Below are 57,671 nucleotides of genomic sequence, written 5' to 3'. Positions count from 1 at the left end.
TGGACGCCGCGCACCTCGCGGGACTTGGCCTGGACTCCCAGGCGTCCGGCGGCTCCGACGATCGCCATGGCCGCCTCGTTGCCGGGGCAGATGATCTCGAGCGCCGCGGAGCGGCCCGGGTCGGTCAGCGAGCCCTGGGCGAGGAAGGCGCCGCGCCACAGGGCGGCGAGCTCCTCGCGGGAGCCGGTCGTGAGGCGGTTGGGCAGGCCGCGGACGGGCCGGCCCCGCTGGTCGAGGAGGCCGGTCTGCCGGGCGAGGGTGTCCCCGCCCTCGACGACGCGCACCAGCCAGCTCGTGGTCCTCCGGGATCCGCCGGCCGAGACGATGCTGCCCTCGCTGCGGACGCCGTACAGCTCGGCGAGGTCGCGGCGCACGCGGGTCGCGAGCGGGGCGGAATCGAGCTCGACCTCGACCGCGAGGCGGTTGGAGATGATGTGCAGTCCTCCGGAGAAGCGGAGGATGGTCGCCAGTTCGGCGGCACGGACGGTGTTCTTGCGCGAGACGATCGCGACCAGTTCGCCCTTGACGTCTGCGGTGAGGGCCACGGAGTCTTCCTTACGTCGGGTGCGCGGCTGAGCGCGCGGGGATCATTCTCGGCCGAGGTCGCGGTGCGCCACGTTGACGGCGACGCCCGGCAGCTCGGCCAGACGGGCCGCGACACGGCCCGCGACCGCGACGGAGCGGTGCTTGCCTCCCGTGCAGCCGATCGCGATGGTCGCGTGGCGCTTGTTCTCGCGCTGGTAGCCGTCGAGCACGGGGCGCAGGGCCCGGGAGTAGGAGTCGATGAACTCCTCGGCGCCCTGCTGGGCCAGCACGTAGTCTCTCACCTCTTCGTCGAGACCCGTGTGCGGACGCAGCTCCGGGATCCAGTACGGGTTCGGCAGGAACCGCGCGTCGGCCACCATGTCGGCGTCCGTCGGCAGCCCGTACTTGAAGCCGAAGCTCATCACCGTGACCTGGAGGCCCGCGCGGCCGGCCTCGGCGAAGCGCTCGGTGATGCTGGTGGCCAGCTGGTGGATGTTGAGGTCCGAGGTGTCGATGACGATGTCGGCCGACTCCCGCAGCTGAGCGAGGCGCGTCCGCTCGGCGGAGATGCCGTCGAGGAGGGTCCCCCGGCCCTGCAGCGGGTGCGGACGGCGCACCTGCTCGAAGCGGCGGACGAGCGCGGCGTCGGTGGCCTCGAGGAACACCACTCGGAGGTCGACCCCGGCGCGCAGCTCGCGGACGATGTCGCCGAGGTCCTCGAAGAAGTCGCGTCCGCGGACGTCGACGACCGCCGCGATCTTCGGCAGCGTGTCCCCTGCACGCTGCGCCAGGTCGACCAGCGGGCGCAGCATCTGCGGCGGCAGGTTGTCGACGACGTACCAGCCGAGGTCCTCCAGCGCGTTCGCGGCCGTGGACCGGCCCGCTCCGGACATCCCCGTGACGATCAGCACGTCCTGCTGCTCGCTCTCCGTGCTCATGCGCTCTCCGTGCTCGTGTCTGCTCGTGTCCTCGGTGCCGGGCACCGGCCGCTCTCCCCCGGAGCGCGGGCCTCCAGCCTAGGGCGTGCCCCCGACGGCGGACCCGTCCGGATGCAGGTGCGCGTGGATCGCGCCCGCCAGCGTCGGGCCGATGCCCTTGACCTCGGCGATCTCGGCCTCGCCCGCCTCGCGGAGCCGGGCGACGGATCCGAAGTGCTTCAGCAGGTCGCGAACTCGCGTGCCTCCGAGCCCGGGCACCTCGGCCAGCTGCGACGAGATGTCGCGCTTGCGACGCGTCCTCTGGTGGGTGATCGCGAAGCGGTGCGCCTCGTCGCGGATGCGCTGGAAGAGGAAGAGCGCATCGCTGTTGCGCGGCAGGATGACGGGGAAGTCGGAGTCCGGCATCCAGATCTCCTCGAGGCGCTTGGCGATCCCGCAGAGGGTGATGCCGGTCACCCCGGACTCGTCGAGCGCGCGCTGCGCGGCTGCGACCTGCGGCTGGCCGCCGTCGACGATCAGCAGCTGCGGGGGGTACGAGAACTTGCGCCGCTTGGCCTCGCCGGTCTCGGGGTCGACCGCCGCGGGCTCGACCGGCTCGCGGAGGTACGCGAGGCGGCGGGTGAGCACCTGGTGCAGCGACTCGGTGTCGTCCGTCGACTCCGCGATGGAGAACCGCCGGTACTGGTCCTTCCGCGCGAGCCCGTCCTCGAAGACCACCATCGAGGCGACGATGTTGGTGCCGCTGAGGTGGGAGACGTCGTAGCACTCCATCCGGAGCGGCGCCTCGCTCATGCCGAGGGCGTCGCGGATGTCCTCCAGGGCCTGCGTCCGAGCGGTGAAGTCGGCGGAGCGGCGGGTCTTGTAGAGCATCAGCGAGTGCTTCGCGTTCTGCGTCGCCGTCTCGAGGAGGGCGGCCTTGTCTCCGCGCTGGGCCGCTCGGAGGCGCACGTTCGTGCCGCGCAGTCCGCTCAGCCACTCCTCGAGCGCCTCGGTGTCCTCGGGCAGCTCCGGCACGACGACCTCCCGGGGCGGGACGTCCCCGGTCTCGTAGGCGGCCTGCAGTGCCGTGTCGACGAGCTCCGCCGTGCTCATGTCGAGCTCCTTGTCGACGACCCAGCCCCGCTCGCCGCGGATGCGCCCGCCGCGGACCCGGAACTGCTGCACGGAGGCGGCGAGCTCGTCGTGGACGATCGCGTAGAGGTCGACGTCCACGTTGTCCTTGAGCACGACCGCGCTCTTGGCGAGGACCGCGTCGAGAGCGGCGGCCTGATCGCGCAGCTTCCCCGCGCGCTCGTACTCCATCGCGGCGGCGGCCTCGCGCATCTCCTTCTCGAGCTCGCCGATCATCCGGCGGTCGTGGCTGCCCATGAAGGCGACGAAGCGGTCGACCATCTCGCGGTGCTCGGCGAAGGTGACGCGGTGGGAGCAGGGCCCGCCGCAGCGGCCGATCTGCGACGCGAAGCAGGGCTTGCCGCTCTGCATGGCGCGCTTGTAGTTGGAGTCGTTGCAGGTCCTGATCGGGAACGCCTTGATCATCAGGTCGATCGTCTCGTGGATCGCCCAGATCTTGGGGTAGGGCCCGAAGTAGCGGGCCTTCCTGATCTTGGCGTTCCGCGTGACCATCACCCGCGGGGCCTCGTCGCCGAGCGTCACCGCCATGTAGGGGTAGGACTTGTCGTCGCGGAACTTGACGTTGAAGGGGGGATCGAACTCGTTGATCCAGGTGAACTCGAGCTGCAGGGCCTCGACGTCGGTGCCGACAACGGTCCACTCGACGCCGGAGGCCGAGGTGACCATCCGCCGGGTGCGCTCGTGCAGGCTCGGCAGCGGGGCGAAGTAGTTGCTCAGCCGCGCGCGGAGGTTCTTGGCCTTGCCCACGTAGAGCACCCGCCCCCGGGCGTCCGTGAAGCGGTACACGCCCGGGAGGGTCGGGATCTCACCCGGCTTCGGCCGGAAGTCGACTGTCTGCGCCATGCCTCTCGCTCGCGTCAGCCGAGGATCTCGGCGAGGAACATGCCGGTGTGGCTGCCCTCGACCTTCGCCACGTGCTCGGGGGTGCCCACCGCGACCACCTGTCCGCCGCCGGCGCCGCCCTCGGGACCCATGTCGATCAGCCAGTCGGCCGACTTGATGACGTCGAGGTTGTGCTCGATGGTGATCACCGTGTTGCCCTTGTCGACCAGGCCGTTGAGGACGAGGAGGAGCTTGCGGACGTCCTCGAAGTGCAGGCCCGTCGTCGGCTCGTCGAGCACGTAGACGCTGCGGCCGTTGGAGCGGCGCTGGAGCTCGGTCGCCAGCTTGACGCGCTGCGCCTCGCCGCCGGAGAGCGTGGTCGCGCTCTGCCCGAGGCGGACGTAGCCGAGGCCCACCTCCACCAGCGTGCGGAGGAAGCGGTGGATCGCCGTGATCGGCTCGAAGAAGTCGGCCGCCTCGGCGATCGGCATGTCGAGCACCTCGGCGATGTTCTTGCTCTTGTAGTGCACGGTCAGGGTGTCGCGGTTGTAGCGCGCTCCCCCGCAGACCTCGCACGCGACGTAGACGTCGGGCAGGAAGTTCATCTCGATCTTGATGGTGCCGTCGCCCGAGCAGGCCTCGCAGCGGCCGCCCTTGACGTTGAAGCTGAAGCGGCCGGGCAGGTACCCCCGCGCCTTCGCCTCGGTGGTCTCGGCGAAGAGGTTGCGGATGCGGTCGAACACGCCCGTGTAGGTGGCGGGGTTCGAGCGCGGCGTGCGGCCGATCGGGTTCTGGTCGACGTGCACGACCTTGTCGAGGTTCTCGAGGCCGGTGACGCGCGTGTGCTTGCCCGGCACCTTGCGGGCGCCGTTGAGCTGGTTGGCGAGCACGCGGTAGAGGATGTCGTTCACGAGGGTGCTCTTGCCGGAGCCGGAGACCCCGGTGACCGCGACGAACGTGCCGAGCGGGAACTCCGCGTCGACCTTGCGGAGGTTGTTGGCGTTCGCCCCGACGACCTTGATCATCCGCTTGCGGTCGATCTTCCGCCGCTTCTTCGGGACCTCGATCGCCTTGCGGCCCGAGACGTAGTCGCCGGTCAGCGAGTGGGTGTTCTCGAGCAGCGACTCGTAGGAGCCGGAGTGCACGACCTTGCCGCCGTTGACCCCGGCGCCCGGGCCGATGTCGACGATCCAGTCGGCGGTGCGGATGGTGTCCTCGTCGTGCTCGACCACGATCAGCGTGTTGCCCAGGTCGCGCAGCTTGATGAGGGTGTCGATCAGGCGGCGGTTGTCGCGCTGGTGCAGGCCGATGCTCGGCTCGTCGAGCACGTAGAGCACGCCGGTCAGCCCGGAGCCGATCTGGGTCGCCAGGCGGATGCGCTGCGCCTCGCCGCCCGACAGGGAGGCGGCGGCGCGCGAGAGGTTGAGGTAGTTGAGCCCGACCTCGATGAGGAAGTCGATGCGCGCGCGGATCTCGCGCAGCACCTGCGCGGCGATGTGCGCCTCGCGGTCGGTCAGCTCGAGCCGGCTCATGAAGTCCTGGGCGTCGCCGAGGCTGAGGTCGGCCACGTCCGCGATGCTCGCCCCGTGCACGAGCACGGCGAGCACCTCGGGCTTGAGGCGGGAGCCCTTGCACACGGGGCAGGGCACCTCGCGGAGGAACTCGGACCAGCGGGTGCGCTGGACGTCGGTCTCGGCCTGGACGAACTGGCGCTCGATGTAGGGCACGACGCCCTCGAAGCCCGAGGTGTAGCTCATCTCGCGGCCGTAGCGATTCTTCCACTTGACCTTGACCTCGAAGTTGTCGCCGTGGAGGACGGCCTGCTGCACCTCGGTGCTGAGGCGCTTCCACGGGGTGGTGAGCGTGAAGCCGAGGTCGCGGGAGAGGCCGTCGAGCAGCTTCTCGTAGTACTGGAACAAGCCCTTGCCCTGGGTGGTCCAGGGGATGATGACGCCCTCGGCGATGCTCAGGTCGGGGTCGCCGAGCAGCAGCTCGTCGTCGACCGACATGCGCGTGCCGAGGCCCGAGCACTCCGGGCAGGCGCCGAAGGGCGCGTTGAAGGAGAAGGTCCGCGGCTCGATCTCGGTCAGCGAGATCGGGTGGTTGTTGGGGCAGGACAGCTTCTCGGAGTAGGTGGTCCAGGCGCCGTCGCCCTCGCCGTCGACGTAGTTGATCTGCACGATGCCGTCGGTGAGCCGCAGGGCCGTCTCGAGCGAGTCGGTGAGGCGCCCGAGGATGTCGGGGCCGGCCACGAGCCGGTCGACCACGACGGAGATGTCGTGCTTGTACTGCTTCTTGAGCACCGGCGGCTCGCTCAGCTGGACGAGCTTCCCGTCCACCATGGCGCGGGAGTAGCCGCCCGCGGTCAGCTCCTTGAAGAGGTCGACGAACTCGCCCTTCTTCTGCGAGACGACGGGGCTGAGGATCTGGTAGCGGGTACCGGTCTCGAGCTCCATCAGCTGGTCGGCGATCTGCTGCACGGTCTGCGCGGAGATCCGCTCGCTGCAGATGGGGCAGTGCGGGACGCCGATGCGCGCCCAGAGCAGACGCATGTAGTCGAAGATCTCGGTGATCGTGCCGACGGTGGAGCGCGGGTTGCGGTTCGTCGACTTCTGGTCGATCGAGACCGCGGGGCTGAGGCCCTCGATGAAGTCGACGTCCGGCCGGTCCACCTGCCCGAGGAACTGGCGGGCGTACGCGGAGAGGGACTCGACGTAGCGCCGCTGGCCCTCCGCGAAGATCGTGTCGAAGGCCAGGGAGGACTTGCCCGAGCCCGAGAGACCGGTGAACACCACCATCGAGTCGCGCGGGATCTCGAGGTCGACGTTCTGCAGGTTGTGCACCCGCGCGCCGCTCACCACCAGCTTCGAGGACGACTCGTCGAGCGAGGAGACGAAGCGGTGGAAGGAGGGAGAGGGGGTGGAGGAGGGGTCCGTAACGGCGTTCAGGATCGACACTCCGAAAGTGTATGCGGAGCCACCGACATCGCCCGTGGCGTTCGCTGGGCGCTGATCCGCGGGCCCCTCCCCTTGCGGATCAGCGCCCCCGATCAGGACAGGTGCCCGGCCTTCTCCATCTGGCGGAGCTCGCGCTTGAGCTCCTGGACCTCGTCCCGCAGCCGGGCCGCGAGCTCGAACTTGAGCTCGCCCGCCGCCTGGAGCATCTGCCCGTTGAGGTCGGAGATGATCGCCTCGAGATCGTTGCCGCCGTTCGCGGCGAGACCCTGACGGCGCAGGTTCGGCGTCGGGCTCTTCTTCTTGGCGTCGCGCCCGGCGAGCAGCTTGGCGGTGTCGGCCCCCTCGCGGGCGAGGGCGTCGGTGATGTCGGCGATCTTCTTCCGCAGCGGCGTCGGGTCGATGCCGTGGTCGAGGTTGTAGGCGACCTGCTTCTCGCGTCGGCGGTCGGTCTCGTCGATCGCGAGCCGCATCGAGTCCGTCACCTTGTCGGCGTACATGTGGACCTCGCCCGAGACGTTGCGCGCCGCACGGCCGATCGTCTGGATGAGCGACGTGGACGAGCGGAGGAAGCCCTCCTTGTCGGCGTCGAGGATCGCCACGAGCGAGACCTCCGGCAGGTCGAGCCCCTCGCGCAGCAGGTTGATGCCGACCAGGACGTCGTACACGCCCGCTCGCAGCTCCGAGAGTAGCTCGACGCGCCGCAGGGTGTCGACGTCGGAGTGCAGGTAGCGGACCCGGACGCCGGCCTCCGTGAGGAAGTCGGTGAGCTCCTCGGCCATGCGCTTCGTCAGCGTCGTGACGAGCACGCGCTCGTCGCGCTCGGTGCGGCGCTTGATCTCCTCGAGCAGGTCGTCGATCTGGCCCTTCGTCGGCTTGACGACGATCTCGGGATCGATCAGGCCGGTCGGGCGGATGATCTGCTCGACGATGCCGTCGGCGATGCCCATCTCGTAGCGGCCCGGGGTCGCCGAGAGGTAGACGGTCTGGCCGACGCGCGACTTGAACTCCTCCCACTTCAGGGGCCGGTTGTCCATCGCCGAGGGCAGGCGGAAGCCGTGCTCGACCAGCGTGCGCTTGCGGGAGGCGTCGCCCTCGTACATCGCACCGATCTGCGGCACCGTCACGTGCGACTCGTCGATCACGACGAGGAAGTCGTCCGGGAAGTAGTCGAGCAGGCAGTGCGGGGCCTCTCCCGACTCGCGGCCGTCGATGTGCCGGGAGTAGTTCTCGATGCCGGAGCAGAATCCGATCTGCTGCATCATCTCGAGATCGAAGGTCGTGCGCATCCGCAGGCGCTGCGCCTCGAGGAGCTTGTTCTGCTTCTCGAGGTCGGCCAGGCGCACCTCGAGCTCCTGCTGGATGGTGTCGATCGCACGGTGCATGACGTCCTGGCTGGCGACGTAGTGCGAGCCGGGGAAGACCGACACGGAGTCGAGCTTCCGGACGATGTCGCCGGTGAGCGGGTGGAGCGTGTAGAGCGCCTCGATCTCGTCGCCGAACATCTCGATCCGGATCGCGAGCTCCTCGTACATCGGGATGATCTCGATCGTGTCGCCCCGCACTCGGAAGGTGCCGCGGGCGAAGTCGACGTCGTTGCGCGCGTACTGCATCGACACGAACTTGCGGATGAGGCGGTCCCGGTCGACCCGCTGGCCGACCTGGAGCGCCACCATCGCCTCGAGGTACTGCTCGGGCTGGCCGAGGCCGTAGATGCACGAGACGGTCGACACCACGATCACGTCGCGGCGGCTCAGGAGCGAGTTCGTGGTGGAGTGGCGCAGCCGCTCGACCTCGGCGTTGACCGAGCTGTCCTTCTCGATGAAGGTGTCGGTCTGCGGGACGTAGGCCTCGGGCTGGTAGTAGTCGTAGTACGAGACGAAGTACTCGACGGCGTTGTTGGGGAACAGCTCGCGGAACTCGTTGGCGAGCTGCGCGGCGAGGGTCTTGTTGTGCGCGAGCACGAGCGTGGGGCGCTGCACGGCCTCGACGAGCCAGGCCGTGGTCGCGGACTTGCCGGTCCCGGTGGCGCCCAGCAGGACGACATCGGTCTCGCCGGCGTTGATGCGGGCGCTCAGATCGGCGATCGCGCCGGGCTGGTCACCGCTCGGCTTGTACTCGCTGATGACCTCGAACGGGTGCACGGCACGGGTTGGCTCCATGGTTCGAAGCGTAGCCGCGACCACCGACACCGGACGGCGCGTGCGCTGGCGGCGAACGGGGGTGCGCTCCCCGGCCGGGCCGCTCGGTCACGAGGGCGGGTGTCCGGGAGGAACCGTCAGCGGGCGAGCCGCTCCCACAGCGCGTCGGTCCGAGCGAGCGTCTCCTCCAGCGTGCCGGAGGAGTCGATCACGACGTCGGCGAGGGCGAGGCGCTCCTCGTCGCTCGCCTGCGACGAGACCCGCGCACGAGCCTCCTCCTCGGTCAGTCCCCGGAGGGCGACGAGACGCTCGATGCGGAGGTGCTGCGGCGCGTGCACGACGACCACCTCGTCGAACTCCCCCGCTCCACGGCCCTCGGCGAGGAGGGGGACGTCGTAGACGACCACCGCGGCCGGGTCCGCCTCGGCGGCCTCCGCGAACAGCCGCTGCGAACGGAGGGTCACCGCCGGATGGGTGATCGCATTGAGGTCGGCGCGGGCCGCCGCGTCCGAGAAGACGATCGCGCCGAGCGCCGGGCGGTCGAGCGCGCCGTCCGCGCGGATCACGGACGGGCCGAAGCGCTCGGCGATCGCCGCCAGCGCCGGCTCCCCCGGCTCGACGACCTCGCGCGCGAGGACGTCGGCGTCGACCACCACCGCTCCGTGCTCGGCGAGACGGCGGGCGACGGTGGACTTGCCCGAGGCGATGCCTCCGGTGAGGGCGACGAGATGCACCCGGCCACCCTACCCAGCGCCGTCGCCCGGAACGCCGAACGGCCGGCCCCCGAGGGGACCGGCCGTTCGATGCGATGTGCTCGCGATCAGTTGTTCGAGGACAGCTTCTCGCGGAGCGCGGCGAGCGACTCGTCGTCGGCGAGGGTGCCGCCGGTGGTCGACTCGCTGGTGAAGCCGGCGCCGACCGAGACACCCTCGGAGACGGTGGCCGCCTCCTCCTGCGACTTGGCGACCTGGGCCTTGTGAGCCTCCCAGCGCGCCTGAGCAGCGGCGTACTCCAGCTCCCAGGCCTCGCGCTGCGACTCGAAGCCCTCGCGCCACTCGTTGGTCTCGGGGTCGAAGCCCTCGGGGTACTTGTAGTTCCCCTGGTCGTCGTACTCCGTGGCCATGCCGTAGAGCGCCGGGTCGAACTCGGTGCCCTCGGGGTCGACGTTCTCGTTCGCCTGCTTGAGCGAGAGGGAGATGCGGCGACGGTCGAGGTCGATGTCGATGACCTTGACGAACACCTCTTCGCCGACCGACACGACCTGCTCGGCGAGCTCGACGTGCTTGCCCGACAGCTCGGAGATGTGGACGAGGCCCTCGATGCCGTCCGCGACGCGGACGAAGGCACCGAACGGGACCAGCTTCGTGACCTTGCCCGGCGCGACCTGTCCGATCGCGTGGGTGCGGGCGAAGACCTGCCACGGGTCCTCCTGGGTCGCCTTGAGCGAGAGCGACACGCGCTCGCGGTCGAGGTCGACCTCGAGGATCTCGACGGTGACCTCCTGGCCCACCTCGACGACCTCGGAGGCGTGCTCGATGTGCTTCCAGGAGAGCTCGGAGACGTGGACGAGACCGTCGACGCCGCCGAGGTCGACGAACGCGCCGAAGTTGACGATCGACGACACGACGCCCTTGCGGACCTGACCCTTGTGCAGGTTGTTCAGGAACGTGGTGCGGCTCTCGGACTGGGTCTGCTCGAGGAGCGCGCGACGCGACAGGACCACGTTGTTGCGGTTCTTGTCGAGCTCGAGGATCTTCGCCTCGATCTCCTGGCCGAGGTACGGCGTGAGGTCGCGGACGCGGCGCAGCTCGATGAGCGAGGCCGGGAGGAAGCCGCGGAGGCCGATGTCGACGATGAGACCGCCCTTGACGACCTCGATGACCGAGCCGGTGACGACGCCGTCCGACTCCTTGATCTTCTCGACGTCGCCCCACGCGCGCTCGTACTGCGCACGCTTCTTGGACAGGATCAGGCGACCCTCCTTGTCCTCCTTCTGGAGGACGAGGGCCTCGACGCTGTCGCCCACGTTGACGACCTCGGAGGGGTCGACGTCGTGCTTGATGGAGAGCTCGCGCGAGGGGATGACGCCCTCGGTCTTGTAGCCGACGTCGAGGAGGACCTCGTCGCGGTCGATCTTCACGACGGTGCCTTCGATGAGGTCTCCGTCGTTGAAGAACTTCAGAGTCTTTTCGACCGCGGCAAGAAAGTCTTCAGCAGACCCGATGTCGTTGATCGCGACCTGCTTGGTTGCCTTGTCGGTCGTTGCGGTTGTCATTAAGGGATGCTCCAGGATGGATGGGTCTCGGGCGGCGGCCGCCTGCGGGCCTCGCGGCTCGGCGGAGTGGTGACCACTGCGGTGGTGAGGGATGTGCCTCCGGCCCGGGAGCCGCGCTCGGCCGGCCGGAGGACCGGCCTTCCTCGCGCGCCGCGGGCACGGCGGCGCCACAGATGTGACACCCCAGCTTAGACGCCCCGGGAGGCGCACGGCAATCTCGCCGCGCCCGTCCAGGCGCGGGTTCTGGAGTCAGCCGGCGAGGGAGGAGCGGAGGGTGTCGAGACCGACGCCGCCGAGGTCGAGCGCCCTCCGGTGGAAGGCCGCGAGCGAGAACGCGGCGCCCTCGCGCGCCTCCGCCTCGTCGCGCAGCTGCTCCCAGATCCGCTGCCCGATCTTGTAGGACGGAGCCTGCCCCGGCCAGCCGAGGTACCGGTTCACCTCGAAGCGCACGAACGCGTCGTCCATGTTCACGTTGGCCCGCATGAAGTCGAGGGCCGACTCGGCGGTCCAGACGGTGCCGGAGCCCGGCATCGGCTTCTGGAGGTGCACGCCGATGTCCAGCACGACGCGCGCCGCGCGCATCCGCTGGCCGTCGAGCATGCCCAGGCGGTCGGCCGGGTCGTCGAGGTAGCCGAAGCGCTCCATCAGCCGCTCCGCGTAGAGCGCCCAGCCCTCGGCGTGGCCGGAGGTCCCGGCGAGCTGACGGCGCCAGGTGTTGAGGCAGGCGCGGTTGTGGACGGCCTGGCCGATCTGCAGGTGATGGCCCGGGACGCCCTCGTGGTAGACCGTGGTCAGCTCCCGCCAGGTGGCGAACTCGGTGACTCCGGCCGGGACCGACCACCACATCCGCCCCGGGCGCGAGAAGTCGTCGCTCGGACCGGTGTAGTAGATGCCGCCCTCCTGGGTCGGCGCGATCCTGCACTCGAGGCGGCGCACCTCCTCCGGGATGTCGAAGGCGGTGCCGGCGAGCTCGCGGACGGAGCGGTCGCTGGTCTCCTGCATCCACGCCTGCAGAGCGTCGACGCCGTGCAGAGTGCGGGCCGGGTCCGCCTCGAGGTGGGCGATCGCCTCGGCGACGGAGGCGCCGGGCAGGATCTCGCGCGCGATCGCCTCCTGCTCGGACGTCATGCGGGCCAGCTCCTCGATCCCCCACTCGTAGGTCTCGTCGAGGTCGACGACAGCGCCGAGGAAGCGGCGGGAGTGCAGCGCGTACAGCTCCCGGCCGACGGCGTCCTGCTCGGTCGCGGCGGGGGCGAGCTCGCCCCGGAGGAACTGCGCGAGCGACCCGTAGGCGGCCGAGGCACGGCGGGCGCCGTCCTCCAGCCGCTGAGCGAGCGACGCGGGCAGGGATCCGGCGGCGGGAGCGGCCTCCGCGGCCAGCTCGGCGAAGAACCCGCGGGGAGCGGCGATCTTCCGCGCCTGCTCGGCGACGAGCTCGACCTGGCGGCGGGCGGGGACCACGCCGGTGCGGATCCCCTCGCGCAGGGTCTCCGCGTAGCCCTCGAGGGCGGCCGGCACGGCCAGCAGCCGCTCGGCGACCGCCTCCCAGTCGGCGACCTCGTCCGTCGGCATCAGGTCGAAGACGTCGCGCAGCTCCTGCGCCGGGGACGCGATCACGTTGAGGTCCCGCAGCGGCAGACCGGCGTCGTGCCCCTCCAGGGAGAGCCGGAGCTCGGCGCCGAGGTCGGCGGCCGTGACGCGGTCGACGTCGTCCACGGGGTCGGCGGCCTCGAGCTCGGCGAGGGCCGAGGCGGTCGCCGCCCGGGCCTGCTCGAGACCGGCCGGCGAGTAGTCGCCCAGACGGCCGTTCGCGCCGCTGCGTCCGATCGCGGTGCCGAGGGTGGGGTCGAGGTCGACGAGCGTGTCGACCCAGCGCTCGGCGACGGCGTCGACGGCGGTGGGCTCGCGGGGGGTGTCGGTGCTCATGCCTCCGAGCCTAGCCAGGCCCTGCGGCCGGCTCAGTGCGCGGCGACGTCCCAGTCGGACCCGTGGCCCACCTGCACCTCGAGCGGGACGCTCAGGTCGGCGGCACCCGCCATCCGGCCGCGGACGACCGCCTCGAGCGACTCCTCCTCGCCGGGGGCGACGTCGAAGATCAGCTCGTCGTGCACCTGGAGGAGCATCCGCGAGCCGAGCCCCTGCTCGTCGAGGTCGGCCTGCACGCCGATCATCGCGCGCTTCATGATGTCGGCGGCCGAGCCCTGGATCGGCGAGTTGAGTGCCGCCCTCTCGGCGTTGTCGCGGAGGACGCGGTTCGCGCTCTGCAGGTCGGGGAACGGACGCCGGCGTCCGAAGATCGTCTCGGTGTAGCCGGTCTCGCGGGCCTGCTCGACGACGCTGCGGAGGTAGTCGCGCACCGCGCCGAAGCGGACGAAGTAGTCGGTCATCAGCTGCTTGGCCTCGGCGCTCGAGATGCGCAGCTGCTTCGACAGGCCGAAGGCGCTCAGGCCGTAGGCGAGGCCGTACGACATCGCCTTGACCTTGTTGCGCATGGCCGAGGTGACGTCGCCCGGATCGACGCCGAAGATCCGCGATCCGACGAAGCGGTGCAGGTCCTCGCCGGAGTGGAAGGCCTCGATCAGCCCGGCGTCCCCGGAGAGGTGCGCCATGATCCGCATCTCGATCTGCGAGTAGTCGGCGGTGAGGAGGGTGCTCGCCTCCGCTCCGTGGACGAAGGCGGTGCGGATGCGGCGGCCCACCTCGCTGCGGACGGGGATGTTCTGCAGGTTCGGGTCGTTGGAGGAGATCCGGCCGGTGGCCGTGCCGGTCTGGTCGTAGCTGGTGTGGATCCGGCCGTCGGCGGTGACCGACTTCTCGAGCGTCTCGATGATCTGCTTGAGCTTGGTCGCGTCGCGGTGCTCGAGGAGCAGCCCGAGGAACGGGTGCGGGTGGGACTCCTGCAGGTCGGCGAGGGCGGAGGCGTCGGTGGTGTAGCCCGTCTTCGTGGCCCGGGTGCGCGGCATGTCGAGCTCCTCGAAGAGGACCTGCTGCAGCTGCTTGGGCGAGCCGAGGTTCATCTCGTGGCCGATCTCGGCGAACGCGCGGCTCGCGAGGTCGGCGGCCGAGACGGTCAGCTCGGCGCGGAGGCGCGCCAGCACGTCGGCGTCGATCGCGACGCCGGTGAGCTCCATCGTCGCGAGGACCTGGACGATCGGCAGCTCGATGTCGACGAGTACCGAGAGCATCCCCTCGCCCAGCCGCTCGCGCAGCGGAGCGACGAGCCGGTACGCGTACCAGGCCTCGGTGGCGGGCCCCATCGGCTCGACGGTGGGGACCAGCTGGTTCGGGTCGCCCTGCGCCATGGTCTCGTCGAGGTGCTGCGCGACCTGCGCCGCGAGCGTGGCCGGGTGCCCGGTGGGCTGCACCAGCCAGGAGGCGACGCGGGTGTCGAACGCGAGCCCCGCGACGGGGAGTCCGGCCCTCCGCAGCGCCTTGATCTGGGGCTTCGCGTCGGCGAAGTACTTGGGGGCGGGCCCGGCCAGCCACTGCTCGAGCGCGGTGTAGTCGGGCCGCTCGGCGGCCCACGGGACGAACGCCGTCTCCTTCTCGACCGCGAGACCCACACCCTCGAGCCCGCCGGCGCCGAGCAGGACCTGCACGGCGACGGGCGCGGTGCCCTTCGCCGACACGCGGTCGAGCCAGTGCGCGAGCTCCTCGTCGACCAGGGTGCGGACGGCGGGTGCGGAGGTCGTGACCACATCGCCCGCCAGGGCCGCGGCAGCGCCGTCGACGCCCTCCTCCGCGGCGATCGTGAGGACCCGCTCCTGCAGGGTCTTGAACTCGAGGCGGCTGAAGATCTCGCGGACCGCGTCGGGATCGATCGGACGGCGTGTCAGATCGTGCGGCCCGAGGGGGAGCTCGACGTCCGTCACCAGCCGGTTGAGGCGACGGTTGCGGAGCGCGTTCTCCTTCTGCTCGCGCAGCTTCTCGCCGACCACGCCCTTGATCTCGTCGGCGTGGGCGATGATGTCGGCGACCGTGCCGTACTGGTTGACCCACTTCGCGGCCGTCTTGGGGCCGACCTTGTCGACGCCGGGCAGGTTGTCGCTGGTCTCGCCGACGAGGGCGGCGATCTCGGGGTACTGGTGCGGCTCGACGCCGTACTTCTCGAACACCTTGTCGCGGTCGTAGCGGGTGAGCTGCGAGACGCCCTGGGTGGAGGGGTAGAGCAGGGTGACGTCCGGGGTCACCAGCTGGATGGTGTCGCGATCGCCCGAGACGACCAGCACGCGGAAGCCGGCCTCGGCCCCCTGGCGGGCGAGCGTCGCGAGGATGTCGTCGGCCTCGAAGTCCTCCTTCGAGACGGTCCGGATGTTCATGGCGTGCAGCGCCTCCTCGAGGAGGGGGACCTGGCCCTTGAACTCGGGCGGCGTCTCGCCGCGGGTGCCCTTGTACTCCGGGTACTCGCGGGTGCGGAACGAGTAGCGGGAGATGTCGAACGCGACGCCGAGGTGGGTCGGCTTCTCGTTCTTCAGCAGCAGGATCAGCATCGAGAGGAAGCCGTGGATGGCGTTCGTGTGCTGGCCCTCGCGGGTCTGGAAGCTGTCGACCGGGAGCGCGTAGAACGCCCGGAACGCCAGGGAATGGCCGTCGACGAGCAGGAGGGTAGGCTGTTCCGGATCTGACACAGGGCCAGACTACACAGCGCCTCCGACACCGGATCGGCCCGCTCGCGCCCGCCGGTCAGGGCCGCTCCGAGGCTCCATCGCGAGGAGCGACGTGACCGAGCCGACCCCCACCACGACCGCCTGGATCCGCCCGCCCGCGCTCGACCTGGTCGCCGGGATCGGCCGCGGCATGGGCGAGCTCGCCGAGCGGATGGGGATCCTCTGGCACGAGCTCACCCCGCAGCACTCGGTGGCCTCGATGCCCGTCGAGGGCAACCGGCAGCCGGTCGGCATCCTGCACGGCGGCGCGCACGTCGTGCTCGCCGAGTCGATGGGCTCGATCGCGGCGAACGTGCACGCCGGCGCGGGCCGCCTGGCGATGGGCATCGAGCTGAACGCGAGCCACAGCCGGTCGGTCCACTCGGGCTTCGTGATCGCCACCTGCGACGCGATCCACCTGGGCTCCACCCTCACCACCCACGAGATCGTCGTGCGCGACCAGGAGGGGCGCCGCCTCTCCACCGTGCGGATCACCAACATCATTCGAGACGCCCGCTGACGGGGAGCGGACGGGTCCCCCTCGCGGGAGCGGAGGGCGAGGACCGCGATCGCCGTCGGGACCGCCCGCGCCTGCGCGCGACCGGGGATCGACCGGTCGGCCGCGCCGCTCGGAGGCCCGGCACCGCGGCGAGCGGCACTGTCAAGCGACGGCGCGCGACTGTGCCCGGTGGTGCCCGAAGGGCGACACTGAGCGGATGAGCCTTCGCCATCTCCTCAAGAGCCTCCCGTCCATGCCCTCCGACCTGCCCTCGTTCGATGCGGAGGCGGCTCCGGCCGATCCTCTCGAGCTGTTCGCGCAGTGGCTCGAGGAGGCGAAGGACGCGGGCCAGCTCCTCCCCCACGGCGCCACGCTCTCCACCGCCTCCGACGACGGCACCGTCTCGGCGCGCGTGCTCGTGCTGCGCGAGATCGACGAGGCGGGCTGGGCGTTCTCCACTCATGCCACCAGCCCCAAGGGACGCGCCATGGAGGAGAACCCGCACGCCGCGCTGACCTTCTTCTGGCCGGTCCAGGGCCGTCAGGTCCGGGTCGAGGGCCGGGTCGAGCGCGCCTCCGCGCAGGAGTCGGCCGACGACTTCCGCCGCCGCTCCGAGGCCGCTCGCACCGCCCTGCTCGTCGGACGCCAGAGCAAGCCGATGCGCAGCGCGCAGGACTTCGGCCTCGTCACGCTCCAGACCAGCGTCGCCGTGGGCTGCTCGCCCGCGACGCTCGACCGGGAGTGGGCCGTCTACCGCGTCGTGCCCGAGCGCATCGAGTTCTGGCAGGGCTCGACCGCGCCGGAGCAGGATCACACCCGTCTCGAGTACCGCCCGGGAACGACGGAGGCGGGCGGCTCCCCGTGGGAGCGCACCCGCCTCTGGCCCTGAGGCCTTGGGCCCTCGGGCCCGGCCTCGCGCTAGGCCTTCTTCGTGCTCAGCTGCTCGATGATCGCCTGCGCGACGTCGTGCATGGTGAGCCGGCGGTCCATGGAGGCCTTCTGGATCCAGCGGAACGCCTCGGGCTCGGTGAGCCCCATCTTCTCGTTGAGCAGGCCCTTGGCGCGGTCGACGAGCTTGCGGGTCTCGAAGCGCTCGACCATGTCGGCGACCTCGGCCTCGAGGGTGAGGATCTGGGCGTACCGCGAGAGGGCGATCTCGATCGCGGGCAGCAGGTCGTTGGGCGTGAAGGGCTTCACGACGTAGGCGAGCGCTCCGGCCTCGCTGGCGCGCTCGACGAGCTCCTTCTGGCTGAAGGCGGTGAGCAGGACGACGGGCGCGATGTGCGCCTTCGAGAGGCGCTCGGCCGCCGAGATGCCGTCGAGCTGGGGCATCTTGACGTCCATGATGACGAGATCGGGGCGCAGCTCGGTGGCGAGGGCCACAGCGGTCTCGCCGTCGCCGGCCTCGCCGACGACCTCGAAGCCGTTGTCGCGGAGGATCTCCACGATGTCGAGGCGGATGAGGGATTCGTCTTCGGCGACGACGACCCGACGGGGTGCGGTCGACGAGGGTTCCTGGTCAGTCACGCCGATGAGCCTACGGTATTCTCGACGGGCTGGTGATGAGCCGGTGTGGCGGAATGGCAGACGCGGGGCACTCAAAATGCTCTGTCCGAGAGGGCTTGTGGGTTCGAGTCCCACCACCGGTACCCGCCTGGTCGCGCGGTGCGCGCCTCCGCTCGCTAGCGTCGTCGGATGAGCACCGACCCCTGGCCCCTGTTCTCGCTGGAGCTGCGCACGCCGCGGCTCGAGCTGCATCCGGTCCGCGACGCCGACCTCGGCCCTCTCGCCGAGGCAGCCCTCGCGGGCGTGCACGAGAGCGGCCGCTCGCCGTTCCCCTCCCCCTGGGCCGAGGCGCCGGCGGAGCGCCTGCCCGGCGAGCTCGCCCGCTTCCACTGGTCGCAGCGCGCGCAGACGACGCGGGAGTCGTGGCGCGTCGCGTTCGCCGTGGTCGAGGACGGCCGGGTCGTCGGCTGCCAGGACGTGGTCGCCGAGTCCTTCGCCGCCACCCGCACCCTGACCTCGGGCTCGTGGCTCACCCGCTCGGCGCAGGGCCGCGGCCTCGGGCAGGAGATGCGCGCCGCCGTCCTCCTCCTCGCCTTCGACCACCTCGGAGCCGAGGTCGCCGAGAGCGCCGCTCTCGCCTGGAACACCCGCTCGATCCGGGTCTCGGAGGCCCTCGGCTACCGGCCGAACGGGACGCACCGGATCGTCGGTCCGGACGGTATGTCGGTCGAGGAGCTGCGGTTCCGCGTCACACCGGAGACCCTGGTGCGGCCGGAATGGACGCTGGAGGCCTCGGGGATCGACGCAGCACGAGCGGTCCTCGTCCAGGACCCGCTCGGTCCGCCCTCCCCCGTCTGATTCACCAGAACATCGTGCCCGGCGAGCCCTTGAACGGACCGACCACGCGCGAGGTGATCCAGCCGCCGTAGAAGTCGCCCGGCTGCGGCTGGACCGCCTCGCCGTCGACCGTGCAGGAGTCCATCCGGCCGGGGTAGAGGGCGACGGTGTCGACGAGGGCCTCGAACCCGGCCATCGGCTCGGGGTACGTCCAGCCCGCCGCCTCCGCGACCGCTCCTCCTCCCCCGCGCAGGGTCAGGTAGGAGGCCGCGCCCTTGAACTCGCAGATGCTGCGGCCGGGCGCGGGCTCGAGCGCCCCGGGCGCGAACGAGGACACGGGGAGGTAGTAGACGGGAGGGTGGCTCGTCTCGAGGACGCGGAGAGCGTCGCGGGTCTCGGCGACGACGACGCCGCCCAGCCGCACGACCACGTGCTCGGCGGTGGTCTCGACCCTCGGGGGTCGCGGGTAGTCCCAGACGGATTCCTGGCCCTCGGCGGGCGGCACGCGCTTCATCCCGCTCACGCTACGCGGCGGGGAGCGGTGCTCCGGCGCCTCCCAGAGGATGCCCGGGCGGACGCCGCGGCTCCGCAGATCCCCGCCGCCGGGACGCGCGAGGGCCCCGGTCGCGTAACGTCGTCCCTGCGGCGGAACCCCGAGCCCGCGCGCAGAAGGAATCCAGAGTGCCCACCGAATGCATCCACGGCCTCGACATCGCGCTCTGCGACGTCTGCACCCCGAAGAAGCTCCCCGAGCAGGTCGGCCGTGCCACCCGCGCCCCCGCGCGCGTGCCCGGGACCTCCCGTGCGGCCACCGCCCGTGCCGCCGCCCGCGGCACGGCGCGCGAGAAGCCCCTGCCGAAGGTCGACATCGCCACGCAGCGGATCTACCACGTCACCCACCTCGACAACCTCGAGGCGATCGTCGCCGCCGGCGCGATCCTGGCGGACCAGCAGCTCCAGGAGCGCCCCGCGATCGACGTCAGCGCCGAGACCACCCGCGAGCACCGCCGTGCCGTGCAGGTGAAGGACGGCGTCAGCGTCGCCGGCTTCGTGCCCTTCTTCCTCTCCCCCGACGCCGCCCTCTGGGCCGACCTGCGCGGCGAGCGGGTCGCTCCGCACTGGTCGCCGAGCGCCCACGAGACCACCGCTTCCCAGTACGTCGTCCTGGTGGGCTCGCTCGCCTCCGCCCCGGTCCTGAGCGACGGCGACGCCTCCCACGTCCTCACGCGCTTCACCGAGGGCGACGCGCTCGTGCGCACCTTCGCGCGCCTCCTGGTCGACGAGCCGGCCCTGCGCAGCGCCGAGGCGCTCGTGCCCGAGCGCTTCCCGCTCGAGGGCGTCGCGACGGTCGGCGTGGCGTCGGTCGCCGCCCGCAACCGCGTCAAGGCTCTCTTCGAGGGCATCGACGCCTCTCCCCGCGTCGCCGTCTACCCGCCGTGGTTCCACCCGGTGGCCGAGGAGGAGTGACCCGGCGCTAGTCGGCCTCGAGGAGGTCGAGGCGGTCGGCCAGGTACCTGCGCAGCGGCATCAGTCCCTGCTCGCTCAGACCGGGCGCCCAGCGCACGAGCACCTCGGAGCCGCGCAGTGCCAGCGGCTCCTGGCCCGACTCGAGCGCTGCGGCGTCGAGTGCGAGGCGCCGCCAGCCGTAGTTGACGATCTCGCCCTCCTGGAACGGACCGTCGAAGGCGGCGCGCCGGATCTCGCGGCGCGCCTCCTGCGACTCGGACTGGTTGTTGGCGTGCAGCGGAGCGACGGCACGCGTGACAGAGCCCGTCGCGAGGAGCTCTCCCTCGCGTCCGAGGAGGAGCACGCCGAGGCGCCACGCGCGGGTCACCGGCGCCATCACCGGCTTGCGGTGGAAGCCGAGGATCGCGCGCGGCGTCCGCAGCTCGGCGACGGCCTGGTCGGCGATGCCGCGGGCGTCGAGCTCGGCGGAGACCTCGCGCAGGAGCGCAGCCAGATCGGCAGCGGCCTGCTCGGCCCCGGGTGCTGCGGGCATCGCTCCTCCTCGGCTCGTCCCGCCAGCCTACGGGCGCGGTGTGCACCGGCCACCCTGCTCCGCACCGCTAGCATCGCCTGACGACACCGAGGAGGACGAGCGATGCGCGTCATCATGATGGGCCCGCCCGGCGTGGGCAAGGGCACCCAGGCGGCCGTGCTGTCGCGCGAGCTGGGGGTGCCGGCGATCTCCACCGGCGATCTGTTCCGCGCGCACGTCGCCGACGGCACCGACCTCGGACGGCGTCTGCGGGCGCTCGTGGAGGCCGGCGAGTACGTGCCGGACGAGCTGACGAACGCCCTGGTCGCCGAGCGCATCGCCGAGGAGGACGCCCGGGACGGGTTCATCCTCGACGGCTACCCGCGCACGCTCGCCCAGGTGGACGCGCTGGCGGAGCTCCTCGAGGAGCGGGGTACACCGCTCTCGTGCGTCGTGCTGCTGACGGCCGACGTGGACGTGGTCGTCGAACGGCTGCACGTGCGGGCGCAGGAGCAGGACCGCGCCGACGACGACCCCGAGGTGGTGCGGAACCGGATCGAGGTCTACGAGCGCGAGACGGCTCCTCTGGCGGAGGTCTACGACGAGCGCGAGCTCCTGGTGCGGATCGACGGCTCCGCCTCGCAGGACGAGGTCGCCGCGAGGATCATCGCGGCGTGCCGGCCCGAGTGAGCCGACCCGCCGCGACGCGGGGTCAGATCGCCGAGGCGAGGACCTCGTCGAGCTTGGCCGAGGCCTCCTCGTCGGTGCCCTTCAGGGCGAGCGAGAGCTCCGACACGAGGATCTGACGCGCCTTGAGGAGCATCCGCTTCTCGCCGGCCGAGACGCCGCCCGCCTGCTCGCGGCGCCACAGGTCGCGGACGACCTCGCTGACGCGGTACACGCTGCCGCTGGCCATCTTCTCCTGGTTGGCCTTGAAGCGGCGGGACCAGTTGCTGGCCTCCTCCGCGACGTCGCTGCGCAGGACGTCGTAGACCGCCTGGACTCCGGCGTCGTCGATGATCTCGCGGACGCCGACGAGCTCGGCGTTCTCGACGGGGAGGGTGATGGTGAGCTCGCTGGTGTGCACGTTCATCGTCATGAACGTCTTCTCGACGCCCTTGACCGAGCGCTTCTCGAGCCCGGTGATCGTCACCGCTCCGTGGTGCGGGTAGACCAGGGTCTCGCCGACCTCGAATGTCATCATGTCGTGCCTTTCGTCGTGGGGCGTGGTGGGAGTGAGGAGTCCAGGGGGCGCAGCGGCGCAGCGGCGAGCCAGGCCGGGAGCAGCGCGACGAGGTGCTCGACCAGCTCCTCGTCGGTACCGTCGAGGGAGCCGGCGAGCCAGGCGCCGACCACGGAGAGGACGCCGCCGGCCGCGAAGACCGCGGTGAGCTCGGGGTCGACCGCTGCGGGGACGTCGACCCGGGCGAGCACCTCGCGGTGCAGGGCGAGCGCCGTGTCGAGCACGGCGTCGTCGGAGGCGACCCGGGCGGAGGCCCGCGCGCGGAGCCGGGCATGGAAGGCGTGGCGGTCGACCAGCCGCTCGACGAGCCGCGAGTAGCCGCGCTGCAGGGCGTCGGCTCCGGAGCGGTCGGCGGGATCGCCCTCGGCGACGTCGGCGACCACGAAGTCCTGGCGGAGCAGCGCGGAGGCGACTCCCGCCGCGTCGTCGAAGTGGGCGTAGAACGAGCTGCGGCTGATCCCGGCCTCGCGCACGATGTCGCTCACCGCGATGCCCTCGGCCCTCTCGCCGTCGCTCTGCATGACGAGCCGCTCGACCGCGTCGAACACGCGGCGGCGGGTGCGCCGGGCTCGCGGATCGGCGGAGCCGAGCGCCGAGGGGGACTCCGCCGCGGGCACGGAGGCGAGGCGGGCGGGAGTCATCGACGTCAGTCTACCACTTCCCGGACAGGTGTACGGGAAGAGCGTCAGGCGCCGGTGCGAACCTGGTCGAGGCCGGCGATGCGGTCGATCGCGGCCTGCTCGCTCGGCGAGACCCGGCCGAGATACCGGCCCAGGAACACGAACAGCAGGCGGTTCGCCGTGATCGCGGGCCACCACGGGCGCCGGAGGCCTAGGAGCCTCCGCACCTCGGGGCTGAGCGAGGCGACCGCGCCGGCGAACAGCAGCGGGTAGACCACGCCCGCCTCGCCCGGCAGCCGGATGTCGCGGAGGAACCCGACCGCCTCGTGCACGCGTGCGTCGGGCTTGAGCTCGCCCGCGAATCCGGCGAGCTGCGCGCGGAGCTCCGCGACGCTCTCGGGCGGATCCTGCACTCCGAGCAGCCGGCCGGAGGCGGCCCACTCGCGCACGTAGGCGTCGGGGCCGCCGGGGATCCGTCCGCCCCAGATCTCGTGGGCGGCGAGGAACGCGTCGGTGAAGGCGTCGTGCACCCAGAGCAGCAGGCGGGGGTCCTGCGCCGAGTAGGAGCGCTCACGCCCGCCGGCGTCCTCGTAGGAGCCGACGATCCGCTCGTGCACGCCGGTCACCCAGCGCGCCGCTCCGCTCGCCGCGGCGGTGTCGCCGAAGCTGGTGGTCAGGACCCAGCGGACCGTGTTGTCGAGGCGGCCCATCGGGTCCTCGCGGTAGCGGGAGTGGTCGTGCACACCGGCCATCGCTCCGGCATGGAGGGTCTGCATGAGCAGAGCCCGCACTCCGGCGATCATCGTGGGCAGGCCGCCGTTGACCGCCCAGACCGCGCTGCCCGGTCCGAAGAGCCCGGCGTCGTCGCCCTTCTCGAGGGCGACGATCCAGTCGGCGCGGGGGCGGGGGCGGCGGCGTCTCATCCGCTCAGTGTGCGCTCGGATCCTGGGCCGCGGCTGGCCGTTCTGTCACCCTTCGTGGGGCCGTGGTCACTCGGCCAGCAGTTCGCGGACGTCGTCGGCCGACAGCGCCCGGGCGAAGAGCTCGCCCTCGTCGAGCACCGCCGTGCTGAGGCGGCCCTTGCGCTCCTGGAGGCGCACGATCTTCTCCTCGATCGTGTCCGTCGCCACCAGCCGGTACACGTTCACCCGCCGCTCCTGGCCGATGCGGTGCGCGCGGTCGACGGCCTGCGCCTCGGCCGCCGGGTTCCACCACGGGTCGAGGATGAAGACGTGGTCGGCCTCGGTGAGGGTGAGCCCGGTGCCGCCCGCCTTCAGGCTGATCAGGAAGACGGGCGCGGCTCCCGAGCGGAACTCCTCGATCACTCCCGCGCGGTCCCGCGTGGAGCCGTCGAGCTGCACGAACGGGATGCCGCGCCGACGCAGCCGCTCCCCCGCCCGCTCCAGGTACGAGGTGAAGGTGCTGAAGACGAGGGCCCGACGGCCTTCCGCGATCACGTCGTCGAGCTGCTCGACGAGCACGTCGAGCTTCGCGGACGGGACGTGCCGGTAGGCCGGGTCGACCAGGGACGCGTCGAGCGCGAGCAGGCGCAGGAGGGTGAGCGATCGGAACACCGTGAAGCGCTGCCGGTCGAGGTCGTCGACCAGGCCCAGGAGCTTCCGCCGCTCGCGCTGGAGGTAGCCGTCGTAGAGCACCCTGTGGGCGGGCGTCAGCGCGACCTCGATCGTCTGCTCCTGCTTCTCGGGGAGCTCCGGCGCCACCGCCTCCTTGGTGCGGCGGAGCAGGAACGGACGCAGTCGCCGGCGCAGTCTCTCGAGGCGGCGGCGCGCGCCCTCGGTGTGGCTGACGGTCCGTCCCTCGGACAGATCGGGCGAACCGATGCCGACGGGCGCCTCCGCGTGCAGGATCGGCCGGGTGTACTCCTCGCGGAAGCGGCGCAGCGGCGGCAGGAGCCCGGGCGCCACCAGGGCGAGGACCGCCCAGAGCTCGTCGAGCGAGTTCTCCAGCGGTGTGCCGGTGAGCGCGAGCGTGACGGGCGCGCCGACCCCGCGGGCGGCCCGGTGCGTCTGTGAGGCGGGGTTCTTGACGAACTGGGCCTCGTCGAGGATCAGCGCCGACCACGTCCTCGACGCCCAGCGCTCGCCGCCGAGGCGCAGGACCGCGTAGCTGGTGAGGACCACGTCCGCGTCGCCCGGGATCGCGTCGAGCGCGCCCTCCCGCGAGCTCGCGACGACGTGGACGCGCAGGGCGGGCGCGAAGCGCTCGGCCTCCGAGCGCCAGCCCGGCACGACCGAGGTGGGGGCGACCACGAGGAACGGCGCGCGGCGGATCCCGGCGCGGCCCGCCTCCTCGACCGCGTCGAGCATCATGGCCAGCGCCTGCAGGGTCTTGCCGAGGCCCATGTCGTCGGCCAGGATCCCGCCGAGCCCGTGACGGAGGCGGTGCACGAGCCAGGCGTAGCCCGCCCGCTGGTACGGACGCAGCCGGGCGGTCAGGCCCTCCGGCGGCTCCACGTCCTCCGGCGACCCGGCGGCCAGCGCGGAGTCGAGCACGGCGCGCCACGCGTCGGAGGGGACGCTCTCGTCGGCGAGCTCCTCCAGCTCGTTCCACAGCCCGGCCTGGTGCCGGCCGAGCCGCGGTCCCGTCTCCCACTCCTCGAGCTCGTCCGCCCGGGTCAGCAGCTCCCGGAGCCGGTCGAGGCCGGGGTGCGCGAGCGAGAGGTAGGAGTGGTCGACCAGGCGGATGCGGTCGCCGCCCGCGGCCAGAGCGCGGAAGAGGGGCAGGAACGGCACGGTCGCGTCGCCGATGGTCACGACGACGCCGAGGTCGAACCAGTCGGCGCTCTCGGTGTCGACCGCGGTGATGGTGAGCGTGAGCGGTCCGGTCAGCAGGCGGTAGTCCGGGGCCGCGCCCTCGCGCTCGATCCGGACCCCGCCGATCCCCTCCAGCTGCGGGAGCTGCTCCACCACGAACACCGCCGCCTCGGCCCCGCGCAGGACCGCGCTCGTCCCCGGCTCCGGCACGAGAGCGGACCCGGCCTCGCCGAGCACCGAGCGCACCCGGCGGAGCACCGCGCGCTCGAGAGCCGCGTCGGCCGTGCCGTCGAGTTCGCCCGCGCGATCGGGCGAGCGGCGCCAGTGCCAGCCCACCCTGACGGCGCGCCGCGGCTCGAACGAGACCGTGCAGACCAGGCGCGGGGGCTCCGGATCGTCCAGGACGAGGTCGACGCCCTCCTCGCGCACCGCGACGCGGCCGCGGAGGGCGGGGAGGTGCTCGCCGACGAACTCGGGCACGTCCTCCGCCGGGACCTCCGTCTCCTCGGGGTGGTCGAGGAGCCGCAGCTCCTCGTCGTCGAAGGGCAGGGACGCGGGCGCGAGCAGGAGCGAGGACGGATCGCCGCCCTCGACCGCGTAGACGCCGTGCCGGGCGACCGGACGCGCCGACTCGGGCGCGTGCTCCGCGCCGTCGATCCGCAGGACGGGCCGCAGCCGGAGCGCTCCCTCCTCCGCCGAGACCGTCACCGCCACATGCGCGGGACCGGCGAGACGGACCGCGCCCTTCTCCGGGGCGAGCAGCGGGATCCCGGCGGCCTGCGCCTGCTCGAGCAGCCGCCAGAGCAGTGGGCTCTCGTAGTCGTCGAGGTGGATCCAGTCGGGGTCCTGCCCGAGGTGGACGGTGCGCGTGGCGCGGTGCAGAGCCGCGAACTCGGCGAACCAGCGCTGGTGAGCGGGGTCGAGCGAGAGCCGGTGGGTCTGGAAGTTCAGCGACTTCCAGGTGAGGGTGGTGCGGTTCCAGGCGCCCCCGCGCCCACGGACGGCGGGGCGGGTGGCCAGACGGTGGTCGCGGCGCTCGTCGGGGTCGTAGGTCTTCGCCGTGACGCGCTCGCTCGCCGGCGCCCGCCACGGATCGTCGGCCCGGCGCACCAGCCGGCGCAGCTCGAACTGCAGCCCGATCGGAGTGAGGACGGTCGGCGACTCGGCCTCGGCGGATCCGCTGAGCTCGCCGACGCGGGCGCGCCAGGAGGAGGGGGTCGACTCGGGAGGCACCGCCCCATGCTGCCACGCGCCGCCGACACCCCCGCCCGCACCGCGTGACGGGCAGAATCGGAGGATGACCAGCAGCGACTCCCCCGCGCCCACCGTCCTCACCCTCGGCAGCGAGAGCCTGCGCCTCGCCCTGACGACCGCCGGGGCCGAGATGACGTCCCTCCGCGACGACGAGGGCCGCGAGTACCTGTGGCAGGCCGGCCCGGAGTGGCGCCGGCACGCTCCCGTCCTGTTCCCGATCATCGGGCGCCTCCCCGGCGACACGCTGCACCACGACGGCGCGGACCACCGGATGGGGCAGCACGGCTTCGCGCGGGACCGGGTCTTCGAGCTCGCGGGCGTCTCGGCGGACGAGGCGGTGTTCCGGCTCCGGAGCGACGACGCCACGCGCGCGGTGTTCCCCTTCGACTGGACGCTCCTCATCGCCTACGCCGTGACCGGCGCCTCGCTCCGGATCACCCAGACCGTCGAGAACAGGGGTCCCTCTCCGCTGGGCTTCTCGCTCGGCAACCACCCGGCCTTCGCGCTGCCGCTGCCCGAGGGCCGCGGCGAGCACCGCATCCGCTTCGCGCAGCCCGAGCCGGAGGGGTACCGCCGCGCTCCGGAGAACCTGCTGCTCGAGGCGCGCCACCCGGCGCCGCTCGAGGACGGGGTCCTGACAGTGGACGACGCGCACTTCGAGGAGGGCGTGATGATCTTCGACGAGCCGCGCCGGCGGACCCTCCGGCTCGAGGCCGACGGCGCCGCCCGCGCGATCGTCGTCGACACCGGGGACTTCGACGTGGTCGGCGTGTGGAAGCCCGTCGGGGCCCCGTTCGTCTGCCTCGAGCCGTGGCGGAGCGTCCCGACCCCCGAGGGCTGGGACGGCGACATCGTCGACAAGCCGCGCCAGGTCGTCCTCGAGCCGGGCGGCCGACGGTCGCTGTCCTACAGCATCGCGCTGAGCTGAACGTCCGCGCGCTGGATCTGCGCGTCGAGCAGCTCGAAGCGGCGGATGATCAGCCCCTCGCGGGTGGCCCAGGGGCAGATCACCAGCGTCTCGATGCCGAGGGCGTCCATGGCCGCCTCCGCGACGAGAGCGCCCGCGAGCAGCTGCGGAGCCCGCAGAGCGGAGACGCCGGGCAGCGCTGAGCGATCGGCCGCGCCGATCGCGGCGAGGCGGGCGGACCACAGCCGGAGGTCGACCAGGTGCAGCTCGCGGCGCACCAGCGGACCGGCGGCGCTCGGAGCGGCGCCGGTGATCCGCGCCAGAGACCGGAAGGTCTTCGACGTGCCTGCGACCAGGTCGGGGCGCCCCAGGGCGAGGAAGCCGCGGACGGGCTCCGCGAGCACCTCGCGGGCGTGACGCCGGGCGGCCTTCACGCTCGTGGCCGAGGCGGGATCGCCGACCAGCAGGTCCCGCGTCACCCGCCCCGCTCCGAGCGGGACCGACACGGCGAGCTCGGGCACCTCGTCCACGCCCATCGAGAGCTCGAACGAGCCGCCGCCGATGTCGAGGTCCAGGATCGAGCCCGCGCCCCAGCCGAACCAGCGGCGCACGGCGAGGAAGGTGGCCGACGCCTCGGCCTCGCCGCCGAGCTCCTGGAGGTGCACGCCCGTCTCGGCGCGGACCCGGTCGAGGACCGCCGCGCCGTTGCCGGCCTCGCGGATCGCCGAGGTCGCGAACGCCAGCAGGTCCTCCGCGCGGTGCTCGCGGGCGACCTCGGCGGCCTCGGTCACGAACGCGATCAGCTCGCGCTGGCCACGCTCGGTGATCTCCCCCGCCTCATCGAGGTGCGCCACGAGAGCGAGGCTCCGCTTGTGCGAGCGGTAGGGCACCGGGCGGGCGCCGGGGTGCGCGTCGACGAGGAGCAGGTGGACCGTGTTGGAGCCGATGTCGAGCACGCCGAGTCGCATGGGTCCACGGTATCCGCCCGCGGAGGCGCGTCCCGCCACGCGGACCGCCGGGGAACGCCGGAGGGCCCGGCCGCTCGCGCGACCGGGCCCTCCGGGGGTGCTGGACTCAGTGGTCCCAGTTCTCGGCCCTGTCGGCCGAGCTGGACGAGCCGACGATGTGCACCCGCATGTCGTTCGTCGTGCCGGCGCGCCCGGGGGGCGATCCGGAGACGACGACCACGGTCTCGCCCGCCTGGGCGAGGCCCTCGCGGAGCAGCACCGCGTCCACCTGCGCGAACATCGCGTCGGTGTGGTTGACGCGCGGCGTGACGAAGGACTGGACGCCCCAGTTCAGCGCCATGCGGCGCCGGACGGCGGGCTCGGGGGTGAAGCCGATGATCGGGATGCCGTGGCGCAGGCGCGTCATGCGGCGGACCGAGTCGCCCGACTCCGTGAACACGCAGAGGAACTTCGCCTCGACGAACTCCGCGACCTCGGCGGCGGCCAGCGTGACGGATCCGCCCTGGGTGCGGGGCTTGCTCCCCAGCGGGGGGATGCGCTCCAGGCCGTGCTCCTCGGTGGACTCGACGATGCGGGCCATGGTCTGCACGGTGACGACGGGCCAGGCTCCGACGCTGGTCTCGCCCGAGAGCATGACCGCGTCCGCGCCGTCGAGGATGGCGTTCGCGACGTCCGAGGCCTCGGCCCGCGTGGGGCGGGGGCTCTCGATCATCGACTCGAGCATCTGGGTCGCGACGATGACCGGCTTCGCCCAGCGGCGGGCGAGCTCGACGGCGTGCTTCTGCACGATCGGCACCGCCTCGAGGGGCAGCTCGACGCCGAGGTCGCCGCGGGCGACCATGATGCCGTCGAAGACGTCGATGATCTCCTGCAGGTTGTCGACCGCCTGCGGCTTCTCGATCTTGGCGATGACGGGAGCCTTGCGGCCCTCCTCCGCCATGATCTCGTGCACGCGCTCGATGTCGCTGGCGTTGCGCACGAAGGAGAGGGCGATGATGTCGGCGCCGAGGCGGATCGCCCAGCGGAGGTCGTCCTCGTCCTTCTGGGAGAGGGCGGGGACGTTGACCGCGACACCGGGCAGGTTGATGCCCTTGTTGTTCGAGACGTTGCCGGGGACGACGACCTCGGTGACGACCCGGGGGCCCTCGACGGCGGTGACGCGGACAGCGACCTTGCCGTCGTCGATGAGGAGCATGTCGCCCGGGTTCACGTCGTCCGGGAGGCCCTTGAACGTGGTGCCCGAGAGCTCGCGCGTGCCGAGGACGTCCTCGGTGGTGATGGTGAAGACGTCGCCCTCGGCGAGGGCGTACGGGCCGCCCTCGAACTTGCCGAGGCGGATCTTCGGACCCTGCAGGTCGACGAGGATCGCGACCGCGCGCCCGGCGTCGTCCGCGGCCTTCCGCACGATGCGGTAGATGCCTTCGTGGACGTCGTAGCTTCCGTGACTGAGGTTCATGCGGGCCACGTCCACGCCGGCGTCGATGATCGCACGAATGGTCTCGTACGACGACGTTGCCGGGCCGAGGGTGGCGACGATTTTCGCTCGTCTCATTGAGGGGGTGCTCCGTTGTTCTGCGCCCGGAGGCGCGTCGTTAGCGGGGAGGGTGAGCTGATTGCTGGCGGGCCGAGACTATCGCGTCCCGGGGACTAGAGCGTGAAGCCCCGGTCGTTGGGGCCGACCGGCGCCGGCAGCTGGGTCGTGCCCTCGAGGTAGCGGTCGACCTCGGCCGCGACGGAGCGGCCCTCCGCGATCGCCCAGACGATCAGGGACTGGCCGCGCCCGGCGTCGCCGGCCACGAAGACGCCGGGGACGTTGGTCTCGAAGGCGTCGCCGCGCGCGACGTTGCCGCGCTCGGTGAAGGGGACGTCGAGCTGGCGGCCGAGGTGGTCCGCCTCCGGGCCGGTGAAGCCGAGGGCGAGCAGGACCAGGTCGGCCGGGATCTCGCGCTCGGTGCCCGCCTTGGGGACGCGGCGCCCGTCGAGGTACTCGGTCTCGGCCACGCGCACCGCGCGGACCTCGCCGCCCTCGTTCGCGAGGAACTCCACGGTCGACGCGAGGAACATCCGCTCCCCGCCCTCCTCGTGGGCGCTCGAGACCTCGAACACGGTCGGGTCCATCGGCCAGGGCTGGCTGTCCGGGCGCTGCGACGGCGGCTGCTGCCCGATCGCCAGGTTCGTGACCGACGCGGCCTTCTGGCGGTGGGCGGTGCCGATGCAGTCCGCTCCGGTGTCTCCTCCGCCCAGGACGACGACGTGCTTGCCCTCGGCCGAGATCTGCTCGAAGACGCGGTCGCCCGCGATCGCGCGGTTCGACTGCACGAGGTACTCCATGGCGAAGTGCACGCCGTCGAGGTCGCGACCCGGGATCGGCAGGTCGCGCGGTACGAGAGCACCGGTGGCGACCACGACCGCGTCGTAGCGCGCCCGCAGGTCGTCCCAGGTGATGTCGGAGCCGATGTCGACGCCCGCGCGGAACCGGGTGCCCTCGGCCTTCATCTGGTTCAGGCGGAGCTCGAGGTGCTTCTTCTCCATCTTGAAGTCCGGGATCCCGTAGCGCAGGAGACCGCCGATGCGGTCGTCGCGCTCGTAGACCGCGACGGTGTGCCCGGCGCGGGTGAGCTGCTGAGCTGCGGCGAGCCCCGCCGGGCCGGAGCCGACGACCGCGACGGTCTTGCCGGTCAGGCGCTCCGGCGGGTGCGGCTGCACCCAGTCGTTGCCGAAGGCCTGATCGATGATCGAGACCTCGATCTGCTTGATCGTGACAGCGGGCTGATTGATGCCGAGCACGCAGGACGACTCGCACGGCGCCGGGCAGAGCCGGCCCGTGAACTCCGGGAAGTTGTTCGTCGCGTGCAGGCGCTCGATCGCCTGGCGGCCCTCGCCACGCCACATCAGGTCGTTCCACTCGGGGATCAGGTTCCCCAGCGGGCAGCCCTTGTGGCAGAACGGGATGCCGCAGTCCATGCAGCGGCCCGCCTGCCGGCGCAGCACGGCGGAGTCGCCCTGCTCGTAGACCTCTTTCCAGTCCATCAGGCGGACGGACACGGGACGCCGCTTGGGCAGCTCCCGGTCCTGCACCTTCAGGAACCCCTTGGGATCAGCCACCGGTCACCTCCAGAATCCGTCCCCAGACGACGTCGCCGTCCGGGTCGAGCCCCTCCTCCACAGCGGATGCGCGCGTCGCGAGCACCGCGGCGAAGTCGCGGGGCAGTACCTTGACGAAACGCGAGACCGTTCCGTCGAAATCGTCGAGCATCCCCTGGGCCAGGGTCGACTCGGTCTCCGCGACGTGCCGCTCGAGCAGGTCGCGAAGGATCTCCACGTCGGCGCTGCCGAGCTCGGAGAGGGTCAGCTCGCCGGAGGCGATCGCGTCGCGGTTCACGAGCTCGCGGCGCAGGCCGTGGATGTAGGCCGTGCCGCCCGACATGCCGGCGCCGAGGTTCCGCCCGGTCTCGCCGAGGATCACCGCCAGGCCGCCGGTCATGTACTCGAGCGCGTGGTCGCCCACTCCCTCGACCACCGCGGTGGCGCCGGAGTTGCGGACCAGGAAGCGCTCGCCGACCATCCCGCGGATGAACATCGTGCCCTGGGTCGCCCCGTAGCCGATCACATTGCCCGCGATCACGTTCGTCGAGGCGTCGAAGGTGCTGCGGCGGTCCGGCCGCACCACGATCTGGCCGCCCGAGAGGCCCTTGCCGACGTAGTCGTTGGAGTCGCCCTCGAGCCGCAGCGTGATGCCGGCGGGGAGGAACGCTCCGAGCGACTGCCCGGCCGAGCCGCGGAGCGATACGACGATGGAGTCGGCCGGCAGGCCGTTCTCGCCGAAGCGGACGGTGACCTCGTGGCCGAGCATGGTGCCGACGGCGCGCTCGGTGTTCTTGATCTCGCGCTCGATCCGCACGGTGCCGCGGTGGTCGAGCACGTTCGCCGCGAGGCGGATCAGCTCGTTGTCGAAGTGGTGCTCGAGCTCGTGCTCCTGCGCGCGGCCGTGGCGGCGCGGCTCCTCCGCCGTGAAGACCGGTCCGACGAGGATCGGCGTCAGGTCGAGCCCGCTCGCCTTCCAGTGCTCGATCGCCTGGTCGACGTCGAGCAGCTCGCGGTGTCCGACGATCTCGTCGACGCTCCGGAAGCCGAGCTGCGCGAGGTACTCGCGCACCTCCTGGGCGATGAACTCGAAGAAGTTGACGACGAACTCCGGCTTTCCGGAGAACCGCTGGCGCAGCTCCGGGTTCTGCGTCGCGACGCCCACCGGGCAGGTGTCGAGGTGGCAGACGCGCATCATGATGCAGCCCTCGACGATCAGCGGGGCCGTCGCGAAGCCGAACTCCTCGGCCCCGAGCAGCGCGCCGATGACGACGTCGCGACCGGTCTTCATCTGGCCGTCGACCTGCACGACCACGCGATCGCGCATGCCGTTGAGCATCAGCGTCTGCTGGGTCTCGGCCAGGCCGAGCTCCCAGGGCGTGCCCGCGTGCTTGAGCGAGTTCACCGGGCTCGCGCCGGTGCCGCCGTCGTGACCCGAGACGAGGATCACGTCGGCGAGGGCCTTCGCGGTGCCGGCGGCGACCGCTCCGATGCCCGACTGGCTGACCAGCTTCGCGTGGATGCGCGCCGACGGGTTCGCCCGCTTGAGGTCGAAGATCAGCTGCTTGAGGTCCTCGATCGAGTAGATGTCGTGGTGCGGCGGCGGCGAGATCAGGCCGACGCCGGCGGTCGCGTGCCGGGTGCGCGCGATCCACGGGTACACCTTCGTCGGCGGCAGCTGACCGCCCTCGCCGGGCTTGGCGCCCTGGGCGAGCTTGATCTGGATGTCGTCGGCGTGGGTGAGGTACATGCTCGTGACGCCGAAGCGGCCCGAGGCGACCTGCTTGATCGCGGAGCGGCGCTCCGGGTCGAGCAGCCGCTCGGTGTCCTCGCCGCCCTCGCCCGTGTTCGACTTGGCGCCGAGGCGGTTCATCGCGATGGCGAGCGTCTCGTGCGCCTCCGGCGAGATGGAGCCGTAGCTCATCGCGCCCGTCGAGAAGCGCTTGACGATCGCCTCGACCGGCTCGACCTCGTCGATCGGGATCGGCGTGCGCCCCGCGGTGTCGAGCTTGAACATGCCGCGGAGGGTCATCAGCGAGCTCGCCTGGTCGTCGACCATCTTCGTGTACTCGCGGAAGACGTCGTAGCGGCGGTTGCGCGTCGAGTGCTGCAGGCGGAACACCGTGTCCGGGTTGAACAGGTGCGGGGCGCCGTCGCGGCGCCACTGGTACTCGCCGCCGACCGCCAGGCGCTCATGCGCGACGATCGCGCCGTCCTCGGGGTACGCGGCGCGGTGACGCGCGGCGTTCTCCTCGGCGACGACGTCGATGCCGATGCCGCCGAGCTTCGAGACGGTGCCGGTGAAGTACTGGTCGACGAACGCCTGGCTGAGGCCGACGGCCTCGAAGGTCTGCGCCCCGGCGTAGCTCGACACGGTGGAGATGCCCATCTTGGACATGATCTTCAGCACGCCCTTGCCGAGCGCCTTGATCACGTTCTTCACGGCCTTCTCCGGCGAGACGTCCGACAGCATGCCGCTGCGGACGAGGTCCTCGCAGGTCTCCATCGCCAGGTACGGGTTGACCGCGGAGGCGCCGTAGCCGATGAGCGTCGCCACATGGTGCACCTCGCGGACGTCGCCCGCCTCGACCACGAGCCCCACTCGCATCCGGTTCTCGGTGCGGATGAGGTGGTGGTGCACGGCGGCGAGCATCAGCAGCGAGGGGATCGGCGCGAGGTCCTTGGTGGAGTCGCGGTCCGAGAGCACCAGGAACTGCGCTCCCGCGGCGATGGCCTCGTCGGCCTCATCGCACATCTCGTCGATGCGGTCCTGCATCGCGCGGGGTCCCGCGTCGACGCGGTAGAGGCCGCGGATCGTCGTGGTGATGTGGCTCAGCGGGCGCGGCGCGATGTGCTGGATCTTCGCGAGCTCGTCGTTGTCGATGACCGGGAAGTCGAGGACGACCTGGCGCGCGTGCTCGGCACCGGCGGTCAGCAGGTTGCGCTCGGGGCCGAGGCCCAGGCGGAGCGAGGTCACGACCTCCTCGCGGATCGAGTCCAGCGGCGGGTTCGTCACCTGCGCGAAGGCCTGCGTGAAGTAGTCGAAGAGCAGGCGGGGGCGCTTGGACAGGACGGCCACGGGGGTGTCCGAGCCCATCGCTCCGAGCGGCTCCGCACCGGCGCGCGCCATCGGCAGCAGGAGGAGGCGGACCTCCTCCTCGGTGTAGCCGAAGGTGCGCTGGCGGCGGTTGACCGAGGCGGGCGTGTGCACGATGTGCTCGCGCTCGGGGAGGTCCTTGAGGTTGATGCGGCCCTTCTCGAGCCACTCCTCGAACGGACCGGAGGCGGCGAGCTGCCCCTTGATCTCCTCGTCCTCGACGATGCGGCCCTGCTCGGTGTCGACCAGGAACATGCGGCCGGGCTGCAGGCGTCCCTTGCGGACCACCTTCGCGGGGTCGATGTCGAGCACGCCGATCTCGCTGGCGAGCACCACGAGCCCGTCGTCGGTGACGACGTAGCGGCCGGGTCGGAGCCCGTTGCGGTCGAGGGTGGCGCCGACGAGCTCGCCGTCGGTGAAGACGATCGCGGCCGGGCCGTCCCACGGCTCCATGAGCATCGAGTGGTACTCGTAGAACGCGCGGCGCTTCGGGTCGAGCGCGCCGTCCTGGTTCTCCCAGGCCTCCGGCACCATCATCATGATCGCGTGCGGGAGCGACCGGCCGGCCAGATTGAGCAGCTCGACGGTCTCGTCGAACGAGGCGGAGTCGCTGCGGCCGGGCGAGACGATCGGGAACAGCGGGGCCAGGTCGCCCAGCTCGCGGCTCTTCAGCTGCGACTGGCGCGCGCGCATCCAGTTGCGGTTGCCCTGCACCGTGTTGATCTCGCCGTTGTGCGCGATCATCCGGAACGGCTGAGCGAGCGGCCACGAGGGGAAGGTGTTGGTGGAGTACCGGGAGTGCACCAGCGCGAGCTTCGACGCGAAGCGCTCGTCGGACAGGTCCGGGTAGAACGGCTCCAGCTGGAGCGTCGTCACCATGCCCTTGTAGACGAGCGTGCGGCTCGAGAGCGACATGAAGTAGACCTCGAGCTCGCGCTCGACGCGCTTGCGCAGGCGGAAGGTCAGGCGGTCGAGGCGCACGGAGGAGAGGGGCGTGCCGCTCTCGTCGGTCAGCTCGCTCCGGATGAACAGCTGCTCGATCGCCGGCATGGCGGCCCGGGCGAGCGTGCCGATCTCGTCGGGCTGCACGGGCACGGACCGCCAGCCGACCACGGCGAGGTTCTCCTCGCGGGCGATGTCGGCGATCGTCGACTTGACCCGCTCGCGCTCGAACACGTCCACCGGGAGGAAGGCGTTGCCCACCGCGTACTGGCCCAGCGGCGGGAGCTCGAAGGGAGCGACCGCGCGGAGGAACTCGTCCGGGATCTGCGTGATGATCCCCGCGCCGTCGCCCGTTCCCGCGTCGGAGCCGACGGCGCCGCGGTGCTCGAGGTTGCGCAGCGCGTTCAGCGCGGCGTCGATGATGTCGTGGCCGGCGGTGCCGCGCATGGTGGCGACCATCGCGAGACCGCACGCGTCCTTCTCGGCGGCCGGGTCGTACATCCCCTGCGCCGGCGGCATGCCCAGGAAGGGCACGGCGCGGGCCGGGGTCGAGGGCTGGGCGGAGGCCATGGGAACCGTCCTCACGGGGGTGATGGCTGATCGGGACGTCGCTGGCCCGCGGTGGTGAAGGAGGAGCGGCTCCCCGATCGGGAGGGCCGCAGGGTTCTGCCGTGGCGCGAGCGTCGCGCGCCGCCGGCGGTGCCTGCACGACGACCCGCCTGCGGCAGCGCTCGTGGCTGCGCCGCGATGGGGCGGTCGTGGAGGTGTCGGGCACCCGGGAGGCGGTCGCGGAGGCTCCGCGACCTCCGTCAGGTGCGGGAGACCGTCGGCTTCTCGGCGTCGGTGCCGGAAGCAGGGGTGGTGGTGTCGTCGGAGTCGGACTCGACGTCCTCGAATTCTACCGCAGCCGGGGCGGGCGTCCACTCGCGACCCGGCCGGTAGGCCGAGGGCTCGGCGCCCGGGTGCTCGCGCTTCTGGATCACCACGAGGACCAGGCCGATGACCACGGCGATGAGCGCGGCCCAGACGTTGGTGCGGATGCCCCAGAAGAACTCGCTCGGGTCGATCCGGATGGATTCGAACCAGACGCGGCCGATCCCGTACCAGATCAGGTAGGCGGCGAAGACGGTGCCCCACTGCAGCTTGAGACGGCGCTCGAGCAGGAGGATGACCGCGATGCCGACGACGTTCCAGAGGATCTCGTAGAGGAAGGTCGGGTGGAAGAGCGTGCCCGCCGGGAGGCCGACGGGGAAGGCCGGGTTGGTGGTCTCGATCTCGAGGCCCCAGGGCAGGGTCGTGGGCAGGCCGAAGAGCTCGTGGTTGAACCAGTTGCCCAGGCGCCCGAGCGCCTGAGCGGCGAGCATGCCGGGGGCGAGGGCGTCGGCGAAGGTCCAGAAGCGCACTCCTGTCCAGCGGCAGCCGATGAACGCGCCGACCGCGCCTCCGATGAGCCCGCCGAAGATGGCGTTGCCGCCGTTCCAGATGCGGACGACCTCCCACGGGTCGGCGCCGTCGTAGAAGTAGTCGCCGGGGTGGGTGAGCACGTGGTAGGCGCGGGCGCCGACGATGCCGAGCGGCACCGCCCAGATGATGATGTCGAGCACGACCCACGGCTCCGCGCCGCGGCGCTTGAGGCGCTGGTTCGTCATGATCGTCGCCACGATGATCCCCGCGAGGATGCAGAGCGCGTAGGTGTGGATCGCGAGCGTGAAGGTGCCGATCGTGAGGTCGTACTGACTCCACGCGTCGGGGGGGCTCGGAATGCTCAGCGGTACGGACACCGGTACTCGACCTTTCGAAGGAGGGGGTCCCCCGGGCACGGCTCGGCCGCGCCCCGGTGGGCATCCCGATTGTAGCGGGAGGGTGTCAGCGCGCGGAGCGCAGGCGGGTGCCCTCGGCGAGGCCGCGGGAGGTCTCGGCGACCGCGTCGACCCCGCCGGACGCCAGCGCCCGCACCAGGGCGGATCCGACGATGGCGCCGTCCGCGTAGGCGAGGATCTCGGCGACCTGCTCGCCGGTCGAGATGCCCAGGCCGACGCACGCGCTCTCGGAGCCGGCGGCGCGGAGGCGGTCGACCAGGGTGCGGGCCGCGGAGTCGACATCGGTGCGCGCGCCGGTGATGCCCATCGTCGAGACCGCGTAGACGAATCCACGGCTCGAGTCGACGGCCTGGCGCAGGCGCGTGTCCGTCGAGGACGGTGCCGCGAGGAACACGCGGTCGAGTCCGAGCCGCTCGGAGACGGCGAGCCACTCGGCGCCCTCGTCCGGGATCAGGTCGGGCGTGATGAGGCCGGACCCGCCGGCCTCGGCCAGATCGGTGGCGAAGCGCTCGACCCCGTACTGCAGGACGGGGTTGTAGTAGGTCATCACCAGGACCGGCACGTCGACGCGCGCCCGGATCTCGCGGACGGCCTCGAAGCCGTGGCGGAGGCGGAAGCCGCCCGCGATGGCGGCCTGGGTCGCCTCCTGGATGACGGGTCCGTCCATCACCGGATCGGAGTAGGGCAGACCGAGCTCGATCGCGTCGACGCCGTTCTCGGCCATGGCCACGGCGGCGTCGATGCTGGTCGGCAGGTCGGGGAAGCCGACGGGGAGGTAGCCGATCAGGGCGCCCGCCGCCTCCTCGTTCCGGCGCCGGACGGTCTCGGCGACGCTCGGTCCGCGGCCGCTCACGACTGCACCGCGCCCTGGTCCATGAGGCCGAAGTAGTGCGCAGCGGTCGTCATGTCCTTGTCGCCGCGGCCCGAGAGGTTGACCAGGATGGTGGCCTCGGGGCCGAGCTCGCGCCCGAGCTCCAGCGTGCCGGCCAGCGCGTGCGCGGACTCGATCGCCGGGATGATCCCCTCGGTGCGGCTGAGCAGCATGAGCGCGTCCATCGCGGCCGAGTCGGTGACCGCGCGGTAATCGGCGCGGCCGATGCTCGAGAGCCACGCGTGCTCCGGGCCGATGCCCGGGTAGTCGAGGCCGGCCGAGATCGAGTGCGACTCGACGGTCTGGCCGTCCTCGTCCTGGAGGAGGAAGCTGCGGGCGCCGTGCAGGACGCCGGGGCGGCCCTTGCTGATGGTCGCCGCGTGGCGGGGGGTCTCGATCCCGTCGCCGCCGGCCTCGAAGCCGACGAGGCGGACCTCGGGGTCATCGAGGAAGGCGTGGAAGATCCCCATCGCGTTGGAGCCGCCGCCGACGCAGGCGGTGACCGCGGTGGGCAGCGAGCCGGTGAGCTCGAGGACCTGCTCGCGCGCCTCCTCGCCGATGATCTTCTGGAAGTCCCGGACGAGGGCCGGGAACGGGTGCGGGCCGGCGACGGTGCCGAAGATGTAGTTCGTGGTGCCCACGTTCGTCACCCAGTCGCGCATCGCGTCGTTGATCGCGTCCTTGAGGGTGCGCGAGCCGGTCGTCACGGGGATCACCTCGGCGCCGAGCAGGCGCATGCGGGCGACGTTGAGGGCCTGGCGCTCGGTGTCGACCTCGCCCATGTAGACCACGCAGTCGAGGCCGAACAGGGCGGCGGCCGTGGCGGTCGCGACGCCGTGCTGGCCCGCTCCCGTCTCGGCGATGACGCGGGTCTTGCCGATCCGCTTGGTGAGCAGCGCCTGGCCCAGCACGTTGTTGATCTTGTGCGAGCCGGTGTGGTTGAGGTCCTCGCGCTTGAGGATGATCCGCGCACCGCCGGCGTGCTCGGCGAACCGCGGCACCTCGGTGATGATCGACGGACGACCGGTGTAGCTGCGGTGCAGCTCCATCAGTTCTGCCGCGAACGCGGGATCGACCTTCGTGCGCTCGTACTCGGCGCTCAGCTCGTCGAGGGCCTCGACGAGGGACTCGGGGACGTAGCGTCCGCCGAACTCGCCGAAGTAGGGGCCGAGTTCATCCCGGAGTGCCATGGGGGTACCGCCTATCGGTGTGGTCAGTGCGCCAGGAAGCCGGCGAGGGTGGAGACGGGGTCGCCGCCGGTGACGAGAGCCTCGCCCACGAGGACGACGTCGGCTCCGGAGCCGCGGTAGTGCGCGACGTCGTCGGCGGTGAGGACGGCCGACTCGGCCACCTTCACCGCATCGTCGGGGAAGCGCTCGGAGAGGCGGCCGAAGAGGTCGCGGTCGAGCTGGAAGGTGGAGAGGTCGCGGGCGTTCACGCCGATGAGCCGCGCGCCGAGGTCGGCGGCCCGCTCGAGCTCGTCGGCCGAGTGCGTCTCGACGAGCGGGGTCATCCCCAGCTCGAGCACGAGGGCGTGCAGCTCGGCGAGCAGGGGCTGCTCGAGCGCGGCGACGATGAGGAGGACCAGGTCGGCTCCGGCCGCGCGGGCCTCAAGGACCTGGTACGGCTCGGCGACGAAGTCCTTGCGCAGGACGGGGATCGACACGCGCTCGCGGACCGCCTCGAGGTCCGCGAGGGACCCCTTGAAGCGGCGCTCCTCGGTGAGGACGCTGATCGCGCTCGCTCCCCCGAGCTCGTACTGCCCGGCCAGCTCGGCGGGGACGGGGATGTCGGCGAGGGCTCCGCGCGACGGGCTGGCGCGCTTCACCTCGGCGATGATCCTGACGCGCTCGGCGGGGGCCAGAGCGGCCAGGGCGTCGAGGGCGGGCGCCTGGGCGAGCGCGCGGCGCTCGACGGCTTCGAGCGGGGCGCTCTCGCGGCGCCGGGCCGCGTCGGCCAGGGCGCCGGCGGTGAGGTCGGCGAGCACCTAGGCGCGCGCCTTCGGGTTCGCCTTCGCGCCGTTGACGCCGTAGCCCGCCTTGGCCATGCCCATGCCCACGAGCAGACCCACCACGACCAGGCCGGCCGAGAGCCAGACCACCAGGGGCACGTCGAACCAGAACGCGATCGTGCCGATCGTGAATCCGACCAGCATGATGACGACGGCCGTCCACGCTGCGGGCGAGTGGCCGTGGTTGTCGTCGTCGTGCTCGGTGCTCATGGGTCTCCTCCTGGGGGTGCATCGGGACCAGAGCAGTCTAGCGTGAGGCGCCTGAGCGCCCGGCCCCGGACTCGCCTGCGCAGCCGCCTGCAGGAGGCGGGGATGCCGGACCGCCGGACACGACCGCGGCCGGTGTCAGCGGCCCGAGGTGGGGTCGTCGCCGCGCGAGAGCTCGTCCCACGAGACGACCGGGTCGATGTCGCCGTCGTCCGTCTGCACGGTCGACGCGCCGTGGCCGTAGCCGTCGGCGGGCTCGAAGCGGGAGGCGCGCTTCCGCGCCGCTCCCGGCCAGCGGCCCGAGGTCACGAGGACGCCGATCCCGAGCAGCGCGGTGAGCACGCCGCAGACCAGGGCGACGACGGGCCAGGCCGTCGCGGAGGACGAGGCCACGAGCGCCGCGACGGACTGCTCCCCCGCGATGGCGGTCGCCTCGGTGACGAGCGAAGCGCCGGCGCGCACGGGGTCGCCCAGTGCCGTCGCGGCCGCGAGCACCACCGAGGCGCCGAGGACGGCCTGGAGCACACCGAGCACGATCCGGAAGACGGGGCCGGCGATGGCGAGGGCCGCGGCGAGGGCGAGGCCCGCGAGCGCCAGGGCGGAGAGCGCGGGCGCGGCGACGGTCCCGGCCACGTCGATCCGCTGGCCCTCCCCCTCGATCGCGGCCAGGGTCAGCGTGGACCAGGTCTGGGTGGAGGAGGTCAGCTCGAGCGCGGCGAGCAGCACGACCCCGAGGATCGCCGTGTACTTCAGCCGCCGTCCGCTCATGCTCACTCCGCCGGACCGAGGCCGGTGAACGGCACGAGGGGGTCGACGTCGAAGCAGGCGTGCTCGCCCGTGTGGCAGGCTGCGCCGATCTGCTCGACCTGGACCAGCAGGGTGTCGGCGTCGCAGTCGAGGGCGGCACCCCGCACGTACTGCGCGTGCCCGGACGTGTCGCCCTTGCGCCAGTACTCCTGGCGCGAGCGCGACCAGAAGGTGACGCGGCCCTCGGTGAGGGTCCGCCGGAGCGCCTCGCGGTCCATCCAGCCCATCATGAGCACCTCGCGGGTGTCGTGCTGCTGGATGATCGCGGGCAGGAGCCCGGTCGGATCGAAGGCGGCGCGGTCCAGGACGGCGTCGAGCTCGGCGGGGGTCATCGGATCTCGATCCCGGAGGCGGCGAGCGCGCGCTTGACGTCGCCGATCGTCAGCTCGCGGTTGTGGAAGACGGAGGCGGCGAGCACGGCGTCGGCTCCCGCGTCGACGGCCGGAGCGAAGTGCTCGACGGCGCCGGCGCCTCCGGAGGCGATGACCGGCACGGAGCTCAGCTCGCGCATCGCGGCGATCAGCTCGAGGTCGAAGCCCTGCTTGGTGCCGTCGGCGTCGATGGAGTTGACCAGCAGCTCCCCGGCGCCGCGCTCGACGGCCTCGGCCGCCCAGGCCAGGGCGTCGAGCTCGGTCTCGCGGCGTCCGCCGTGAGTGGTGACGACGAAGCCGGACGCCGTGGCGTCGCTCCGCTTGACGTCGAGCGAGAGCACGAGCACCTGCGCGCCGAAGACGTCGGCGATCTCGCCGAGGAGCTCGGGCCGGGCGATCGCGGCGGAGTTGACGCCCACCTTGTCGGCGCCGTGCGCGAGCAGTCGCGAGACGTCCTCGGCGCTGCGCACGCCTCCGCCGACCGTGAGCGGGATGAAGACCTGCTCGGCGGTCGCCCGCACCACGTCGTAGGTGGTCGAGCGGTCGTCGACCGTGGCGGTGACGTCGAGGAAGGTCAGCTCGTCGGCGCCCTGCTCGAAGTAGAGGCGGGCGAGCTCGACGGGGTCGCCCGCATCGCGCAGGTTCTGGAAGTTGACGCCCTTCACGACGCGGCCGGCGGCGACGTCGAGGCAGGGGATGACGCGGACGGCGAGACTCATCGGCTCCCCCTCTACAGGCGCGCGGCGTGGATGGAGGTGACCAGGATCGCGCGGGCGCCCAGGTCGTACAGGCGGTCCATCACCTGGTTCATGTCCGAGCGCGGCACCATCACGCGGACGGCCACCCACTCGGCGTCGTGCAGCGGCGAGACCGTCGGCGACTCGAAGCCCGGGGCGATCGCCGTGGCGCTCTCCAGGAGCGCGACGGGGCAGTCGTAGTCGAGCAGCACGTACTCGCGGGCGACCAGCACGCCCTGCAGGCGGCGCAGCAGCACCGGGATGCCCTCGGGCTCCCCCGCGGCGGAGACCAGGACGGCGGTCGAGTCCAGGATGACCGGGCCGAAGATCTCGAGGCCGGCCTTGCGGAGCGTGGTGCCGGTCTCGACGACATCGGCGATGACGTCGGCGACGCCGAGCTGGATCGCGGACTCGACCGCGCCGTCGAGGCGGATCAGCGTCACCTCGACGCCGTGCTCCCGGAGGAAGCGGCCCACGAGGCCCGGGTAGCTGGTCGCCACGCGGAGGCCGTCGATCTGCGCGAGCTCGTCGTAGCGGCCTGCGGGCCCGGCGAAGCGGAAGGTGGAGTTGGCGAAGCCGAGGCTCGCGATCTCGCGCGCCTCGGAGCCGGAGTCGATCAGGAGGTCGCGGCCGGTGACCCCGACGTCGAGAGCGCCGGAGCCGACGTAGGTGGCGATGTCGCGCGGGCGCAGGTAGAAGAACTCCACCCCGTTGCGCTCGTCGACGACGTGCAGCTCCTTCGGGTCGCGGCGGCCGGTGTAGCCGGCCTCCGCGAGCATCTGACCGGCGGTCTCCGAGAGGGAGCCCTTGTTGGGGACGGCGACGCGCAGGAGCGCCGGGGCGGGGGTGGTGGTCACGGGACGTCCTTCATGACTCGACGGCTGTTCAGGGGGCGGCACGGCTCCTCGGGGAGCGTGCGGGCGCGACGGCGCGGAGCGGAGGCGCACCCCGGCGAGCGGGGCGGGGCTCACAGATGCCGGTAGACGTCGGCCGTCGTCAGTCCCTTGGCGAGCATGAGCACCTGCAGGTGGTAGAGCAGCTGCGAGATCTCCTCGGCGGTGCGCTCGTCGCCCTCGTACTCGGCGGCCATCCACACCTCGGCTGCCTCCTCGACGATCTTCTTGCCGATGAAGTGCACGCCGGCGTCGAGCTCGCGGACGGTGCCCGAACCCTCGGGACGGGCGGCGGCCTTCTCGCCCAGCTCAGCGAAGAGGTCGTCGAAAGTTTTCACCGGGGAAGTCTATACGGCGGCCGGGCGCGGGACGCCTCAGTGCCGGTGCAGGTGAGCGGTCGCCGTCTCGCGCAGCGACGCGATCGCGGCCTCCGGGTCGTCCGCGCCGAAGACCGCGGAGCCCGCGACGAAGGTGTCGGCTCCCGCCTCCGCTGCGATCTCGATCGTGCCGGGTGCGATCCCGCCGTCGACCTGGAGCCAGACGTCGAGCCCGGTGCGGTCCACCACGTTCCGGAGCGTGCGCAGCTTGGGCATCGTCTCCTGCATGAAGGACTGGCCCCCGAAGCCGGGCTCGACCGTCATCACGAGGACCTGGTCGAACTCGGGCAGGAGGTCGAGGTAGTCGTCCACCATCGTGCCCGGCTTGAGCGCGATCCCCGCCCGCGAGCCGATCCCGCGCAGGCGCCGCGCGAGTGCCACGGCGTCGCGCGCGGCCTCGGCGTGGAAGGTCACGGAGTAGGCGCCGGTCTCGGCGTAGTCGGGGGCCCACCGGTCGGGGTCGTCGATCATCAGGTGCAGGTCGAGCGGCCGGGGCGAGACGTCCTGGAGGCGCTGGACCATGGTCAGCCCGAAGGTGAGGTTCGGCACGAAGTGGTTGTCCATCACGTCGACGTGCACCAGGTCGGCTCCGGCGATGCGCTGCAGCTCGGCCTCGAAGTTCACGAAGTCGGCGGAGAGGATGCTGGGGTTGATCCGTGCGGGCATGCGTCCAGCCTAGATCGGAGCGTCCTCCGCGTCCGCCCGGCCGAGCACGCTCCCGCTCCGGAGGGGTCAGGCGTTCCCGGACGCCGCCTCGAGGGGCCGGCGGCGGAGGAGCTGCACGAACATGGCGTCGGTGCCGTGCCGGTGCGGCCAGAGCTGCACGTGGAGGGTGCCCTCCGGCAGCGGGAGCGGGTCCGCCGTCACCGCGCGCAGCACGGCCGACGTGTCGACGAGGTCGAGCTCGTGCCGCTCCTGCGCGAGGGCGAGCACGCGCCGGGTCTCGCCGAGGTGCGGCGAGCAGGTCACGTAGGCCAGCAGCCCGTCGGGAGCGAGAGCCCGGACCGCGGAGTCGAGCAGCTCGCCCTGGAGGGCGGCCAGCGGCTCCACGTCGGCCGCGGACTTGCGCCAGCGCGCCTCGGGCCGACGCCGCAGCGCACCGAGACCGGTGCACGGCGCGTCGAGGAGGATGCGGTCGAACGAGCCCGGCTGCTCGTCGCCCAGGTCGCGCCCGTCGCCGGTGCGCACCTCGACCGACGGGTCGACGGCGGCCAGCGCCTGCCGCACCAGGCCCGCGCGGCCCGGGACCACCTCGTTGGCGAGCAGCGCCGCCCCGCCTGCGCGCGCCTCCGCCGCGAGCAGCGCCGCCTTGCCGCCGGGTCCCGCGCACAGGTCGAGCCAGCGCTCGCCCGGGCGGACCGGCCGTGCCCGGGAGAGCGCCAGAGCGGCGAGCTGGGAGCCCTCGTCCTGCACGCGCACGCGGCCCTCGTGCACCGCGGGGAAGGCCTCCGGGTCGCCGCCGGTGCTGGTCATGCCGACCGGCGAGAACCGGTCGGATTCGGCGTCGGCGATCTCGCCGGGAGACGCCAGGCCCGGCAGAGCCACCAGGTTCACCCGCGGAGCCGCGTTGTCGGCGGCGAGCAGCGCGTCGAGCTCGTCGGCCGCCCCCTCCGCCGCCAGCGCCCGTCGCAGGGCGCGCACGATCCACACGGGGTGGGAGCTCAGCGCGGCGATCCGGTCGTCCCCGGAGACCGCGGCCGCGGAGACCCGCTCGCGCCACTCGCCGGCGCTCGAGCGCGAGACCGCGCGCAGCACGGCGTTGGCGAAGGCCACCGCTCCCCGCGAGGAGCCGGCCGCGACGAGCGCGACACTCTCGTTCACCGCGGCGTGCGGGGCCACGCGGGTCGCGAGCAGCTGGTGCACGCCCAGGCGCAGCGCGTCGAGCACGGGCGCATCGATGCTCTCGACGGACCGGCCGGCCGCGAGGGCGATCACGCGGTCGTAGTAGCCGGACATCCGCAGAGTGCCGTAGCAGAGCTCGGTGGCCAGTCCCGCGTCGGCGGGCGAGAGGCCGGCGGCGCTGATCCGCGCGGGCAGGATCAGGTTGGCGTAGGCGTCCGACCCGCTCACCGCGAGCAGGACGTCGTAGGCGACCCGGCGGGCGGGAGCGGCCTCGCGACGGGCGCTCACGCGAGCACCGTGCTCTCGCGCAGGCCGCGGGCCCAGTCGGCGCCGGCCATCGGGGTCCTGCCGGCGGGCTGGACGGTGACCAGCTCGACCGCTCCGTCCGCGGTGCCGACGAGGGCGCGCCCCGCGTCGAGGCGGACGACGCCGGGAGCGAGGTCCCCCTCGGCCGCGCGGACCGCGAGCACCTTGAGGCGCGCGTCCCCCACCGCGGTCGAGGCTCCGGGCTCGGGAGTCGTTCCGCGCACGAGCGCGAGTACCCGCGCGGTCGGGAGGCTCCAGTCGATCCGGCCGTCGGCGGCGTCGAGCTTGGGAGCGGGGGTCGCCTCTCCGGCCTGCGGAGTCGCGACGGCCGTGCCCTCCTCCAGCGCGTCGACCACGCCGAGGGTGAGGCCGGCGCCGCTCCCGGCCAGCTCCGTCAGCAGCTCGCCCGCGGTGTGCTCCCCCGCGTCGACGGCGAGCTCGGCGTACACGTCACCGGCGTCGAGCTCGGCGACCAGCTGGAAGACGCTCGCGCCGATACGCGTGTCGCCCGCCATCAGCGCCCGCTGGACGGGAGCCGCCCCGCGCCAGCGCGGCAGCAGGGAGAAGTGCAGGTTGATCCAGCCCAGGCGCGGCACCGCCAGCAGGCGCTGCCGGACGAGGCCGCCGTAGGCCACGATCACGCCGAGGTCGGGGGCGAGCTCCGCGATCCGGTCGGTCACGTCCTCGTCGAGGCGGTTCGCCCGGATCACCGGGATCCCCAGCTCCTCGGCCACGACGGCGACCGGCGAGGGGGTGAGCACGCGCTTGCGTCCCACCGGGGCGTCCTCCCGGGTGACCACGGCCACGACCTCGTGCGCGGAGGCGGCGAGGTCGCGGAGGGTCGGAACGGCGGCGGCGGGCGTGCCGGCGAAGACGAGGCGCACGGGGGTCTCCTGGGGAGTCAGAGGATGTCGGGGTCGTCGAGACGGACCCGGAGCCGGGGGGCCGGCCGGAAGCGGCCGGGCGTGGTCGGCGGGCGACGACGGCGCGTGGCGTTGCGGATCACGGCGGAGCGGAGGCGCGCGGCCACATCCGCACCGCGAGCGTAGTCGAACCGGACGATCGCCCGGACGGAGCCGTCCTCGAGCCCGACAGGACCGAGGACCTCGTGCCGGTCGTCCTCGTCGAGCGCGTCGAGCGCCTCCTCCACCGCGTGCGCGTCGCCGCTCACCGTGGCCAGGCGCACCGCGGGCGGGAAGCGCAGAGCGCGCCGCTCCTGGAGCTCGGCCCGGAGGTACTCGGCCTGCCGCCAGGTCGCCAGGGCGGTCGCGAGCCGGCCGCCGACCCCGACCAGGAGGACCGGCGCGCCCGGGCGGGCCAGCGCCGCGGCGTTCGACCAGGTGCGGAGCGCGTCGTCGGCGACCCGCAGGCTCTCGCGGGCCAGCATCCGCTCGCCGTCCAGCAGCAGGACGGCGTGGTAGCCGCCGTCGGCCCGCGGCTCCGCCCCGCGCGTGGCCACGACGAGCGCGGGCTCGTCGGGGAGGGTGAGCACGGGGCGCTGCCCGTCGGCGACGATCACCTTGGCACCCGGGAAGGCGCGTCCGAGCTCCTCCGCGGTGCGGCCCGCGCCGAGGGAGACGAGGCGCAGAGCCGTCGCCTCGCAGACGGAGCAGGTCCAGTCGGCCGCGATCAGGCCGCACCAGCCGCAGCTCGGCCGCCCGCCCTCGGAGTGCACGCCGAGCGGACCCTGGCAGCGGTTGCAGCGTGCGACGGTCCGGCAGCGGGCGCAGGCGACCACCGGCGCGTAGCCGGGTCGCGCGACCTGGACGAGCACGGGACCGGAGTCGAGGGCCTTCCGCGCCTCCCGCCAGGCGGAGGAGGGGATGCGCGCTGCCGCGTCGTGCTCGTCGGCCGCCCACTGCTGGGCGGTCGGCACGACGTGCGGGCGGCGGCTCGGCCGCGGCTCCACCTCGGTCGCGAAGCCGATCTCGACGAGCCGCTCGACCTCGACCGTGCGCGTGTTGCCGAGCAGGACGAGGCCGGCGCCGCTCTGCTCCTGCCGCACCAGGGCGACGTCGCGGGCGTGCGCGTAGGGCGCGAGCGGCTCGGCGAAGAGCGGATCGCCGTCGTCCCAGAGCGCGATCAGGCCGAGGGCGGAGGAGGGCGCGTAGAGGACGGAGCGGTTGCCGACGACGACCCGCGGCCCGGGATCGAGGCAGCGGACGAAGGCGGAGTAGCGCTCGGCGCCCTTCTGCCGCGCATCGAGGCGCACCACCGCCTCCGCGGGGACGAGGGCGGCGAGAGCGAGCTCCAGCTGCTCCTGGTCGCGGTAGTCGGGGACCGCCAGGATCGCGTCGCGGCCCGCGGCGAGCGTGTCCCGGGCGAGCTCGGCGAGCGTGACGGCCCAGCCGCCGACCCACGCGCCCGACTCGAGCCTCACGGGAGCCGGCACGGCGCCGACCGCCAGCCGGGCCCCTTCGGCGAGTCCCGCGAAGGAGGCGTCGGGGTAGCCCGTCACGCCGCCCGCCTCGACCGCCTGCGCCGCAGGAGCGGGACCCGCGGCGAGTCGCGCCTTCTCGACGCGGACGTGGCGGCGCGGCACGGCCAGGCGCAGCACGTCGCTCGCGCCTCCGGAGGCGCGGTCGGCCACCCGGCGGGCGAGGGCCCAGACCTCCGGGGTCAGCACGACGAGCGGCGAGACCAGCTCCTCGATGCCGCTGAGCGCTCCGGCGTGCTCGGTCCCCTCCCCCGTCTCGACGACGAACGCGTCGGCGATCCGGCCTCCGGTCCGCAACGGCACCCGCACGCGCACGCCGGGGACCACCTCGCCGCGCAGCGCCTCCGGCACCGCGTAGTCCAGGAGCCGGTCGAGCTGCGGGAGGGGCGAGTCCAGGAGCACGCGCGCGACGGCTCCGCTCGTCGCCATCGCCGCCGCGCCCGCTACGAGAGGCCCGCGGCGGAGCGCAGGTCGTCGACCCGGTCGAGGCGCTCCCAGGTGAAGTCGGGGAGCTCCCGGCCGAAGTGGCCGTAGGCCGCGGTCTGCGCGTAGATCGGGCGGAGCAGGTCGAGTGCGTGGATGATCGCGGCCGGGCGCAGGTCGAAGACCGAGCGGATCGCCTCGGTGATCGTCTCGTCGGAGACGGTGCCGGTGCCGAAGGTCTCGACGTAGAGGCCGACCGGGGCCGCCTTGCCGATGGCGTAGGCGACCTGCACCTCCAGCCGCGAGGCGAGCCCCGCGGCGACCGCGTTCTTGGCGACCCACCGCATGGCGTAGGCGGCCGAGCGGTCCACCTTCGACGGGTCCTTGCCCGAGAACGCGCCGCCGCCGTGGCGGGACGCTCCGCCGTAGGTGTCGACGATGATCTTGCGGCCGGTGAGCCCGGCGTCGCCCTGAGGGCCGCCGATCTCGAAGCGGCCCGTCGGGTTGATCAGCAGGCGCACGGCGGAGGAGTCGAGGTCGACCGTCTCGAGGACGGGGCGGATGACGTGCGCCGCGATGTCCGCGTGGATCGTCTCGGTGCTGACGTGCTCTGCGTGCTGGGTGGACAGGACGACGGTGTCGATGGTGGACGGCGTCGTGCCGTCGTAGCCGATGGTGACCTGGGTCTTGCCGTCGGGTCGGAGGTAGTCGAGCTCGCCCGACTTGCGGACGGCGGCCAGGCGCTCGGCGAGGCGGTGCGAGAGCCAGCTCGGCAGCGGCATGTACTCGGGGGTCTCGTCGGTCGCGAAGCCGAACATCAGGCCCTGGTCGCCCGCGCCCTGGCGGTCGAAGGCGTCCTCGCCCGCCTCGGAGGAGCGGACCTCGAGCGCCGTGTCGACGCCCGCCGCGATCTCGGGCGACTGCTGGCCGATCGAGACCGAGACGCCGCAGGAGCGGCCGTCGAAGCCCTTCTCCGAGGAGTCGTAGCCGATCTCGACGATCGTGTCGCGCACGATCTTGGGGATCTCGACGTAGCCGCTCGTGGAGACCTCGCCCGCGACGTGCACGAGCCCCGTCGTGACCAGCGTCTCGACGGCGACCCGGCTGTGCGGGTCCTCGCGGAGCAGGGCGTCGAGGATGCGGTCCGAGATCTGGTCGCAGATCTTGTCCGGGTGGCCCTCGGTGACGGACTCGGAGGTGAACAGGCGGAGGGGACCGGAGGTCATGCTTCTCTTCTCGTCCCGGCTCGTGCGGACCGGGGTCGTTCGTACCGGGAGTGGCCTGGCGGGCGCGATGCCGGGCGGCAGGCGATCGGCGCCTGGGCGGGCGGACCGGCGGGGCTAGCGCACGACCGCGTCGAGGACGCGATCGGCCACCTCCGCCTTGCTGCCCGAGGCCTCGCCAACTATATCGCCGGCCCGATCGAGGACCACGACGGCGTTGCTGTCGCTCTGGAAACCCTCGGCCCAGCCCACCCTGTTGAGGACGAGCAGGTCGCAGCCCTTCCGGGCGATCTTGGCGCGGCCGAGGGCGAGCATCGCGTCCCGGTCCGGCTCGGTCTCCGCGGCGAAGCCGACGACGATCTGCCCCTCCCGCCGGGAGGCGGAGATCTCGGCGAGGACGTCCGGGTTCTTGACGAGCTCGAGGACGAGACGGTCGCCCTGCTGCTCCTTCTTGATCTTCGCGTCGGCGACCGCGGCGGGCCGGTAGTCGGCGACGGCCGCGGCCATGATCACCACGTCCGCGCCGGGGGCCGCGGCGAGGGCGGCCTCGCGCAGCTCGAGCGCGGTGCCCACCGGGAGGACCGTGACGCCCTCCGGCGCCGGCACGTCGAGGTTCGCGGCGAGGAGGGTGACCTCCGCGCCCCGGGCCGCAGCGGCCAGCGCGAGCGCGACGCCCTGCCTGCCGCTGGAGCGGTTGCCGACGAAGCGCACCGGGTCGAGGGGCTCGCGGGTGCCGCCGGCGGTCACGAGGACGCGCACGCCCGCGAGGTCGCGGCGGGCGGAGGCTGAGCGGGCGTGGACGGCGAGGGCCTCCGCCACGATCGTCTCGGGCTCCTCCATACGGCCGGGGCCCGAGTCGGCGCCGGTGAGGCGGCCGACCGCGGGGCCGACGACGTGCACGCCGCGGGAGCGGAGCACCGCCGTGTTCGCGACGGTGGCGGCGTTCGCCCACATCTCGGTGTGCATCGCGGGGGCGACCACGAGCGGGGCGGTGCTCGCGAGCACCGTGTTGCCGAGCAGGTCGTCGGCGAGGCCGGCAGCGAGTTTGGCGAGCGTGTGCGCCGTCGCGGGCGCGATCACGATGAGGTCGGCGGCCTGGCCGATGGCCACGTGCCGGACCTCGGCGACGCCCTCGTAGAGCTCGGTGTGCACCGGGTTCCGCGAGATGGCCTCGAGGGTGGGCTTCCCGACGAAGCGCAGCGCGGCCTCGGTCGCGACGACGTGCACGTCGTGCTCCGCGAGGACCAGCGCGCGGACGACTCCGACGGCCCTGTACGCGGCGATGCCGCCGGTGATGCCGACGACGACGTTGAGCCGTCGGCCGGCCTCGAGAGAGGAGCCCATCCGGAGGGGACTACTCGGCGAGGGGCTTGGCGACGAGCTTGTCCTCGTTGATCTCGTGCAGTGCGACCGAGAGGGGCTTGTCGTCGATGGTGGAGTCGACCAGCGGGCCGACGTTGTCGAACAGGCTGCCCTCGTGGAGGTCGGCGTAGTAGTCGTTGATCTGGCGGGCGCGCTTGGAGGCGAAGATCACCAGCGCGTACTTGGAGTCGACCTTCGAGAGGAGCTCGTCGATGGGCGGGTCGATGATGCCGAGGTTGTTGGCCATGGGTGTCTCCTTGCAGGCGCATCAGCGCCGATCTGCGGCTCCGGAGCAACACGGCGCGCGGGCTCCGAGGGGCGTGTGCCCGGTGGGACCCGGGGCGTCGGCCCGGAGGTGGTCGGTGGCCCGGTGTCAGCGGCCCGGGTCAGCGGGCGCGCCGTCGGCACGAGGCGACATCAATTCTACGACCTCGCGGGCCGCTTCGGGCACGGTGCTGTTGACGACGGCGAAGTCGAACTCGTCCTGCGCGGCCAGCTCCACCTTCGCGGTGGCCAGACGGCGCTCCTGCTCCTCCGCGCTCTCGGTGCCGCGGCCGACCAGCCGGTGGACCAGCTCGTCCCAGGTCGGCGGCAGGAGGAAGACCAGCCGCGCGTCCGGCATCCGCTCGCGCACCTGGCGGGCACCCTGGATGTCGATCTCGAGCATCACCTGCCGGCCCTGCTCCAGCGCGGCGTCGATGGGGCCGCGGGGCGTGCCGTAGCGGTGAGCGTTGTGGACGACGGCGTACTCGAGGAACTCCCCCGCCGCGACCATCCGGTCGAACTCGGCGTCGTCGACGAAGTAGTAGCTGACGCCGTCCACCTCGCCCGGACGCGGGGCCCGGGTGGTGGCCGAGACCGAGAGCAGGACGTCCGGGTAGTTCTCGCGGATGTAGGTCGACACGGTGCCCTTGCCGACAGCGGTCGGACCGGCGAGGACGAGCAGGCGGTTGCGGCCGGGGCGGCGCTGCCGCGACTCCCGCTCCTCCAGGAACGACGACAGGCCCTCGACCTGGCGCCGGCCGAGCCCGCCGAGGCGCTTCGACTCGGCGATCCGCAGCTGGTCCATCACCCGGGGCGTCTTCACCACGCCGAGTGCGGGCACGGCGCGGAGCAGCTCGCTGACGCGCATCCGCCCCTCGACTCCGAGCGGCTCGGCCTGGGCCGCCGCGAGCACGGCGGTCGCGGGGCGGCGTCCGGCGGCGACGGCCTTCTTGACGGCGGCGCGGGCACGGCGCGCCGCGATCGCGGCCTCGGAGGCGGCGCGCCGGTCGACCTCGGGCGGCGAGGGACGGCGCACGGCCTCCGGGCGCGAGGAGGCGCCGGGATCGGGGCTGACGGTTTCAGCGGACAAGGGTCTCCTGGATGTCGGTCGCGCGGCGGGTGATCTCGGCCGCGATCCCCGAGGGGCCGGCGCCGAGCACGCTCCGCGACTCGCTGACGATGGTGGCGGCGCTCAGCGCGCCGAACAGCCGCTGCGCGTCCGCGACGGCCGCGCCCTGGTGGCCGAAGCCGGGCGCGAGCACCGGGAGTGCGGGGTGCAGCGGCTCGTCGATGCCGATGCCGAAGTCGCCCAGGGCGACCGTGGCGCCGAGCACCACGCCGACCGAGCCGATCGACGCGCGAGCGTGAGCGTCGTTCCAGGATGCCACGTCCGCCACGACCGCGCGTGCCACGGTGGATCCCGCCCGGCCGCCGTCCTGCACGAGGGCGCGCTGCACGGGGCGGGCCTCGGGGTTGGAGGTGGCTGCGAGGACGAACACGCCCTTGCCCGCCTCCTCGGCGAGGGTCAGCATCCCCTCGAGGGAGCCGAGCCCCTGGTAGGCCGCCGCGGTCATGGCGTCCGCCTCGAGCGGCGAGCCGGGCCGGAGCCACGCCTCGGCGTAGGCGGTGACGCTCGTGCCGATGTCGCCGCGCTTGACGTCGGCGATCACCAGCAGTCCGGCCTCGCGGGCGTCGGCGAGCACGCGCTCGAGCGCGGCGTAGCCCGCCGAGCCGTGCCGCTCGAAGAACGCGATCTGCGGCTTCACCACGCCCGCACGGCCGGCCGCCGCCTCGACGACCGTTCGGCCGAAGCTCTCGAGCCCGGCCGCGTCGTCGGCGAGGCCCCACGCGTCGAGCAGGTACGCGTGCGGGTCGATCCCGACGCAGAGCCGGCCGTGCGCGGCGAACGCCGCCTCGAGGCGCGAGCCGAAGGAGGCGGTGCCCGCCGCGCCGCCGCTCACGCGGTGCGCTCCGCGCGGCGCAGGGCGTAGTCCTGCAGGCTCGTCACCTCGAAGGGCTCGTTCGCCGCGTCGAGCGAGGCGACCGCCGCCGCGAGCTGGGCGATCGTGGTGAACAGCGGCTTGTCCGCGGCGACCGCGGCGGCGCGGATCTCGTAGCCGTCGGCGCGGGTCGCTCCTCCGCTGGGCGTGTTGATCACCACGTCGACCTCATCGCGGGCGATCAGCTCGACGATGGAGGGCGCGTCGCCCTCGGCGGTCTCGCTGTACTTGCGGACCACGCGGGCCTGGATCCCGTTGCGGTTCAGCACCTCGGCCGTGCCCTCGGTCGCGAGGATGTCGAAGCCGAGCTGACGCAGGCGCAGCGCGGGCAGGACGATCGAGCGCTTGTCGCGGTCGGCGACCGAGATGAAGACGGTCCCGCTCGCCGGCATGCCGCCGTACGCGGCGTCCTGGCTCTTCGCGAAGGCGCGCGGGAAGTCGCGGTCGATCCCCATGACCTCGCCGGTGGAGCGCATCTCGGGCCCGAGCAGCGAGTCGACGATCTGGCCCTCCTTGGTGCGGAAGCGCTTGAACGGCAGGACCGCCTCCTTCACCGCGATGGGAGAGTCCATCGGGACGTCGGAGCCGTCGCGCTCGGGCAGCAGGCCCTCGGCCTTCAGCGCGGCGATGGTCTCGCCCACCATCAGGCGCGACGCGGCCTTCGCGAGCGGGATGCCCAGCGCCTTCGACACGAACGGCACGGTGCGCGAGGCCCGGGGGTTCGCCTCGAGCACGTAGAGCACGCCCTGGCCGATCGCGAACTGGACGTTCAGCAGTCCTCGGACTCCGACGCCCTGCGCGATCGCGAGGGTCGCCTCCCGCACCTGGTCGATCTGCCGGCGGCCGAGCGTCACCGGCGGGAGCGTGCACGCCGAGTCGCCGGAGTGGATGCCGGCCTCCTCGATGTGCTCCATCACTCCTCCGATGTAGAGCTGCTCGCCGTCGAAGAGCGCGTCGACGTCGATCTCGATCGCGTCGTCGAGGAAGCGGTCCACCAGCAGCGGGTGCGCCTCGTCGATGATCCCCTCGCCGGCCATCCGCTCGAAGTAGTCCTCGAGCTGGGGCGTGCCGTAGACGATCTCCATGCCGCGCCCGCCGAGGACGAACGACGGACGGACGAGGACCGGGTAGCCGATCTCCACCGCGACCTCGCGGGCGCCGTCGAGGTCGGTCGCGGTGCCGTTGCGCGGAGCGAGAAGTCCCGCCTCGTCGAGGATCCGCGAGAACGCGCCGCGCTCCTCCGCGAGGTCGATGTTCGCGGGGGTGGTGCCGAGGATGGGCACGCCGGCCGCCTCGAGGCCCGCGGCGAGCCCGAGCGCCGTCTGGCCGCCCAGCTGCACGACGACGCCGACGAGCTCGCCGGACTGCGACTCCGCGTGGATGACCTCGAGCACGTCCTCGAGAGTCAGCGGCTCGAAGTAGAGGCGGTCCGAGGTGTCGTAGTCGGTCGAGACCGTCTCGGGGTTGCAGTTGATCATGATCGTCTCGAAGCCCGCGTCCGAGAGCGCGAACGAGGCGTGCACGCAGGAGTAGTCGAACTCGACCCCCTGGCCGATGCGGTTGGGGCCGGAGCCCAGGATGACGACCTTGCGGCGGTCGGCGGCGACGACCTCCGTCTCCTCGTCGTACGAGGAGTAGTGGTACGGCGTGAGCGCCGGGAACTCGCCCGCGCAGGTGTCGACGGTCTTGTAGACCGGGCGCACGTCCAGCGCGTAGCGGGTGCGGCGGACCTCCGCCTCGTCGAGCCCGCGGAGCTCGGCGATCTGCGCGTCCGAGAAGCCGTGGTCCTTCGCCAGGCGGAGGAGTCCGGCGTCGAGGCCGTCGTGCTCGCACACCAGGTCGGCGATCTCGTTGATCAGCACGATCTGGTCGAGGAACCAGGGGTCGATCTTCGTGGACTCGAACGCCTGCTCGACCGTGGCTCCCAGGCGCAGCGCCTGCTGCACGGTGACTATGCGGCCGTCGGTCGGGGTCCTCGCGATCTCGAGGAGCTCCTCGACCGAGCGCTCCTGCGCGCCCCAGTGGAACGACGAGCCGCGCTTCTCGAGCGAGCGGAGCGCCTTCTGCAGCGCCTGCGCGTAGTTGCGGCCGATCGCCATCGCCTCGCCCACCGACTTCATGGTCGTGGTCAGCGTCTTGTCGGCGGCCGGGAACTTCTCGAACGCGAACCGCGGGACCTTCACGACCACGTAGTCCAGCGTCGGCTCGAAGCTCGCCGGCGTCACCTTGGTGATGTCGTTCGGGATCTCGTCCAGGCGGTAGCCGATGGCGAGCTTCGCGGCGATCTTGGCGATCGGGAAGCCGGTCGCCTTGGAGGCGAGGGCGGAGGAGCGGGAGACGCGCGGGTTCATCTCGATCACGATGATCCGGCCGTCCGCCGGGTCGATCGCGAACTGGATGTTGCAGCCGCCGGTGTCCACGCCCACGTCGCGGATGATCCGGATGCCGATGTCGCGCAGCTTCTGGTACTCGCGGTCGGTGAGGGTCAGCGCCGGTGCGACGGTGATCGAGTCGCCCGTGTGCACGCCGACGGGGTCGACGTTCTCGATCGAGCAGACGACGACCGTGTTGTCGGCCGTGTCGCGCATCAGCTCGAGCTCGTACTCCTTCCAGCCGAGGATCGACTCCTCCAGGAGCACCTCGGTGGTGGGGCTCTGGTGCAGGCCGTCGCCGACCATCCGCACCAGCTCCTCGCGGGTGTAGGCGAAGCCGGAGCCCAGGCCGCCCATGGTGAACGACGGGCGGATGACGAGGGGATAGCCCAGGTCCTCGGCGTACTCGATCGCCTCGTCGACGGTGTGCGCGATGTAGGACTTCGCGACGTCGGCGCCCGCGTCCAGCACCAGCTGCTTGAAGATCTGCCGGTCCTCGCCGCGGTTGATCGCCTCGAAGCTCGCGCCGATGAGCTCGACGCCGTACTTCTCGAGGATCCCGAGGTCGTGCAGCTGGATGGCCGCGTTCAGGGCCGTCTGCCCGCCGAGGGTCGGCAGGATCGCGTCCGGCTTCTCCTTGGCGATGATCGCCTCGATCGCCTTGGGCGTGATCGGCTCCACGTAGGTGGCGTCGGCGAAGTCGGGATCGGTCATGATCGTCGCCGGGTTGGAGTTGACGAGGATCACGCGCACCCCCTCGGCGCGCAGCACGCGGCAGGCCTGGGTGCCGGAGTAGTCGAACTCGACGGCCTGTCCGATGACGATCGGGCCGGAGCCGATGACCAGGACGCTCTGGATGTCTTCCCTGCGCGGCATTACTTCTGCTCTCCGATGCTGCTGGTCGTGGGGATGTCGGTGGGCTCCGAGGCCCCGCGCCCGGCCGTGCGCTGCACGACCATCTCGCGGAAGCGGTCGAAGAGGTGGTTGGAGTCGTGCGGGCCGGCCGCCGCCTCCGGGTGGTACTGCACCGAGAAGGCGGGGATGTCGAGGCAGCGCAGGCCCTCCACGACCGAGTCGTTGAGGGAGTAATGGCTGACCTCGACGCGGCCGAAGCCCTCGGGCGAGTCCAGCTCGCCCTCGATCGGCGCGTCCACGGCGAACCCGTGGTTCTGCGAGGTGATCTCCACGCGGCCGGTGAGCTTGTCGAGCACGGGCTGGTTGATCCCGCGGTGGCCGAACGGGAGCTTGTAGGTGCCGAAGCCGAGAGCGCGCCCCAGCAGCTGGTTGCCGAAGCAGATGCCGAAGAACGGCAGGTCGGCGCGCAGGGTGGTGCGCAGCAGCTCGACGTGGCGGTCCGAGGCCTCGGGGTCGCCGGGGCCGTTGGAGAAGAAGAGCGCGGACGGGTCGAGCGCGAGCACCTGCTCGGCGGTCACCGACTCGGGCAGCACGTGGACGTCGAAGCCGCGCTCCGCGAGGTAGTTGACCGTCGAGGTCTTCACCCCCAGGTCGATGACCGCGACCGAGCCGACGCGCTCGCCGCGGGCAGGCACCGTGTACTGCTCGTCGGTCGAGACCGAGGAGGAGAGGTTGAGCCCCTGCATCTGCCGGCCGCCGAGGACCAGCGCGAGCTGCTCCTCCTCGGGGAGGGCGAGGTCCTCGCCGGAGAACACGCCGGCGCGCATCGAGCCGGCCGAGCGGATGTGGCGGGTGATCGCCCGGGTGTCGACGCCGGAGATCCCGACGATGCCGTCGGTCTCCAGGTCGTCGCCGAGGGAGCGCTGCGCGCGGAAGTTGGAGACGACGCGGGAGGGGTCGCGGACGACGTAGCCGGCGACCCAGATGCGGCGCGACTCCATGTCCTCGTCGTTGGTCCCGGTGTTGCCGATGTGGGGCGCGGTCTGCACGACGATCTGGCCGGCGTAGCTCGGGTCGGTCAGCGTCTCCTGGTAGCCGGTCATGCCGGTGGCGAAGACGATCTCGCCCAGGGTGCGGCCTCGGGCGCCGTAGGCCTGTCCCCGGAATCGTCGTCCGTCCTCGAGGACGAGGACGGCGGTGGGTTCGGTGCTGAGGCGTGTCGTTGGCACGGACTAGGAGCCCTTCTGGGTCGTGTCGGGGCCGCCGCGAACGTCGTGCTCTACGACCCGGAGGCGCGACGCCGCTTCTCCGTCGAGGACCTGCGCGGCCGCAGCGGCAACTCCCCGTACCTC

General features: G+C 72.4%; 47 protein-coding genes and 1 tRNA gene (1 of these 48 running past the window's edge). 7 read left to right on the top strand and 41 right to left on the bottom strand.

The features are described from left to right. The 9 genes from whiA to polA form a co-directional block, all read right to left on the bottom strand. Positions 1–545, bottom strand: partial view of a DNA-binding protein WhiA gene (gene whiA / locus C5C33_RS06720; protein ID WP_104221905.1) — the 5' portion only. The gene continues 436 nt to the left of window position 1, outside the view; 545 of the gene's 981 nt are visible here — the first part of the coding sequence; it begins with the start codon at positions 543–545; its stop codon lies off the left edge, out of view. A gap of 42 nt (positions 546–587) precedes the next feature. Beyond that, the gene (gene rapZ / locus C5C33_RS06715; protein WP_097166020.1) at positions 588–1,463 is read right to left on the bottom strand and encodes an RNase adapter RapZ; all 876 of its coding nucleotides are present in this window, start codon (positions 1,461–1,463) and stop codon (positions 588–590) included. A 78-nt stretch (positions 1,464–1,541) separates the two neighbouring features. After that, complete coding sequence (gene uvrC, locus C5C33_RS06710; RefSeq protein ID WP_104260735.1) at positions 1,542–3,437, bottom strand: excinuclease ABC subunit UvrC; 1,896 nt, start codon at positions 3,435–3,437, stop codon at positions 1,542–1,544. Between the two features lie 14 nt (positions 3,438–3,451). Further along, the gene (gene uvrA / locus C5C33_RS06705; protein ID WP_258069191.1) at positions 3,452–6,277 is read right to left on the bottom strand and encodes an excinuclease ABC subunit UvrA; all 2,826 of its coding nucleotides are present in this window, start codon (positions 6,275–6,277) and stop codon (positions 3,452–3,454) included. 188 nt (positions 6,278–6,465) lie between these two features. Further along, positions 6,466–8,532 carry an excinuclease ABC subunit UvrB gene (gene uvrB, locus C5C33_RS06700; protein WP_104221901.1) on the bottom strand — a complete coding sequence of 689 codons (2,067 nt, stop codon included), beginning with the start codon at positions 8,530–8,532 and terminating at the stop codon, positions 6,466–6,468. A 116-nt stretch (positions 8,533–8,648) separates the two neighbouring features. Then, positions 8,649–9,245 (bottom strand): dephospho-CoA kinase, encoded by a 597-nt coding sequence (coaE, locus tag C5C33_RS06695; protein WP_104221899.1) that lies wholly within the window; start codon positions 9,243–9,245, stop codon positions 8,649–8,651. Between the two features lie 86 nt (positions 9,246–9,331). Continuing rightward, positions 9,332–10,786 (bottom strand): 30S ribosomal protein S1, encoded by a 1,455-nt coding sequence (rpsA, locus tag C5C33_RS06690; protein ID WP_104225298.1) that lies wholly within the window; start codon positions 10,784–10,786, stop codon positions 9,332–9,334. A gap of 249 nt (positions 10,787–11,035) precedes the next feature. Beyond that, entirely contained in the window at positions 11,036–12,712 is a 1,677-nt protein-coding gene (locus C5C33_RS06685) for a DUF885 domain-containing protein (RefSeq protein WP_104260734.1), read from the bottom strand. Between the two features lie 32 nt (positions 12,713–12,744). After that, entirely contained in the window at positions 12,745–15,414 is a 2,670-nt protein-coding gene (gene polA, locus C5C33_RS06680; RefSeq protein ID WP_104260733.1) for a DNA polymerase I, read from the bottom strand. A gap of 91 nt (positions 15,415–15,505) precedes the next feature. Between polA and C5C33_RS06675 the strand changes: the two genes are divergently transcribed. Continuing rightward, positions 15,506–15,952, top strand: coding sequence for a PaaI family thioesterase (locus C5C33_RS06675; RefSeq protein WP_374953047.1), 447 nt, complete (start codon positions 15,506–15,508; stop codon positions 15,950–15,952). 196 nt (positions 15,953–16,148) lie between these two features. After that, positions 16,149–16,820, top strand: coding sequence for a pyridoxal 5'-phosphate synthase (locus C5C33_RS06670; protein ID WP_104260732.1), 672 nt, complete (start codon positions 16,149–16,151; stop codon positions 16,818–16,820). 29 nt (positions 16,821–16,849) lie between these two features. On the opposite strand, the gene C5C33_RS06665 is transcribed toward C5C33_RS06670, so the two are convergent. Next, entirely contained in the window at positions 16,850–17,458 is a 609-nt protein-coding gene (locus tag C5C33_RS06665) for an ANTAR domain-containing response regulator (RefSeq protein WP_104221889.1), read from the bottom strand. Positions 17,459–17,497: 39 nt separating this feature from the next. On the opposite strand from C5C33_RS06665, the gene C5C33_RS06660 reads away from it, so the two are divergent. Together C5C33_RS06660 and C5C33_RS06655 are read left to right on the top strand one after the other, a co-directional pair. Continuing rightward, positions 17,498–17,580 (top strand) — tRNA-Leu (locus tag C5C33_RS06660). Positions 17,581–17,626: 46 nt separating this feature from the next. After that, a complete protein-coding gene (locus C5C33_RS06655; RefSeq protein WP_104260731.1) occupies positions 17,627–18,295 on the top strand; it encodes a GNAT family N-acetyltransferase in 669 nt (222 codons plus the stop codon). A 1-nt stretch (position 18,296) separates the two neighbouring features. Here the strand turns inward: C5C33_RS06655 and C5C33_RS06650 are convergent, their stop codons facing one another. Further along, entirely contained in the window at positions 18,297–18,788 is a 492-nt protein-coding gene (locus tag C5C33_RS06650; protein WP_104257829.1) for a DUF427 domain-containing protein, read from the bottom strand. A 167-nt stretch (positions 18,789–18,955) separates the two neighbouring features. Here C5C33_RS06650 and C5C33_RS06645 point away from each other — a divergent pair, with 167 nt between their 5' ends. Further along, a complete protein-coding gene (locus tag C5C33_RS06645) occupies positions 18,956–19,741 on the top strand; it encodes a DarT ssDNA thymidine ADP-ribosyltransferase family protein (protein ID WP_146085752.1) in 786 nt (261 codons plus the stop codon). A 7-nt stretch (positions 19,742–19,748) separates the two neighbouring features. Here the strand turns inward: C5C33_RS06645 and C5C33_RS06640 are convergent, their stop codons facing one another. Continuing rightward, positions 19,749–20,273, bottom strand: coding sequence for a hypothetical protein (locus C5C33_RS06640; RefSeq protein WP_104260729.1), 525 nt, complete (start codon positions 20,271–20,273; stop codon positions 19,749–19,751). Positions 20,274–20,375: 102 nt separating this feature from the next. Here C5C33_RS06640 and C5C33_RS06635 point away from each other — a divergent pair, with 102 nt between their 5' ends. After that, positions 20,376–20,942 carry an adenylate kinase gene (locus C5C33_RS06635; RefSeq protein WP_104260728.1) on the top strand — a complete coding sequence of 189 codons (567 nt, stop codon included), beginning with the start codon at positions 20,376–20,378 and terminating at the stop codon, positions 20,940–20,942. Positions 20,943–20,964: 22 nt separating this feature from the next. Here the strand turns inward: C5C33_RS06635 and C5C33_RS06630 are convergent, their stop codons facing one another. From C5C33_RS06630 to C5C33_RS06615, 4 genes are all read right to left on the bottom strand, one after another. Next, positions 20,965–21,453 (bottom strand): CarD family transcriptional regulator, encoded by a 489-nt coding sequence (locus tag C5C33_RS06630; protein ID WP_068257183.1) that lies wholly within the window; start codon positions 21,451–21,453, stop codon positions 20,965–20,967. After that, positions 21,453–22,136, bottom strand: coding sequence for a TetR/AcrR family transcriptional regulator (locus tag C5C33_RS06625; protein WP_104260727.1), 684 nt, complete (start codon positions 22,134–22,136; stop codon positions 21,453–21,455). The genes C5C33_RS06630 and C5C33_RS06625 overlap by 1 nt, the downstream gene beginning before the upstream one ends. Before the next feature lie 44 nt (positions 22,137–22,180). Beyond that, complete coding sequence (locus C5C33_RS06620; RefSeq protein WP_104260726.1) at positions 22,181–23,038, bottom strand: oxygenase MpaB family protein; 858 nt, start codon at positions 23,036–23,038, stop codon at positions 22,181–22,183. Positions 23,039–23,104: 66 nt separating this feature from the next. Next, a complete protein-coding gene (locus tag C5C33_RS06615) occupies positions 23,105–26,122 on the bottom strand; it encodes a DEAD/DEAH box helicase (RefSeq protein ID WP_104260746.1) in 3,018 nt (1,005 codons plus the stop codon). A 64-nt stretch (positions 26,123–26,186) separates the two neighbouring features. Between C5C33_RS06615 and C5C33_RS06610 the strand changes: the two genes are divergently transcribed. Next, positions 26,187–27,071: an aldose 1-epimerase family protein gene (locus C5C33_RS06610; protein WP_104260725.1), complete on the top strand. Its 885-nt coding sequence runs from the start codon at positions 26,187–26,189 to the stop codon at positions 27,069–27,071. Here C5C33_RS06610 and C5C33_RS06605 read toward each other — a convergent pair. From C5C33_RS06605 to carA, 25 genes are all read right to left on the bottom strand, one after another. Next, complete coding sequence (locus tag C5C33_RS06605) at positions 27,050–28,018, bottom strand: exopolyphosphatase (RefSeq protein WP_104246791.1); 969 nt, start codon at positions 28,016–28,018, stop codon at positions 27,050–27,052. The two genes, C5C33_RS06610 and C5C33_RS06605, sit on opposite strands and share 22 nt — an antisense overlap. A 106-nt stretch (positions 28,019–28,124) precedes the next feature. Further along, positions 28,125–29,570 carry a pyruvate kinase gene (gene pyk / locus C5C33_RS06600; RefSeq protein ID WP_104221869.1) on the bottom strand — a complete coding sequence of 482 codons (1,446 nt, stop codon included), beginning with the start codon at positions 29,568–29,570 and terminating at the stop codon, positions 28,125–28,127. Positions 29,571–29,665: 95 nt separating this feature from the next. After that, positions 29,666–31,123, bottom strand: a complete 1,458-nt coding sequence (locus C5C33_RS06595) for a glutamate synthase subunit beta (protein ID WP_104260724.1) — start codon at positions 31,121–31,123, stop codon at positions 29,666–29,668. Next, positions 31,116–35,711, bottom strand: coding sequence for a glutamate synthase large subunit (gene gltB / locus C5C33_RS06590; protein WP_104221865.1), 4,596 nt, complete (start codon positions 35,709–35,711; stop codon positions 31,116–31,118). The genes C5C33_RS06595 and gltB overlap by 8 nt, the downstream gene beginning before the upstream one ends. 239 nt (positions 35,712–35,950) lie before the next feature. Further along, positions 35,951–36,922 carry a prolipoprotein diacylglyceryl transferase gene (lgt, locus tag C5C33_RS06585; RefSeq protein ID WP_258059820.1) on the bottom strand — a complete coding sequence of 324 codons (972 nt, stop codon included), beginning with the start codon at positions 36,920–36,922 and terminating at the stop codon, positions 35,951–35,953. 85 nt (positions 36,923–37,007) lie between these two features. After that, a complete protein-coding gene (gene trpA, locus C5C33_RS06580) occupies positions 37,008–37,814 on the bottom strand; it encodes a tryptophan synthase subunit alpha (protein WP_104232657.1) in 807 nt (268 codons plus the stop codon). Further along, a complete protein-coding gene (gene trpB, locus C5C33_RS06575; protein ID WP_104225310.1) occupies positions 37,811–39,022 on the bottom strand; it encodes a tryptophan synthase subunit beta in 1,212 nt (403 codons plus the stop codon). The genes trpA and trpB overlap by 4 nt, the downstream gene beginning before the upstream one ends. Before the next feature lie 23 nt (positions 39,023–39,045). Beyond that, positions 39,046–39,819, bottom strand: coding sequence for an indole-3-glycerol phosphate synthase TrpC (gene trpC, locus C5C33_RS06570; RefSeq protein WP_104221862.1), 774 nt, complete (start codon positions 39,817–39,819; stop codon positions 39,046–39,048). Then, positions 39,820–40,053, bottom strand: coding sequence for a DUF6704 family protein (locus C5C33_RS06565; protein ID WP_104221860.1), 234 nt, complete (start codon positions 40,051–40,053; stop codon positions 39,820–39,822). Between the two features lie 135 nt (positions 40,054–40,188). Further along, positions 40,189–40,818 (bottom strand): Trp biosynthesis-associated membrane protein, encoded by a 630-nt coding sequence (locus C5C33_RS06560; protein ID WP_104260723.1) that lies wholly within the window; start codon positions 40,816–40,818, stop codon positions 40,189–40,191. A gap of 2 nt (positions 40,819–40,820) precedes the next feature. After that, on the bottom strand, positions 40,821–41,189 hold the full coding sequence (hisI, locus tag C5C33_RS06555) for a phosphoribosyl-AMP cyclohydrolase (protein WP_104221855.1): 369 nt from the start codon (positions 41,187–41,189) through the stop codon (positions 40,821–40,823). Next, the gene (gene hisF / locus C5C33_RS06550; protein ID WP_104221853.1) at positions 41,186–41,947 is read right to left on the bottom strand and encodes an imidazole glycerol phosphate synthase subunit HisF; all 762 of its coding nucleotides are present in this window, start codon (positions 41,945–41,947) and stop codon (positions 41,186–41,188) included. Before hisF ends, hisI begins: the two co-directional genes overlap by 4 nt. An 11-nt stretch (positions 41,948–41,958) precedes the next feature. Further along, complete coding sequence (hisG, locus tag C5C33_RS06545) at positions 41,959–42,822, bottom strand: ATP phosphoribosyltransferase (protein ID WP_104221851.1); 864 nt, start codon at positions 42,820–42,822, stop codon at positions 41,959–41,961. A 110-nt stretch (positions 42,823–42,932) separates the two neighbouring features. Next, positions 42,933–43,196, bottom strand: coding sequence for a phosphoribosyl-ATP diphosphatase (locus tag C5C33_RS06540; RefSeq protein WP_055791842.1), 264 nt, complete (start codon positions 43,194–43,196; stop codon positions 42,933–42,935). A 36-nt stretch (positions 43,197–43,232) separates the two neighbouring features. After that, on the bottom strand, positions 43,233–43,901 hold the full coding sequence (gene rpe, locus C5C33_RS06535) for a ribulose-phosphate 3-epimerase (RefSeq protein WP_104260722.1): 669 nt from the start codon (positions 43,899–43,901) through the stop codon (positions 43,233–43,235). A 66-nt stretch (positions 43,902–43,967) separates the two neighbouring features. Next, on the bottom strand, positions 43,968–45,365 hold the full coding sequence (locus C5C33_RS06530; protein ID WP_258069190.1) for an RsmB/NOP family class I SAM-dependent RNA methyltransferase: 1,398 nt from the start codon (positions 45,363–45,365) through the stop codon (positions 43,968–43,970). Beyond that, positions 45,362–46,267: a methionyl-tRNA formyltransferase gene (locus C5C33_RS18425; protein WP_181136203.1), complete on the bottom strand. Its 906-nt coding sequence runs from the start codon at positions 46,265–46,267 to the stop codon at positions 45,362–45,364. The genes C5C33_RS06530 and C5C33_RS18425 overlap by 4 nt, the downstream gene beginning before the upstream one ends. A gap of 17 nt (positions 46,268–46,284) precedes the next feature. After that, a complete protein-coding gene (locus C5C33_RS06520) occupies positions 46,285–48,249 on the bottom strand; it encodes a hypothetical protein (protein WP_104260720.1) in 1,965 nt (654 codons plus the stop codon). A 14-nt stretch (positions 48,250–48,263) separates the two neighbouring features. Further along, positions 48,264–49,469, bottom strand: coding sequence for a methionine adenosyltransferase (gene metK, locus C5C33_RS06515; protein ID WP_104221839.1), 1,206 nt, complete (start codon positions 49,467–49,469; stop codon positions 48,264–48,266). A 114-nt stretch (positions 49,470–49,583) separates the two neighbouring features. Next, positions 49,584–50,810 carry a bifunctional phosphopantothenoylcysteine decarboxylase/phosphopantothenate--cysteine ligase CoaBC gene (gene coaBC, locus C5C33_RS06510; protein WP_104260719.1) on the bottom strand — a complete coding sequence of 409 codons (1,227 nt, stop codon included), beginning with the start codon at positions 50,808–50,810 and terminating at the stop codon, positions 49,584–49,586. A gap of 10 nt (positions 50,811–50,820) precedes the next feature. Continuing rightward, positions 50,821–51,075 carry a DNA-directed RNA polymerase subunit omega gene (rpoZ, locus tag C5C33_RS06505; RefSeq protein ID WP_104221835.1) on the bottom strand — a complete coding sequence of 85 codons (255 nt, stop codon included), beginning with the start codon at positions 51,073–51,075 and terminating at the stop codon, positions 50,821–50,823. A 126-nt stretch (positions 51,076–51,201) separates the two neighbouring features. Next, a complete protein-coding gene (gene gmk, locus C5C33_RS06500) occupies positions 51,202–52,128 on the bottom strand; it encodes a guanylate kinase (RefSeq protein WP_181136204.1) in 927 nt (308 codons plus the stop codon). A 43-nt stretch (positions 52,129–52,171) separates the two neighbouring features. Beyond that, a complete protein-coding gene (gene pyrF / locus C5C33_RS06495; RefSeq protein ID WP_104246781.1) occupies positions 52,172–53,053 on the bottom strand; it encodes an orotidine-5'-phosphate decarboxylase in 882 nt (293 codons plus the stop codon). Beyond that, positions 53,050–56,340, bottom strand: a complete 3,291-nt coding sequence (gene carB, locus C5C33_RS06490; protein WP_104260717.1) for a carbamoyl-phosphate synthase large subunit — start codon at positions 56,338–56,340, stop codon at positions 53,050–53,052. The genes pyrF and carB overlap by 4 nt, the downstream gene beginning before the upstream one ends. Further along, entirely contained in the window at positions 56,340–57,548 is a 1,209-nt protein-coding gene (gene carA, locus C5C33_RS06485; protein ID WP_104225321.1) for a glutamine-hydrolyzing carbamoyl-phosphate synthase small subunit, read from the bottom strand. The genes carB and carA overlap by 1 nt, the downstream gene beginning before the upstream one ends. Between the last annotated feature and the right edge of the window lie 123 nt (positions 57,549–57,671).

This window comes from Rathayibacter sp. AY1H3 (assembly GCF_002932015.1).
This window is presented reverse-complemented; position numbering and strand designations above follow the sequence as displayed.

Bases quoted from the DNA above. Each gene is read 5' to 3' on its own strand.
- C5C33_RS06560 (WP_104260723.1), bottom strand. From the start codon at position 40,818: ATGAGCGGACGGCGGCTGAAGTACACGGCGATCCTCGGGGTCGTGCTG.
- uvrB (WP_104221901.1), bottom strand. From the start codon at position 8,532: ATGGAGCCAACCCGTGCCGTGCACCCGTTCGAGGTCATCAGCGAGTAC.
- C5C33_RS06520 (WP_104260720.1), bottom strand. From the start codon at position 48,249: ATGGCGACGAGCGGAGCCGTCGCGCGCGTGCTCCTGGACTCGCCCCTC.
- C5C33_RS06650 (WP_104257829.1), bottom strand. From the start codon at position 18,788: ATGAAGCGCGTGCCGCCCGCCGAGGGCCAGGAATCCGTCTGGGACTAC.
- metK (WP_104221839.1), bottom strand. From the start codon at position 49,469: ATGACCTCCGGTCCCCTCCGCCTGTTCACCTCCGAGTCCGTCACCGAG.
- C5C33_RS06565 (WP_104221860.1), bottom strand. From the start codon at position 40,053: ATGAGCACCGAGCACGACGACGACAACCACGGCCACTCGCCCGCAGCG.
- rpsA (WP_104225298.1), bottom strand. From the start codon at position 10,786: ATGACAACCGCAACGACCGACAAGGCAACCAAGCAGGTCGCGATCAAC.
- C5C33_RS06625 (WP_104260727.1), bottom strand. From the start codon at position 22,136: ATGACTCCCGCCCGCCTCGCCTCCGTGCCCGCGGCGGAGTCCCCCTCG.
- hisF (WP_104221853.1), bottom strand. From the start codon at position 41,947: ATGAGTCTCGCCGTCCGCGTCATCCCCTGCCTCGACGTCGCCGCCGGC.
- uvrC (WP_104260735.1), bottom strand. From the start codon at position 3,437: ATGGCGCAGACAGTCGACTTCCGGCCGAAGCCGGGTGAGATCCCGACC.
- rapZ (WP_097166020.1), bottom strand. From the start codon at position 1,463: ATGAGCACGGAGAGCGAGCAGCAGGACGTGCTGATCGTCACGGGGATG.
- C5C33_RS06605 (WP_104246791.1), bottom strand. From the start codon at position 28,018: ATGCGACTCGGCGTGCTCGACATCGGCTCCAACACGGTCCACCTGCTC.
- C5C33_RS06635 (WP_104260728.1), top strand. From the start codon at position 20,376: ATGCGCGTCATCATGATGGGCCCGCCCGGCGTGGGCAAGGGCACCCAG.
- pyk (WP_104221869.1), bottom strand. From the start codon at position 29,570: ATGAGACGAGCGAAAATCGTCGCCACCCTCGGCCCGGCAACGTCGTCG.
- C5C33_RS06640 (WP_104260729.1), bottom strand. From the start codon at position 20,273: ATGCCCGCAGCACCCGGGGCCGAGCAGGCCGCTGCCGATCTGGCTGCG.
- C5C33_RS06670 (WP_104260732.1), top strand. From the start codon at position 16,149: ATGAGCCTTCGCCATCTCCTCAAGAGCCTCCCGTCCATGCCCTCCGAC.
- gltB (WP_104221865.1), bottom strand. From the start codon at position 35,711: ATGGCCTCCGCCCAGCCCTCGACCCCGGCCCGCGCCGTGCCCTTCCTG.
- trpB (WP_104225310.1), bottom strand. From the start codon at position 39,022: ATGGCACTCCGGGATGAACTCGGCCCCTACTTCGGCGAGTTCGGCGGA.
- hisI (WP_104221855.1), bottom strand. From the start codon at position 41,189: ATGACCCCCGCCGAGCTCGACGCCGTCCTGGACCGCGCCGCCTTCGAT.
- C5C33_RS06630 (WP_068257183.1), bottom strand. From the start codon at position 21,453: ATGACATTCGAGGTCGGCGAGACCCTGGTCTACCCGCACCACGGAGCG.
- coaBC (WP_104260719.1), bottom strand. From the start codon at position 50,810: ATGGGCTCCTCTCTCGAGGCCGGCCGACGGCTCAACGTCGTCGTCGGC.
- C5C33_RS06655 (WP_104260731.1), top strand. From the start codon at position 17,627: ATGAGCACCGACCCCTGGCCCCTGTTCTCGCTGGAGCTGCGCACGCCG.
- C5C33_RS06620 (WP_104260726.1), bottom strand. From the start codon at position 23,038: ATGAGACGCCGCCGCCCCCGCCCCCGCGCCGACTGGATCGTCGCCCTC.
- rpe (WP_104260722.1), bottom strand. From the start codon at position 43,901: ATGCCCGCACGGATCAACCCCAGCATCCTCTCCGCCGACTTCGTGAAC.
- rpoZ (WP_104221835.1), bottom strand. From the start codon at position 51,075: ATGGCCAACAACCTCGGCATCATCGACCCGCCCATCGACGAGCTCCTC.
- C5C33_RS06610 (WP_104260725.1), top strand. From the start codon at position 26,187: ATGACCAGCAGCGACTCCCCCGCGCCCACCGTCCTCACCCTCGGCAGC.
- C5C33_RS06685 (WP_104260734.1), bottom strand. From the start codon at position 12,712: ATGAGCACCGACACCCCCCGCGAGCCCACCGCCGTCGACGCCGTCGCC.
- carB (WP_104260717.1), bottom strand. From the start codon at position 56,340: ATGCCGCGCAGGGAAGACATCCAGAGCGTCCTGGTCATCGGCTCCGGC.